Here is a 55817-nt window from a genome sequence, read left to right as displayed (position 1 = left end):
TGGTGCGTTCGGCGCGGGGAAGACGAGCGCCGCACGGGAACTGATCGAGCTGATCCCGAACAGCACACTCTTCGACCCCGAGGTCATCGGCGGCACCCTGCCCCACCTCCTGCCGCCCAAGCGCCTCGACGAGGTGAACGACTATCAGGACCTGCCCATCTGGCGCCGTCTGGTCATCGACACCGCGGCCGCGCTGCACGCCGAGGTCGGAGGCGTCCTCGTGGTGCCGATGACGCTGTTGCGCCAGGAGTACCGCGACGAGATCTTCGGCGGTCTCGCGGCCCGCAGGATCAGCGTCCACCACGTACTGCTCGCCCCCGACGAAACGATCCTGCGCGAGCGGATATCCGGCCGGCCCGTGCCGTCGGACCCCGACGGCGACCTCAGGGTGCGGCAGTGGGCCTACGACCACATCGAGCCGTACCGTGCGGCCCGCGCCGACTGGATCGACGGCGACGCCCACGTCGTCGACACCAGCGTCATCACGCCCTTCGAGACCGCCGAACGCGTCGCCGAGGCCGTCCGCAGCGGCGCCGCGCCCGTCTGCGACATCGTGCAGACACCGGAGCCCACCGCCGAGACCCTCGCCGCCGGAGTGCTGCTCTTCGACGAGCAGGACCGGGTGCTGCTCGTCGACCCCACGTACAAGGCCGGCTGGGAGTTCCCCGGCGGGGTCGTCGAGCCCGGCGAGGCGCCCGCACGCGCGGGCGTGCGCGAGGTCGCCGAGGAGACCGGCATCCAGCTCACCGGCACCCCGCCCCTGCTGGTCGCCGACTGGGAACCGCCGAACCCGCCCGGCTACGGAGGCATGCGTTTCCTCTTCGACGGCGGACGGCTCGACAGCGGCGCGGTCCGGATGCTCCTGCCGGGGCCCGAACTCCGCGACTGGCGTTTCGTCACCGAACAGGAAGCGGCCGACCTGCTGCCCGCCGTCCGCTACGAACGGCTGCGCTGGGCGCTGCGCGCACGCGAACGCGGCGCCACGCTCTACCTGGAGGCCGGCGTCCCGCTCCGCGGGTAGCGGGTAGCGGGTAGCGGATGGCGGACGGCTTTCCGCGAGGCGTGCGGCACCGCGGAGGCAGAAGGGCCCCGCCCGAAGGCGGGGCCCGTAGGGGGTCGCGCTCAGTTCGTCGCGTACTTCTGGAGGAACAGCGCCTCGGCCACCGAGAGCCGCTCCAACTCCTTGGGCGAGACGCTCTCGTTGACCGCGTGGATCTGCGCCTCCGGCTCGCTCAGGCCGATCAGCAGGATCTCCGCGCGCGGGTAGAGCGCCGAGAGGGTGTTGCAGAGCGGGATCGAGCCTCCCTGTCCCGCGTACTGCATCTCCTCACCGGGGAAGGCCTCGCCCATCGCCTCGGCCATCGCCGCGTACGCCGGGCTCGTCGTGTCCGCGCGGAACGGCTGGCCCTGCCCGATCTGCTCCGTCCGCACCTGGGCGCCCCACGGCGTGTGCGCCTCCAGGTGCGCCTGGAGCAGCTTCGTCGCCTCGGCCGCGTCCACGCCCGGCGGCACCCGCAGGCTGATCAGCGCCCGCGCGGCCGCCTGCACCGACGGCGTCGCGCCGACCACCGGCGGGCAGTCGATGCCGAGGACCGTGACGGCGGGGCGCGCCCAGATGCGGTCGGCGACCGTGCCCTCTCCGATGAGCTCCACACCGTCGAGGACCTTCGCGTCCCTGCGGAAGTCGCTCTCCTCGTACTGCAGCCCGTCCCAGACGGCGTCGCTCGTCAGACCGTCGACCGTCGTCGAACCGTCCTCGGCGCGCAGCGAGTCGAGGGCGCGCACCAGCGCGGCGAGCGCGTCCGGGGCGGCGCCGCCGAACTGGCCGGAGTGCAGGTTCCCTTCGAGGGTGTCGACACTGACACGTACGAGCGTCATGCCGCGCAGCGTCGACGTCACCGTCGGCAGGCCGACGCGGAAGTTGCCCGCGTCACCGATGACGATGGTGTCGGCCGTCAGGAGGTCGGGGTGGTCCTCCGCGTACCGCTCCAGACCGCCCGTGCCCTGCTCCTCGGAGCCCTCAGCGATCACCTTCACGTGCACCGGCACGCCGCCGTTCGCCTTCAGGGCGCGCAGCGCGAGCAGATGCATGATGACGCCGCCCTTGCAGTCGGCGCTGCCCCGGCCGTACCAGCGGCCGTCGCGCTCCGTCAGCTCGAACGGCGGGGTCGCCCACGCGGCCTCGTCGAGCGGCGGCTGGACGTCGTAGTGCGCGTAGAGGAGCACCGTCGGCGCGCCCTCGGGGCCCGGCAGGAAGCCGTACACCGACTGCGTGCCGTCCGGGGTGTCGAGCAGCGCCACCTCCTGGAAGCCCTCGGCGCGCAGCGCGTCCGCCACCCAGCCGGCGGCGGCCTCGCTCTCGCTCTTCGGGAACTGGTCGAAGTCCGCCACCGACTTGAAGGCCACCAGTTCGGTGAGCTCCGCCTTCGCCCTCGGCATCAGTGAGGCGACGGTCTCGGCGATCGGATTCGGCGACATGGGCACGCTCCTCGTGGGTGCGACGTTGTACGTGTGAGTACATGTGATCCTCCCACAGGCGGGGCCCGAGAGGGTCCGCCGTAGGATGCCGGGGGAAAGCGCGGCCAACAGCGGGATCAGGAGCGGTAGACCAACGTGAGCAGCGAGAACTCAGCGGACGACACCCGGCACGTGTGGGACGTCGTCGTGGTCGGAGCCGGCCCTGCGGGGGCCTCGGCGGCCTACGCGGCAGCGGTCGCGGGGCGTTCGGTCCTCCTCCTCGAGAAGGCCGACATCCCGCGGTACAAGACGTGTGGCGGCGGCATCATCGGCCCCTCGCGCGACTCCCTGCCGCCCGGCTTCGAGCTGCCGCTCCGCGACCGGGTGCACGCGGTGACGTTCACCCTCGACGGCAAGTTCAGCCGCACCCGCCGCTCCCGGCAGACGCTGTTCGGGCTGATCAACCGCCCCGAATTCGACCAGCAGCTCGTCGAGCACGCACAGAAGGCGGGTGCCGAGCTGCGCACCGGCGTCACCGTCGCGCGCGTGGAACAGCACGGCACCGAGGTGCCCGACCGGCGGACCGTCGCCGTGATGCTCCAGGGCGGCGAGACGGTCCTGGCACGTGCCGTGGTCGGTGCCGACGGCAGCGCGAGCCGCATAGGGGCGCACGTCGGCGTGAAGCTCGACCAGGTCGACCTCGGTCTCGAGGCAGAGATCCCGGTGCCCGAGACCGTCGCCGAGGACTGGGCGGGGCGGGTCCTCATCGACTGGGGTCCCATGCCGGGCAGTTACGGGTGGGTGTTCCCCAAGGGCGACACCCTCACCGTCGGTGTGATCTCCGCGCGCGGTGAAGGCGCGGCCACCAAGCGGTATTTGGAGGACTTCATCGCCCGGCTCGGCCTCGCCGGCTTCGAGCCCAGCATCTCCTCCGGGCATCTGACGCGCTGCCGCGCCGACGACTCGCCGCTCTCCCGCGGCCGCGTCCTGGTCTGCGGTGACGCGGCGGGTCTCCTGGAGCCGTGGACCCGCGAGGGCATCTCCTTCGCGCTGCGCTCCGGACGGCTCGCGGGGGAGTGGGCGGTGCGGATCGCCGAGGCGCACGACGCGGTCGACGCGCGTCGCCAGGCCCTGAACTACGCCTTCGCCATCAAGGCGGGGCTCGGCGTGGAGATGAGCGTCGGCCGCCGCATGCTGAAGGCCTTCGAGCGCCGCCCCGGCATGCTGCACACGGCGATCACGGGCTTCCGCCCCGCATGGAACGCGTTCGCGAAAATCACGCGCGGCTCGACGACGCTGGGCGAGCTGGTGCGTACGCATCCGATGGTGGGGCGCGTCCTCCAGGGCAGGGGCGAGAACGGCGACCGCTAGCGTCCGTCGCTCTCCGCTACCTCCGCTTCTTCTGCCCGGTGATCCGGAAGACGGGGTGATCGGGCGCGGCCGCCAGGATCTCCTCGTCGGAGGAGCCTGCGGTCACGCCCTGGAAGTACTGGTCGACCTCCCAGCCCCACTTCTCCAGGTAGCCGCGCAGAAGGGGCAGCTTCTCGGCGTCGGGCACCTCGACGGCGGTGAACTCCCGCACCTTGCGCCCCAGTCGTAGTTCCCCGCCACCGGCGACACGCATGTTGCGCACCCACTGGGAGTGCCCGCGCGCCGACACGAGGTATTGGCACTGGTCTCCGTCGTACGTGAACGGGTTGACGGGGATCCGCTGCATCTTGCCGCTCTTGCGCCCCCGGACGGAGAGCTCGGCGCTGCCCATCAGGCTGACTCCGTGCCGCGCCAGCCAGCCGATCACGCTGTTCAGGCGGACGTTGAGGCGGCTGCCTTCGAGGTAGTACGGCGTGGGAGTCGTGGACACGGTGCCCTCCTGGATGTGGGTGGCGGGGGTGGGGCCGGGCGGCTCTGTGCTGGAGCCGTTCGGGCCGACCGGAGCCGGATTCGAGAGCACTGCTCTCGCTTGAGAGCAGTGTGCACGACGGCAGTGCTCCAAAGCAAGAGCAGTGCTCTCGTTTGTGTGCGCTGCTCCGGGCGCGTGGCACACTGGCCGTATGAGCACCAGCACGAACGCCGATTCCGGCCTCGACTCCGGCTCCGGCTCCGGCCCCGACTCCGGCTCCGCCTCCGGCTCCCGCTCCGGCACCAGCGCCACCCGCGGAGCCCGGGCCCGCGCCCGCGAAGAAGTGACCGCGGCGATCAAGGACGAGGCGCGCAAGCAGCTCGCGGCCGACGGCGCCGCCAAGCTCTCCCTGCGCGCGGTCGCCCGCGAGCTCGGCATGGTCTCCTCGGCCCTCTACCGCTACTTCCCCAGCCGCGACGACCTCCTGACCGCGCTGATCATCGACGCGTACGACGCGGTCGGCGCCGCCGCCGAGGCCGCGCACGCGGCGGCGGCCGGGAAGGAGCCGGTGCGGCGGTGGACCGCGGTGTGTGAGGCGGTGCGTTCCTGGGCGCTGGAGCATCCGCACGAGTACGCGCTCATCTACGGTTCGCCCGTACCCGGGTACAGCGCGCCGGACTCGACCGTGCGGGCCGCCGCGCGCGTCGGCCTTGTCCTCATCGGCATCGTGCGCGACGCCCACCAGGGGAGGGGCGTCGCCTACGAGCCGCTGCCCGCCAGGCTCCGCACGGAAGGCGAGCGGCTCGCGGCGGACATCGCGCCCGACCTCCCGCCCGCGACGATCACGGCGATGGTCGCCGCGTGGGCCCAGCTCTTCGGGCTCGTGGGGTTCGAGGTGTTCGGCCAGTTCAACCGGATCGTCGAGGACCGCCCCGCGTTCTTCTCGCACGCGGTGACGCAGTTGGCGCACGGGGTGGGGCTGCTGCGGCAGGGCTGAGGCGGGGCGGGAGGGCTGTGCGAGTCTCCCGCGGAGAGCCGATGCCTCGGTGGCGAGACCGCGCTGACATGGGCGTGTGCCCGAAGGTGATGGCCTGGTGGCCCTCGAGGGCAGCGGGAGGGCGGTGAGGGCATCGCCTGTGACGGAACGAAGACGTCGCGGGGGACCGCCTGTAACTCGGTGCGGGTTACAAATAGTTCCGACCGCAAGAACTGTCGCTCCTCCTGGGAGGAACACCATGAAGCACACCCGCATCGCCGCCTTCGCCGCCCTCGGTCTCGCCGCCTCCCTCTCGCTCACCGCCTGCAACGGCGACGACTCCGGAGCGGACGCGTCTTCCCAGGGCGCCGCGACCTCCAACTCGTCCTCCTCGTCCTCGGGCGGCGGCGCGAAGTCGGAGGGCGGCGCAAAGGCGGACGGCGGTTCGGAGGCCGGTGAGGGGAAGTCGGGCTCCGGACAGGACTCCGAGGCCGGCACCGACGCCCCGAACAGCGGGTCCAAGTCCGGCGGCGGCAAGGTCGCGTTCTGCAAGACCGCGGACCTGGCGATCGACGCGAAGGACGCAGCGCCGGACGAGAACACCGGCCGGATCGACATCACCATGATCAACCGGGGCTCGAAGACCTGCTCGGCGACGGGCTTCGCGGGCGTCGACATCAAGGACGCCGACGGCACCTCCAACCCCATCGAGCGCGGTCAGGCCCAGCCCCGCGTCACCACCCTGAAGCCCGGCGCCGCCGCCGTCTTCAACCTGGCCTACGACATCGACAACAGCGGCGAGAGCCTCTCGAAGCCGACCCACATCCTGGTGACGCCCCCCAACGAGACCCACACCGTGACCCTGAAGTGGCCGGCGGGCGCCGGTGCGATCAAGGGCGCCTACACCGACGTCCAGGTCTACCCCACGCACAACACCAAGTAACCGCGTGAGTCGGGAGTGACCCGCGGGGCACCCCGAGGGAATGGGCGCCCTTCTCGCCCTGGCCTCCGCGGCGTGCTACGGCATCGTCGACTTCGCCGGTGGTCTGCTGTCGAGGCGGATCCACTTCACCGTGGTGACGTTCCTCGGACAGTTCGGCGGCCTGCTTCTCGCCACGGTCATCGCCCTCGCTGCGACCGTGCCCGTGGATTCCGTCCGGGCCGTGGACTTCGCCTGGGGAGCGGCCTCAGGTGTCGGAAGCGCCGTGGGGATGCAGTTCCTCAACCGCGGCCTCACGCGTGGCGCCATGAGCGTCGTGATCCCGGTGAGCGCCGTCACCGGCGTGGCCCTTTCGGTGCTGTGCGGCGTGCTGTTCCTGGGCGACCGGCCCACCGCCCTGGCCTGGCTCGGCATCGGCGTGACCGTTCCCGCGCTCTGGCTCGTCTCCGCCGGAGGAGCCCGCGGCGATCAGGCGGACGCGCGGACAGTCGACAGGGCACGCGGTTCGCGTGTGCCCGTGGACGGGCTCATCGCCAGCGCGGGTGTGGCCATGCAGTACATCGGGCTCGCGCAGGCGGATCCCGCGAGCGGTATATGGCCCGTGGCGGCCGGACGTGCCGCGGCGGTTCTCCTGCTGCTGCCGAACGCCTGCCGGCATGCGGCCGCGTTCCGTCAGCCCTTCAGGCTCTCGGGTCTCGCGGTACTGATCGGTGCGGGAGCGGCCCTCGGGCTCACCCTCTACCTGTGGGCGGCGCAGCAGCAGATGCTGGCCGTCGCCGTCGTCCTGGCCTCGCTCTGTCCCGCGGTACCGACCGTGCTCGGCGTCACGGTGCTGGGCGAGAGAGTCTCGCGCGCGCAGACGACCGGCCTGGTGGGAGCGGTCGTCGCCGTCGTCCTGCTCACCCTGGGCTGAGCGGCTGTCCGCCGAGGTGGCGATTCGCGCACTCAGCCCCGCCCGATGTCGGCGCTCGGCCCTCCGTGGGGTAAAGTAGATCTTGAGCTGGTCGCCCAACACGGGTGTTCCGGTGATGCGTTGGTGGTCCAAGGAAAGACGCCCCGCTTCCTGCGGGGAAATGCAGGTGCAAGGCCTGCCCGGCGCTCGATCAAGGGCCCGTACGCGCACAGCGCGTACGGGCCCTCTTTGTTCCGCAAGCGCAGCCGGGGGGCGACCCGAAGAAGGGGACGCCCGTGCTGCGACCGGGCACGAGAGGGCAACCGCGCGAGCACGTCCTGCCGTACCGTCAACCGCGGCGGGCCCGGGTGGCGATGATGACCGCGTCGCACACCATCGCCACCGCGGCGATCACGGCCAGCGGCCACGTGCCGGTCTGCGGGATGTACTCCCAGGTGATGCCCGCCGCAATGGCGCCGGCGAGGGCGAAACCGGTGCCGGGCAGGTAGCGAAGGCGGATGACGGTGCCGCCGTCCTGGAGTGACATCTGCTGATCTCCTGTCGGATTCGAAAGGTTGCTGACGGGCTCTCGGAGAGGGTGGCGGAGAGGACCGCGGGAAGGGCCCGGCCGGTTCACGCCGTCCCCCGGCGCGCGGCGCGGCGGCCGCTCCACGCGAGCCGGGGCGCTCCGTGGAGGATCAGGCGGGCGAGGTACAACCAGCGCGTGAGGAGCGGGCGTTCGGAGAGGTCGGCCCACTCGGCGCACCACTCCTCGGCCCAGCGGTCCCGCTGCGTGGTGGGCAGGAGGGCGGCCGCCAGGGTGATGAGCCGCGTCCCCGGATCGGCCGGCGCGGTCGGCCCCGCCGGAGTCGACGATGCCGGTGAGAACGCCGGTGGAGGTGGCACCCGTTGTCTGCCGTGTGCACGGTTCAACTCGTCACGACGGCGCAGCTCCTGTACCCAACGCAGCATGCTGCGGAGCTCGTGGTCCTCGAGGGTCTGCAGGGGGCGGATCCTGCGTTTGGGCAACCGGCCGGTCATGCCGCCTCCTTGGGGCGCCCGACACGGAGGAGCCAGGCGAGCCTGGGGCCGCTGTGCAGAACGAGACGGGCGATGAAGGCGATGCGTACGTGTAAGGAGCGGGTGGCGAGGTCCCACCACTCGGCCTGCCACTCCTCGAGCCACCGGTCGCGGTCCTGGCACGGGAGGAGGCGGACGGCCAGGTTGACGCACTTGCTGGGCCCGCGGCGCGGGACGGGTGTCGGTGCGTGAACCCCGGATTCGGCGTCGTCCGCCCCGGTGGTGAGGGGCGGAACCACGCCGTGGTCGATCATTTCGGTCGCGATCACCGTGCCCTCGTCCGTGTCGATCAGGAACCCGGCGAGCTCGGGGTTCCGCGACGCGGTGACCTCGGCCGGGGACGGGAACGTCCACGGATGGCCCGGCATCCGGTGTCCACAGACCTCGCACCAGTCGTCCGTCGGCGTGGTGTGTCCGTTGGGGCAGATGAGGGTGGGCCTTGCCGGGGGTCCCGATCCGGGGTCGGGGGGTGGGACGGGCCCCGGGCCCGGGAAGAATTCCTCGTTCTTGAAGTCCGGCATGTTCCTACACCCCTCCGGGACCCTCGGCGGCGGGGCGGAGGCGAGCGGAGGTGGCTCCGCCGTTGTAGGCCTGCGCGAGGGCGAGGCGGGCGGATTCGGCGCCGCTCTGGGTGAAGCGGTAGTAACGGCGGCGGGGGCGCGGCGGGTCGGTCTTCTCGATCTCGCTCGTGTCCTCCCAGAACGACTCGAGCCAGCCCGCGTTCTCGAGGCGGGCGAGTATCGGGTGGATCGTGCCAGTCGGCAGGCCCGCGGCGTCGGAGAGTTCGAGGCCGTAGCGGGCGTGGGCCGGAGTCTCGAGCAGGGTCCGCAGCACCAGCTGAGTCTGGAGTGTCATGCGCGGCGTCTTAGCCATACACAAACTCTAGTATGGGCGTGACCTGGGCAACAAGCGCCCAGGTGAGAGCAGTCGAGCGCCACTGACACCGCGCGCCGCACCCCTCCTACTCCCGGGGGAGTACGCGTGATCACATCGCCCGTCGGACGCCCGCGCCGTCCGGCCCGGTCTAGCGTGACCGGCATGGACGAGCAGCGCGAAGGCACGCCGGGCGGCCCGCCCCCGAGGTGGGGCGGGCCGCCCATGTGGCGGCACGGGCCGCCCTGGTGGAATTCCGGGGCCGACGGGCCGACGGGGGCGGGGCCGGGGGCTGGGGCCGGGGCCTCGACGGGGCGTCGTCCGCCCTGGCTGACCACGGCCGTGCTCACCGTCTTCGTACAGGTCGGGTCCCGGTTCGCCGAGCACGGTCAGCTCGAACGCCAGGACCTCAACGCCTTCGCGCGGGTGCTGCTGTTCCTGGCCACGGCGGTGCTGCTGCTCCGCCACCGGTACCCCGTACCGGTCGTGTACGCCTCCGCGGCGCTCACTCTCGTCTACGTCGCCGGCGGGTTCCCCTACGGCCCGGTCTTCCTCGCCGTCACCGTGGGCTGCTTCGCCGCGATCGTCGCGGGCCACCGGCGTGCGGCCTGGGGGGCGGTCGGCGGGCTGTGGGCGGGGCATCTGCTGATCGCCCACTGGCTCTACCGGTGGCTGCCGCCGGCCGGCGACGGTGCCCGCCCCTGGAGCGAGGAACTGGCCGTCGCCGTCTGGGTCGTCGCGATCGTCGCCGTCTCCGAACTCGCTCGCGTACGTCGTGAACAGTGGGCGAAGGAACGGGCCGAGCGGGCGCAGGCCGCGAAGCGGCGGGCGGACGAGGAGCGGCTGCGCATGGCGCGCGAGCTGCACGACGTCCTCGCGCACAGCATCTCCGTCATCAATGTGCAGGCGGGTGTCGGCCTCGCGCTGCTCGACTCCGACCCGGAACAGGCCCGCACCGCGCTGACCACCATCAAGGCCGCGAGCAAGGAGGCACTGGGCGAGGTGCGCCAGGTGCTCGGCACCCTGCGCGCTCCCGGCGACGCGCCGCGCGCCCCGGCACCCGGCCTCGACCGGCTGCCCGAACTCGTCGAGCAGGCCGGAAGCGCGGGCCTGACCGTCGAAGTCACCACGGAGGGCTCCCTGTTGAAGCCGGCGCCGGGCGCGGACCTCGCCGCGTTCCGCATCGTCCAGGAGGCGCTGACCAACGTCGTACGGCACTCCGGTTCGCGTCACGCACGCGTGCTGGTGCGACACGAGACGGCGTCGCTCACCCTGCGCATCGACGACGACGGACCCGCGACCGGTACCGACGCGGGCGGCAGCGGCAACGGACTCGCCGGAATGCGGGAGCGCGCCGCCGCCCTCGGTGGCACGATCGAGGCGGGCCCGCGCCCGGACGGCGGCTTCCGTGTGACCGCCGTACTGCCCCGGGCGGCGGACGGCGATTCCCGGGCCCGCACCGCACCTCGGGAGGACCAGTGATCCGCGTACTGCTCGCCGACGACCAGTCGTTGGTCAGAGCGGGTTTCAAGGCGCTGCTCGACGCACAGCGTGACATCGGCGTCGTCGGGGAGGCCGCGGACGGCGACGAGGCGGTGCGGATGGTGCGGGAACTGCGCCCCGACGTCGTTCTGATGGACATCCGGATGCCGGTCCTCGACGGGCTCGCCGCCACCCGCAGGATCACCGACGAACCCGGTCTCGGCGACGTGAAGGTGGTCATGCTCACCACCTTCGAACTGGACGAGTACGTCTTCGAGGCGATCCGCTCCGGAGCATCGGGCTTCCTCGTCAAGGACACCGAGCCGGACGAACTGCTGCGCGCGGTCAGGGCGGTGGTCGAGGGGGACGCGCTGCTGTCACCGGGGGTGACGCGCCGCCTCATCGGCGAGTTCGCGGCGCGTTCCAAGGAGCCGGCGGCCGCCGACACCCTCGCGGGCCTGACCGAACGCGAGCGGGAAGTGATGGCGCTGGTCGGCCTCGGCCTCTCCAACGAGGAGATCGCGCGCCGCCTCGTCGTCAGCCCGCTCACCGCCAAGACGCACGTCTCACGTGCGATGACGAAGCTGGGGGTACGCGACCGCGCTCAGATGGTCGTGATCGCGTACGAGTCGGGTCTTGTGCGGCCCGGCTGGTTGGGCTGACAGGGCCCGCCCCCGGCGCACCTAGGGAGACCGCTGCCTAGGTCGCGCGAACAACCCGGCTCACGGGGCGCACAACGCGCCTAGGCAACAGACCTAGGAGCACCGCCCGTGAAGTCCGTCATCATCTACGTCCGCGTAAGCCATGCCGACCAGGCGTCTGTGTCGGCCGAGGCGCAGGTACGAGAGTGCCAAGACCACTGCGACCGCAACGGGTGGCGCGTGGTCGGAACCTTCGTGGACAAGAACGTGTCCGGGTGGGTCGCTCCGGAGAAGCGCAAGGAGATGTCCAAGGCGCTCGCGGTGCTGCCGACCGTGGACTACATCGTCACGACGAAGCATGACCGTCTCGGCCGCCGGAACTCCGATCTCGCGAGGCTCAAGGAAGACCACTTCGAGAAGCACGGCGCGGCCCCCGTGACCGTGGACGGGCAGATGACCCCGGGCACGTGGCGGAGCATGTTCGGGCTGTTCTCGTGGATGGCGGAGCAGGAACGGGACCGCATTCGCGAGCGCTCCATGTCCACACGGGCGGAGATCTTGGCGCAGGGCCGCGTTCGCACAGTCGCCCCGTTCGGGTACCGCATCGTGCGCCGCGACGGCGGGGCGTATCTGGAGATCGACCCCGAGGCGGCCGAGCTGGTCTCTGAACTTGCCTCGCGCGTGATCGCAGGCACGACCGTTGAAGAGATCGTTCGGTGGCTCAATCGCCGGGAGATCGACACGCCTCGGATGCACGCGGCGCGCCGCGCGGGCCGTACGCCGACGCCTGCGAGGTGGGCGGGGTCGGTGCTGCGGAAGATGCTCGTGTCTCCGGCACTGCGAGGCATTCGTACGCGCTGGGACGAGTCCAACAACGTCCCGGTGGAGTGCTTCCGCCCGGACGGCACGTTGGACGTGATCGCGCCCGAGATCCTGCCCGCGTCCACCTGGCACAAGGTGCGGGCCGTGATCGCGGCCCGGAAGAACCCGCTTACGTTCACCGCGAAGACGGACAGCCCGTTGTCGGGGTCGCTGTGGTGTGGACCGTGTGGTTCGCACATGGTGCACAGCATGTCGCGGCGGAAGGGACGCAAGGATGCGCGTACATACCGCTGCAAGGCGAGTGCCTGCGTGTCCATCAACGCTGACTATCTGGACGCCTACGCGTCCGAGTGGTTCATAACCACGCTCGGCGCGCTCAACGTGAACCGCGAAGAAGTGGAACAAGGCGCGGACGTGACGGCCGAACTCGCCGACGTAGAGCGGGCGCTGAGCGGACTTACGGCCGCGATCGAGGCCAACCCCGAGGCCGCCGCCGTACTCGGCGCGCGGGTGGTGGAGTTGAGCACCAAGCGGGCCGCCCTGGAGGCGGAGCGGGATAAGCCCCGGATCGTGCGAAGCGTGCCGACCGGGGAGACCTACGCGGATGTGTGGGAGCGCGTGGACGGTATGCAGCGCCGACAGATGCTCGACGCCGCCGGGGTCCGTATCGAGATCGCTCCGGGCGTCCGAGGCCGCAAGGGCTTCGAGCCTTCGCGAGTGTCCATTGCGGTCACGGACAACGACCACGCACGGGCCGCGAGCGCACTCGCTGACGCCTACGAGGTGGCCGCCTGATGGTCCGCTGCTGGCCGTGGCGCGCGGGCCGTCCCGTGCTTGTCCGGACCCTGGCCCCGAGCGACGGCTGAGAGGCCGCGAGAGAGGCACATAGAGAGGCCCGATCCCTTCCGAGGGGTCGGGCCTCTTTTCGTGTGCCAGGGGAAGCCCACGAACAAACTGCCACCTGGGGCGCATAACCAGGGTGGGAACTGCCACCTAGACAGACTCCCGCCCCCCCCCGAAACTGCCACCAAGCCCCCAAGGAAAGCATCACCATGGTCACGCCGAACTGCCACCACTTCGAGGCGTTCGCGTCCGGAACTGCCACCGGACGGTTCTCCCGCCTCGTCATGTTGAACTACCTGAACGGCCGAGACCGGGCCGAGGTGTGGCGCACTTACAAGGCGCTCGCGGAGGCCGAAGGCCACCCTCCCCGCTGGGGCAGGAACGCGCTCTATGCCGCCCTGGAGGCCCGCGAAGGCGTACGTGTGCGGCGCGTTCGGGGACGTCATGAGTTCGCGGTGTCGCTCCGCCTTCCCGACCCCTGCGAGCAACCTCGCGGCCCCATCGCGAAGAGCGGCCAGCCTCTCTCTAGGGGTGACGAGGTGACGAAAATTTTGCATATCTGAAAGAACATAAGAGCCCCCTAGGGCAAACCAGATTCAGCGTCTCGGTGTCACCTTGTCACCCTTCGCCACCGGCTCACCGCGAGGACCCGGCCACTGCCAGGCAAGAACTGCCGGGCGCATAACGCAAGTAGAGCGGTCGGCACGTCCGGCGCTTACGGATAGCACGGCTCCGGGCGGCAATCTTTTGGTTGTCTCCTCTGGCGAAACAAGACGCCGCCCGGAGCCGCTTTCGACCCTTCTACTCTCAGGACTCCACCAATGAACCTTGACCTCTTCACTCGGCTCGTGGACGCGCTGACCTATGCCGTTACGTCTACGGCACACCGCCGCGACACCAAGAACGCCGAGCACTTCGTGAAGCTCCGTGACGAATTCCTGGACCTCTTCCCCGAGTTCGTGGCCGACTACGTTCCGGCATCCGAGCGCGACCCGAAGACTGGCGCGCGGCGCATCACTCGCGTTGTGGGGAAGCTGTGACCGCAGAAGCCGAGAAGGACGCTCCGGAGAAGCCGGACGCCACCGAGCCCGAGAAGCCTGCTGAGGCCCACGAGAAGCCTGCCGAGGCAACGCCCGAGGCTCCCGAGCCCAAGGCCGATGAGGAGCCCGCGAAGACGGTCACGGAGGACTCCCCGGACATTCTCATGATGAAGACGTGGGCCGCGAAGTCTTCCGGACTCCCCACGGGTGCCGGAAAGTTCCTGAAGGGCAGCACGCCCGATGAGATCGAGGCATCCGCGCAGGAGCTGCAAAATGTCTTCGCCTCCGCGCTCGACGTCGCCCCTTCTAGCGCTAACGGGCTGAAGAAGCGGGCAATGCCGACTATCGGCGCGGGACCGACGCAGCGCGGCGAACGTGAAGTTCGCGAGATGGACCCGGCGAAGCTCGCCGCTTCCATTCGGCGCACGCTCCCCAATATCGGCAAGTAACCACAGCTTCCACGCGCCCGGCCGTAGGCCGTGGCGCAGCACATGAAAGGGCCGACGATGGCTCACAAGGTTGAAATTGATCAGGTGGTTGTCACCGCCCTGGGCCTCCTGGAGGCCGAATCGGTGCTGGGTAACAAGGTGTTCCGCGATGCCGAGAAGGGATTTATCGGCGGAGTCGGCGACTCGGTTCGGGTTGTCCGGTCGAAGGTGATCGACGCTCGGGTTCTCGACAGCAACGGCACCAAGTACGACGACATCAACGAGCAGTCGTTCCCGGTGAAGCTGACTGACGAGGCGTACAACGCCGTCAAGATCCCGCAGAAGTACGAGGATCTGGACATCCGCGACTATGGCCGTCAGGTGCTCCAGCCGCAGGCTTCCGGTGTCGCGAAGCACTGCGAGAAGGCCGTTGCGGGCGTGCTGAATGTCGCTATCAACGGCAGTAAGGCCGAGGGCGGGGACGAGTCGGTTCCGGCCGCTACGGAGACCATCAGCAAGAAGGCTCCGCTTACCGCACTCGCGAAGGTGTCGGCCGAGATGACGAAGCGGGAGATCCCCGAGGCTGGCCGCGTACTGGCGATCGGCCCGGAGCTGAAGGAAGCGTTCCTTGCTCTGCCGGAGCTTCAGAACGCCTCGTTCGCCGGTAACTCCGAGGTCATCACCTCCGGTTCGCTGGGCCGCCTGCTGGGCTTCGAGGTCGTCGTGTCGCCGTTCATCAAGGGCGGCGCGGTCGCGTTCACGGCCGAGGCCGTGGCCCTGGCTGTTCGCGCTCCGTCTGCTCCGGCTGGCACTGACGCCGCCGCGCAGACCTACAACGGGTACGCGCTGATGACGGCTCGACAGTTCGTCATGGACCAGCAGTCCACCGTTTCGCTCGTGAAGACGTACGTCGGCGCGACCGCGATGGACGAGACCTGCATGGTCGCCCTGAAGGCTGCCGCCTGACCCACACAAGAAGACGGCCCCGAGCCGGAGTTCGCGCATGGATGGCCGCGAGTTCTGGCCGGGGCCGTTCTCTGTTTCGACTCCAAGGAACCTCATGACTGTGCCCCTGGCCGACCTGGCCGCAAGGTACCCCGGCGGCATCCCCGAGGCCGACAAGCCACGGGCCGAGGCTGCTCTGACGGACGCGCTCGCATCTGTGCGGGCCGCCGCTGGCGGCTGGCTCCCCGAGGAGCTTCCGCCCGCCGTGCGGGCCGTAGCGCTGCGCTTGGCGATCCGCATGTTCGCGAACCCCCTCGGCATTACCTCCGAGACGGCAGGCGACTACACGTACCGCCGGGACGGCGGGGCCGTTGGCGGCGGGCTGACAGCGGACGAGCGGGCCGAGGTACGCCGCGCGCTGGGCTGTGACGGCGTCGTGTCCGTCCGCACTCCGCACGCCTGGGACTTCACCACCGTGTCCCGCATCACCGCCGTTGGAACCCCCGGTGGTCTGTGGTGACAACCCCCCGCAATCTCCAGACCACCCCCGTTCGCGAGGAGCCCCCCGGTTCGACTGGTGGCCCCCCGCTCTCAACTCCCGCCCCCGGTCCTTGTGCCCGGCCCGGCTGTGGTCGGCTGAGGGTGCGCCGTTCGGCTGAGGATCGCAAGGTTCGGTACTGCTCGGACGAGTGCCACCGCTGGCGACATGTGGCTCGTGCGATGGCTGCTCGCCGTGTGGCTGCTGGCCGCGTGTTCCACGCTGACGCTATGGAGTTGGTGAGACTGCGAGCCGTACTCGACACGCGGCCCGCGAACGGCGCGGCTGACCTGCTCGACCTGATCGCACTCAACGAGCTTCACAGCGCGTACGTGACGCGCTCGTGAGGCGACTCAGACGACGTGTCGTGAGGTTCGTTGCTCGATGCGTCGCGCGGAGCGCTGACGCACGCGTGAGACGTGCTGGCCGCGACGTGGCGTGTCCGTCGCGAACGGCCGAAGCTGACCGATCCCCCGACCCTGGACCTGGGGGATACCCCCGGTCCGAAGTCGCGGACCCCGGTAGCGGTTAGCGCTCCGGCCCGAGCGTGCTTGATTTCCGACCCTCGTTTTTCCCTGCCCCCTGGAAGGAGGCTCGCCACCGTGGCCGAGCGCTTCATTGAACCTCTGCCGAGCCGCCTCACGGGCCGTGAGAGCGCGCCGGGGCTCCGGCTGCTGGACGACGTGAGCCGGGCTCACCGCCTGGACCCTGGCGAGTGGGCGACGCTTCGCCGCGCAGCGGACACCCTGGACGAGCTGACCGCCTTGGAGGACGCGGCGGCCGACGCTCCCGCGACTGTGCCGGGCTCAAAGGGGCAACCGGTCGCGAACCCGCTGTTCGCCGAGATCCGCGCGCACCGGACGACCTACGGAGCGCTGACGCGGGCCCTCAAACTTCCTACAGAGGCCGAGGAGTTGGCCAAGGTGACGACGGCTGAGCGCGGGCATCTGAGCCCTTCCGAGAAGGGGCTGAGGGCCGCGCGAGCGAAGCACACCAACGGCGAGTCCCTGTACTGGTGACCCCGCGAACGAGCGGGCGCAGAACGCAACGCGTGGCGGTGCACGGGGGTGTCGTCGTCATGTGACCCCTTTCGGGAGCAAGGCCCCGGAGTCGGACCACGTTGGACGTGGTTGACTCCGGGGCCTTGTTCTGTTTTCCGGGCCTGGCCCGTGATCCCCTGCCGCCGGACGGCTTCGCGCCGTACGCTGGCCACAAGGGCTTGACACCAGGGAGCTACCCCATGACGGACGCACTTCCCGAGGACGCGACAACCGGCGAGCGGATCAAGTACCACCGCGAACGGGCAGGTATGAGCCGCCCTGTACTCGCGGGGCTCTGTGGCCGTGGCCCGGACTGGCTGAAGAAGATCGAGATCGGGAAGCGGCAACTCCACAACCACGGGCTACTCGTCCGCCTCGCGAGCGCGCTCAAGCTATCGGACCTGTCGATTCTGACGGGCGACCCGTCACCGCGTCCGGTGGCCCCCGGCGGGAAGCTGATGCTTCCGGCCGCGAGCGGCGTACGTGACGCCGTACGCGGCTCGTTGTTCCAGTCCGGGCCGCAGGTGCTCGGTACGTCTGTGGACGTGCTGAAGGGGCGCGTCGCCGAGGCGTGGACCCTGTGGCACGCGTCCCGCTTCCAACGCACCGAGGTAAGCGCGCTGCTGCCCGCGCTCATCCGCGACGCGCAGGTTCTCCCCCGCCAACTCGAAGGCCCGGCAAGGCGCGAGGCGTACGCGGCTCTCGCCGAGGTCTACCACCTGGCGCAGCAAGTCACCGCGTACAGCGTCGAGGCTGAGCTGTACTGGATCATCGCGGACCGGGGCCGTACCGCCGCGCAGGACGCGGACAACCCGTTGAGCCTCGCCGGGGCCGCCTGGACGTTCGGGAACGGGCTCCGCGAGAACGGGTACGCCGAGGAGGCCGTTCAGGTCGTGGCCGAGGCCGCCGACGCGCTCCGGCCAAGGCTCGAAGACGGCTCCGACGACCTCCGGGGCATGTTCGGGGCTCTGCACCTTCATGCGGCCGTGACGTGCGCCCGTGAGGGCCGCGAGGGCGACGCGTGGCGGCACTGGGACGAGGCCGACCACACCGCCGACCGGCTGCCCGCCGGGTACGTCCACTCGTGGACCGTCTTCGGGCGGGCGAACACCGACTTCCACGGCGTGAGCGTCGGCGTGGACCTCCGGACTCCGGGGCTCGCGATGACGCGCGCCGAGTCCATCGACCTGGCCGCCATGCCGAGCGTGGAACGCCGCTCCCGCGTGCTCGTGGAGCTGGCCCGCGCGCAGCGCCAACGGAAGGATCTCGCGGGCGCGGTGCACTGGCTGAAGCGGGCGCAAGAGGCGTCGCCGGAGACGGTCCGCTACACCCCTTCGGCGCGCGGGCTCGCGTACGACCTCGCGAAGGACAGTCGGGGGCCGCTCCGCTCCGACGCGCAGCAACTCGCCGACGAGGTAGGGGTACTGGCCGCTTAGGGGGACAGAGCGTCCCCCTTGGCGGGGACCACTCCGCTTAGCGTCGCAGGATGGACGCGACGCACGGCAAGACCCAACTCCACACGCCGGAGCCCGACGAGGACCCGGACCGGTACCCGCCTACCGGTGCGCTGGTCGTGGACCTGCGTACGTCCAGCGTCGGCAAGGTCGCCCACATCGCGAAGGGTCTCGTCCACGTCGAGCCCGAGGGCGACGGGGAGCCTTGGGACGCACCGCCCGAAGCGCTGCGCGCGGTGACCACTCGCGACGCCGAGCACGTCCGGACGACGGACGGGGGCGGGCCGTGCTGAGAATCGCCGTGTACGAGATCAAGCCGGACGGGACGCGCACCGAGCCTCACGACGTGGTGGAGGTGAAGCCCGACCCGAAGGCCGGACTACCGGCCGTGTCGTCCGCCTGGCCGCGCTGCACGTGCCCGATCCACCGCCACCGCGAGGAGGGGACGCGGTGAGCGTGCGGGGCGTGCTGCGGTTCGTGGCCCACCGAATCACCGAGCACCCGGACGTACCCGCCGCCTACTCCGCGACGTGCAAGGCGTGCGGCTGGAGCACGGGCCCGGAGCCCGACGCGGACCCCGTGGACGTGGCGTGTCTGGAGCACGCGGGCCGGTCCGGTCACCGCTCGTTCCGGCGGCTCCGGGGGTCGGATGCGTTCGTGGTCCGTGAGGACGAGAAGGACGACGCGAAGTGACCGAGAAGGCAGGGAAGTTCGTGAACAGTCTTCGAGCGCTTCGGCTGCTGCCCGGACACCGCGTCCAGCACGAGGGCGAGTGGCTGACCGTGGCCCACACGACGGACACCCACAGCGTCACCGGGACACCCCGTGTCCGGATCTCCTGGGAGGAGCCCGGACACCTCCCGCTGACCGTCCACGCTGCCGAGCTGCTGACGGTGGCGACGGATGCGTTCGTGGACTTCCGGGAGCCGCTTCGCGAGCACCGCCCCGAGGTGGCCGAGCTGCCCGAGGGGCCGCCCGCTCGCGAGCGACGGAGCGCGTAGGGCCGTGGCTGACGTACTGCTGTGGCGCGAGCCGGACGGAATCTTTGTCGTCTCCGCGAAGCGCAACGGTCGGCCGCTGGGGACGTTCTACGCGGAGCCTGACGGGTGGTGGGTCGTGAACCTGTCGAACGGCCGGACGTTCCAGACGTGGGGGCCGGACGCGGACCCGGACGAGATCACGCGGCGGCTCGTCCGCAAGCGCTGAGACGGCGCGGCGGCGCGGCCGGAGCCTCTTCCCCCGAGGGTGCCCCCGCGTCGCCGTGCTAGGCCGCGAGGCGGTACCCGTGCTGACCTGGCCGAAGGCCCGGTATCCTCGTCAGTCCAAGCCTAGGTGCGTCAAGACGCATGTCAGCAGGACCATGGTGAAGCTGAATGCCCGGGACCGCGCACAACTCGTGGTCATGGCGTACGAATCGGGGCTGGTCCGCCCCGGCTGGCTGGGCTGATCCGCCCGATTCGGCCGGCCCGGAGCGGCGAGCCCTCGCCGGGCGGCCGCACGCCGGAGAACGACGCCGGTGACGCCACCGCGGGCATCGTGCCTTTGGTGAGGGGCGCCGCCGAGCGCATCGTGCCTCCGGTGAGGGGCGCCGCCGCGCATACCGCCGACAGGCCCCCTCCAGTGGCGGCCCGCATGAAGCGTGCATACAACGGGATACACGCTCACGTGCGGGGCGAGGGTGTCCCGCTGAAATGGAGAGACGACATGGCCGCTGAGTCATTCTCCGCCGCAGGGGAAACGTCCGGGACCGGCGATCCGCTGGTGTCCACGTCGGTCCATTGGGGCACCGCGCAGCTCGGCGTCCCGACCCGCGTGGAGCCCGCCTCCTGGCAGCAGCCGGCAGGCCACACCACCGACGAGGTCGTCCCCGAACGGGAAAGGGCGGCGGACGTCGCAGACGGCGTTCCCCCCGAGCGGGACCGGGCCGTTGACGCCACCGAGGGCGTGCCCTCGGAGACGGCGGCGCCCGATGCCGAGGACGACGCCGTGGAAGAGCTCATACGCGTCGCCGTGGTGTCGCGGCCGCTGGACGACGTGGTCGACCTCGTCACCCTCCTGGAGCAGTCACCTGACGGCAGGCCGACCGCCGCCTCCGTACTCCGTCTGGCGGCCGTGGCCCGCTCCGTCGACGACGTCACCCGGCTGGTGGAACTCCTCGGCCCGCCGGAGCACCCCGCCGACCACATGGACGAGGCCATCCGGCACGCCGCCGAGGAACGGCCCATCCCCGAGGTGAGCCGACTCGTCCACCTCCTGTCCCGTCCGCCGCACGACCCGCACAGCGGCGCCGAGGTGGTGCACGCCGCGGGTACGACCAGGTCGGTCGAGGACCTGATGCAGCTGATCGGCAGCCTGCGGGAGCAGAAGGAGGCCGGTGGCGCCCCGGGTGCCGCGGGCGCGGCGGCCGTCGACGGCGCCGCGGCCACCGGGGCGGAGGGCGGCCCGGGCGCCGACGCCTCCCGGGGCATCGCCGGCACCGACCCGAGGAACACGACCGCCACCCCGGCCCGCGCCGCGTCCGCTCCGAGCGTTCCCGGGACCCCGGCGACACAGGTGCGGAGCAGGACCTCCCTGGTGTGGCTGCGTCGCGTGGCGGGCGTACTGCTCCTGCTCTGCGCGGCGGCGCACGTCCCGCTGACCTGGTCGGGTGCGCCCGCCGTCGGGCTCGCCGGAGCGCTCGGCGTCTCCGTCGCCTGCGCAGCGGCGGGCGCGGCCCTGTGCCTGAGCGGATCGCCGTTCGCGGCCCTGGCCGGCACCTTGGTGGCCGGTGCGCTGACCGTCGCCCATCTCGTGGACGACCGGATCGACTCGGCGTCGCTCGCCTTCGTCCTGCGGCCCGAGCGGGTGGCGGCGCCGCTGCCGACCCTGTCCGCGGCGATCGCGACCCTGGCCTCGCTGCTGGTCGTGGCGCTCACGATCGCAGCCATCAGGGCCTCGGCCGACCGGCCCCGCACCTGACCCTTTTGATTGCGCCTGCATTTAATGACGGTGCATCAAAGGGTCGGAACTCTGCTACCGTGCCGTCCTATGGCGGCGAAAACGGCCGAGCAGGGGCTCGAAGAGCGCGAGCAGGGGCTCGTGGACCAGTGGCGCGGCATCCTCGCGGTGCATGCGCGCACCCTGTGCGAGCTCGACCGGGAGCTGCACCCGCACGGTCTGGGCGCGAGCGACTTCGAGGTCCTCGACGTGCTGGCCGAGGGATCGTCGGACGACGGCGGCTGTACGTTCCGCGTGCAGGAGATCTCCGGGCAGGTCCACCTGAGTCAGAGCGCGCTCTCCCGCCTCATCGGACGGTTGGAGAAGGACGGTCTCGTGGAGCGCGGCATGTGCAGCGAGGACCGTCGCGGCGTACGCGTATCCCTCACCGACAAGGGGCGCGCACTGCACCAGGAGGTGCGTCCGCTGCAGCGGGCCGTCCTCGCGCGGATGCTCGACAACTCCACGAGCTGACGACTCCGCACGAGCTGACGGCCCCGCACGAGCTGACGAGCTGACGGCCCCCGCCGACCTGCTGGTGGCGTCACCCCATGACGATGGCGGACCTCTCCCGCCACAGCGCCGCCAGTGCGGTGTCGCCGGTCACCTGGGGGAACGGCAGCCGGTTCCAGAGCGCCAGATAGAGCCGCGTCGCGGGACCCGACACCTCGCAGTCGGCGGGCGCCGTCGCGCCGTGCTCGGCGACCGGGGGCCCGTCGGAGAGACGCACGGTCCACGTCCGCTCGTCCGTCGCCCGCACCCGCAGCACGCACGGAACGTCACTGCGCACCCGGCTCTTCTCGCGGGCGTGGAAGCCGAACAGCAGCTCCTCGATCCCGTCCACGGCGAAGTCGACGTCCAGCGGCGACGGGGCGCCACCGCGCGCGGACTCGGCGTCGACCCGGTGGACGGTCGTCTCGTTCGCCTGCCGCCGGGCCCAGAAGGCCAGCGGCGAGGGCGCGGGCAGAAAGGTCCAGCACTCGACGTCGGGCGGGGCCGACTCGAGCGTCGCGACGAGAGCGGCGTGGCCCTCGCGGAACCACTCGACGAGAGCGTCGCCGTCCAGGTCGGGGAGTTCACCGCCGAGCCGGTAGGAGGTGCGCCGCTCGGTGAGGAACGCGGCGGCCCAGCGGTGGACCATCCCGGCGTGCCGCAGCAGGTCCCGTATCTGCCAGTCGGGGCAGGTCGGCACCTTGGCGTCGGTCCCCGCCTCCGCGGCGGCCCTGGCCAGCAACTTGCCCTCTGCGGCGACTACTTGAATGTGCTCGGAAATCTCCATGCGGGCGATTGTGTCGGATGGAGTGCACTGGAAACGGAACCTTTGGGTGATCTGGGATCGATTGCGTACGCTCCGTAGCCACCGGGACCGTGGACTTCGCACCCGCAGCACCTCGCCCGTCGGGCCGCGGTCGTGGCCGCGCACCGCACGTAGCAGCCGAGGCGCTGGACGCGGGTGACTGGCCGTTCGGGGCCGTGCTCGTCGACGCGGACGGCGCGGTCAGGGCCGAGGACCGCAACCGCGAGTCCACGACCGGCGACCCGACGGCCCACCCGGAACTCGCCCTCGCCCGTGAGCCCACTGACGGCAGTGGCGCTTCCGCAAAGGGCGGGCCGGGACCGGTTCATGCCGGACCCGGCTCGGCCCCCCCACGGCTCGGGATCCGTCTCAGACCATGAACTGGTCGTACTTCGCCATGTGTTCCCGCAGCTCCTCCATGCTGGGATCGCGCCCGTTGGCCGTCAGCCGGCCCAGGCCGCGGAAGTAGTCCTCGCGGTCGTAGATCGGGTAGAACATGATCAGCAGGGTGGCGTCCTCGGTGCCCCGGTTGGTGAAGCCGTGCGGCTCCCCCTTGGGGACGTACGCGAACGCGCCCGGCTCGCCGACCACCTTGCGGTCGCCGATCGTGAACTCGATCTCGCCCTTGACCACGTAGAACATCTCGGTGGACTGTTTGTGGATGTGCGGGGCCGCGCCCTTCGCCTCCGGAGCCATGTGGTGCTCGAAGAAGCCGAACTCCCCGTTGGAGTCGGGCGTGGTGAGTTTCAGATACGTCCTCTTCGTGTCCCGGATGTCGACGTATTCGCCTTCACCTGCGGGAACGTACAGCGGAACGGACATTGATCCCTCCTGGGGTCACGAGCCTGTGGGTTGACGGAGTTGCGGGGTGTCGGAGGTCCGGGCCTGCGCCCACCGGCCGATGACCGGCGCGGCGAGGCCGCAGACGGCGAACAGTGCGGCCAGCACCGCCCACCCGGTGGTGCCCGCCGTGATGACCAGGCCGACCACGACCGGTGCCGCGATCTGCTGGACGGCCACGCCCAGCCAGAAGACCGACAGATAGACGCCCTCCTGGCCGGGCACCGCGAGCAGATACGAACCGCCCCAGCCGCCCGCGGACTGGAACAGCTCGCCCGCGGTGAGCGCGACCATGGCGAGGAGCAGCACGCCTACCGCCACGAGGACGGGCGGCTTCGGCGCCGCGATCAGGAGCAGGCAGCAGACGGCGAGGGCGAGGCCCGCGCGCACCAGCGCCCGCGCGGACCCGGCGATGGTCTCGGTGCCGCGGCTGGCGCGCACCTGAAGAGCCATCGCGAGCACCGTGTTGACCGCCACCAGGGGCGAGATCACCGCGGCCGGGACGTCCGTGTGCTCGACGATCCACAGCGGGATGCCGATGCTCAGCAGCGTCATGTGCATCGTGAGCACCGCGTTGATCCCGGTGAACGACAGGAACGGCCTGTCCCGCAGCGCGTCGACGGAGAAGCGGCGCCGCAGGCTCTTCGCCGGGGTGCTGAGTACCGGCAACTGGTGGGCGAGGAGCGCGAGTACGGCGAACGAGGCGGCGTTGAGCAGGAGGATCACCGCGTAGCCGGCCCGGGCGTCGACCAGCAGTCCGACCCCGCCCAGCAGGGCGCCGACGGTGAAGCCGACGTTGCGCAGCGACCGCAGCACCGCGACGACCCTGACCCGGTCGTCGCTCGCCGTCACCTGTCCCACCAGGGCCTGTTCCATCGGCGCCGCGGCCTTGTCGACGAGGCCGAGCAGGCACACCACCGTCAGGAACTGCCACAGGTTCTGGACGAACGGGTAGAGGACGAAGCAGCCGCAGCGCCACAGGCTGACGCCGACCAGCACCTTCTTCGGGCTGATCCGGTCGGCGAGGACGCCGATGGGCACGGCCGTGGCCAGCGCGATCGCGGCGGACAGGGCCAGACCGAGGCTCAACGCGCCCACGGAGAGCCCGACGGACCGCGTGATGAACGGTACGGAGACGGCCAGGAAGGCGCCCGTGCCGACGGCGTCGATCATCGCCATCACGGACAGCCGCAGGCCGACCCGTCCGCCGGGGACGGACCGGTGCCACCCCCGGACGCGCTGCCGGAGAACAGACATCTGCTTCCTCACTCCGTGGTGATGTGGATGGCCGCGTCCGCGTCGAGGACGCGTCGGTGCGCGCTGTCCGCGTCGGGGCCGGTCGCGATCACGTGTCCGGCGCGGTCCCACGAGGACGCCCACGGCCGGACCTCCTGCCCCGCCTCGACGTCGATCTCCACCGTCCGTACGCCGGGCAGTGCCCGTGCCGCGTCCGTCCCGTCGACCGCCGTGACGGTGCCGGGCCCGGCGGCCAGGAACCGGATGGCCGAGACGAGCCGGGCGGTACGGGGGAGGGTGACCGGACGGCCCGCCAGCAGGTCGATGAGCGCCAGCCTGATCCGTGTGCCGTACGCCAGGTCGTTCAGGTCGATCAAGTAGTCGCCGGGGCAGCGTCCCGCGCACTCCACCAGTGCCGGACCGGACGAGGTCAGGATCCACTCGGCGTGCAGGATCCCCGTGCGATAGCCGGTCGCCGCGACCAGTGCCCGCATGGCCTCCTCGAACGCGGCCTGCGTGTCCTGGCCGAGCGGAGCGGGCAGCAGATGGCCGAGCTCCACCGGATACGGCCCCGGGATCACCGTCTTGGCGGTGACGTTGTGGAAGATGATCTCGCCCTGCCGCACCAGTGCCTCGACGCTGTACTCAGGCCCTCGCAGGCGCTCTTCGGCGAGGAAGCGCCACCTCAGGTGCCGGTCGGGCACCTGCTCGTACTCGGCGGCGGAGGAGGTGCGCTCCCACGCACGCGCCGCGGAGGCCGCGTCGACCGAGTCGAGGAGCTGGACGCCGACGCTGGCCTGCCGGTTGGCCGGCTTGACCACCACCGGTCCTTCGCCCGCGAAGGCGAGGAGGTCCTCGGGGCCGTGCACCTCCCGCCAGCGCGGACCGCGGACACCGCCCGCGTCGCACACCTCGCGCAGCCGGACCTTGTCCCGCAGCGCCTGCGCGGCGGGCTCGGTCGCGCCCGGCAGCCCGAGCTTCTCGGCCAGCGCGGCCGCCGCGGGCACCGCGTACTCGAGGCCCGGTACGACCGCCGCCACCGGGCGTTCGGCCTCGAGGCCGGCCGCCAGATCCAGAGCCCCGGCCGACTGCTGGTAGTGCGCGGGAACGATCCGGTCGAGGCAGCCGAAGCGGGCCGCCGCGTCCCGCAGTCCCCGCTTGCGGATGATGTCGGGCTCTTCGAGGACCACGACGGACCCGTCGGGAACACTCCCGTCGATGGCGCGCAGATAGGCCGCGTTGTAGCCGACGAACACGACTTGGGCGTCGGTACCGGGGGCGGCCTGCGCCTCCACAGCCCGGCCGTCCGCACGTACCGGCGTCCCGTCGACGACGACCTCGAGGAGGGCGAGCGCCTCCGCCAGCCGGCTCCGGGCCTGCTCGGGTGTGGCGCCGGAGACGATGACGTGCCCTTGCCGGGCCTTGGAGTCGCGGACCTCCTCGACGGTGTCGCCGGGACGCAGCCGAAGCGTCAACTCATCCACGTACGGCAGGCGTTGGATTCTCTCCACACCGCGGATCGCGTCGACGTGTCCCGGCGGGAAGGTGAAGAACCGTACGGCCGCCGTCGCCGTGGGCTCCGGCACCGCGGCCGGTGCGCCCGCCAGGCCCGCGAAGATCGCCCGCTCGATGTCGAGGCCACCGGCCAGCTCGACGAGCCGCGGGATGCGGTCGCCGCCGAGCCGGGCCTGCGACTCGACGATGCGCGGCCCCCGCTCGGTCCAGATCACTTCGGTGTGCGCGGGCCCGAACCGGTACCCGCACACCGCCAGGAAGCGGACCGCGAGCTCCTCGATGGCCCGCCCGCGCTCCGGCGGCAGCGGCGCCGGATGGACGTGCCCCACCTCCACGAACAGCGGCGGCGGACCGAGGACCTTCTCGGTGACGCCGACGACCCGGTGCACGCCGTCCTGGCTCAGCGTCTCCACGCTGTACTCGGGACCGCGCAGGTACTCCTCGACCAGGAAAGGACCGTCACAGCCGTACGTGTCCACGAGCGCCGTCCAGGCCGCCAGGTCCCGCGGCTCCCGCCACAGGAACACGCCCCGGCTGCCCGCGAGTGCGACCGGTTTGACGACCGCGGGAAGACCGATCCGTTCGACCGCCGCCGGAACCTCGTGCCGCGTCGGCGCCGACGCGTAGGCCACCGGCGACAGTTCGTGCCGCGCGAGCAGCTCACGCATCGCGTGCTTGTCGGAGAGCAAGCGGATCGCATCGGCCGGGTTGACCTCGGCGCGCAGCTCCTCCGCCACCTCGTGGGCCGTCACCATCGTCTCCTCCCTGCCGAGGTGGAGGATCACCGAAGCCCGGTGCTCCGTGGCCACGTCGCGCAGGGTGCGCCGCAGCAGCTCCCGGTCCCCGAAGTCCACCGTCACGAACAGGTCGGCGGCGACGCGCACGTCGTCGAGGTAGCCGGGAGTCTCCAGCTGCGGATCCCAGATCGCGCCGACCCAGAACCCTTCGGCCCGCGCCTTGCGCACGAACTGGCGGTAGGGCATCACCATCAGCAGGCGTGGCCGGTCACCGGTGTGCCAACTCGCCAGAGGTAAAGGAGCATTCATCGGGCACCGCCCGGGGTGGTCCCATGGGCGAGCACGCTGAGGTACCGCTCGCCGGAGTCGGGCAGCAGCGTCACGATGCGCCGCCCACGGTACTGCGGCTTGGCGGCGAGCACGCCGGACGCGTGGACGACCGCGCCGCCCGAGACACCGGCCATCAGGCCGGTGTGCCGTGCGAGCCGCCCGATGGTGTCCAGGGCGTCCGCGTCGGACACCGTGATCACCTCGTCGATGAGGCTTCGCTGCGTGGTCGGCGCGATGAAACCGCCGTTGAAGCCCGGGATGCCGTGCGCGCCGGGCTCACCGCCGGAGAGCAGCGGCGAGCCCGCGGGCTCCACCGCCACGATCCGCACAGCGGGGTGACTCTCGCGGAGATAGCGCCCCGCGCCACTGAGCGTACCGCCGGTTCCCACCCCGCAGACGAACACGTCGATGCGTCCGCCGACGTCGCTCCAGATCTCGGGGCCGGTGGTCTCGAAGTGCGCCCGAGTGTTGTCCGGGTTGTCGTGCTGGCGGCAGAACCACGAGCCGGGCGTCCGCCGGTGGAGCTCGTCGGCCTTGTCGACCGCCGCCCGATAGCCGCCCGAGTGCGGGGTCCGCACCACTTCGGCGCCGAGCGACCGCAGCATGGCCACCCGTTCCCGGGTCGCGTTGTCCGGCAGCACGATGACGCAGCGGTAGCCGCGGTCCGCCGCCAGAGCGGCCAGCGAGATACCGGTGTTGCCGGAGGTCGCCTCGATCACGGTGCCGGAGCCCGGCACGAGCAGCCCCCGCTTCTCGGCGCCCCGCAGCATCGCGAGAGCCGCCCGGTCCTTGCTGCTGGACCAGGGGTTGAACAGCTCCAGCTTCGCCAGCACCTCGGCGTCCGCGGGGACGCCGTCCACGATCCGGTCCACCGGCAGCCTCAGCAGCGGCGTGCCGCCGATCAGGTCGACGAGGGAGTCCGCGACCGGGCGCCGGGAGACCGGCTCGGTGCGGATCCCGATCTCTTGGACGGCCGCCTCCGCGGTGCGCGCCGCCAGCTCGGCGGTCTCGGCCACCGCGAGCACATGACCGGCCCGGTCACCGTTGCGTCGCAACTCCCTTACGACGGAGCCCGGTTGCGGCTTGACGACGACTTCCTCGACACCCGGAAGCGCGGCGGCGCGCTCCCGCCCGGCGACCGACACGACCCGGCCGGGCCGCGCCGTCAGATAGCGGATCGCGGCGCCCCCGACCGGACGCCGCGGCAGCACCGGCTCGGGCAGCGGCTGACCGAGGTACTGCCGGGCCACCAGCTCCAGCGACCTGATGCCCAGGGCCCGGTCGACCAGATACGTGATCTTCCCGCCGGCGGGCCGCGGGTTGATCTCGACGAGCTTGGGCCCGGACGCCGTCAGCTTCACCTCCACGTGGGCCATGCCCAGGTCGAACCCGACCGCGCGCAGCGCCTCCACGGCCAGGTCGCCGCAGGCCCGTACGAGCGGTTCGGGCAGACGGGAGGGGAAGGTGTGGGCCAGTTCGACGAAGTAGCCGAGTCCGACGACCGACTTGTCCGTCACCCCGAACACCTCGTACCGGTCGCCGTCGGCGAGCACCTCCACGCTGACCTCGGGGCCGCTCATGTACTCCTCGACCATCAGCTCGTCGTGACGGGCCTGACCGCGGGTGTTCTCCGCGCGGGACAGGATCAGGGCGACGTGCTCGGCGGCCTGATCCGCGGTGTCCACCAGGCGTACGTCCGCGCTGCTCGTCTCGTCGGCCGGCTTCACCACACAGGGCAGGCCGACCTCCGCCGCGGCCGCCGCCGCCTCGTCGGGTGACCGCACGGTGCGGAACGCCGGTATGGGTACGCCGAGTTCGGCGCAGCGGCGGCGCATGAGCGCCTTGTTGCGTGCGGTGGCGACACCGTCGACGCTGACGGTGGGGAGCCCGAGGTGGACCGCGACCTCGGCGGCCACGACCACGTCGTACTCGGCCAGGGTGAGGAAGGCGTCGAAGGGCTGCTCGGCCCCGGCGGCGTGCACGTGCGGCAGGAGCTCGTCGAAGACGTTCGTCTCGCACCGGACGACGTCGTCGACGTAGCGGTCGAAGTAGGCGGGGCCGCCCGGGACCGCGAGGTAGCGTTCCAGGTCGCGGGTGAAGAAGGTGACGCGGCAGTCGAGTTCCTTGATGATCTGCAGGCCCTCGAAGCCGGAACCGGAGAGATTGCTCTCCAGGACTCCGACATGAATCATTCTGTGCCTCCGATGGCGTACCGGCTCGTGGCCGGGTTCGAATCCGTCGATGGGTGGGGTGGGCGCGGCCTGGGCGGGCCGTCACCAGCACCCGGCGGTGGCCAGCGTGCGGAGCAGCTGCTCCGACTCGGCGCGCTCCGCGGCCGACAGCGGTACGGCCACCGCGGCCACGGGGGCCGTCACGCGGGCCCGGGGCGGCACATCGCCCAGGACCAGCGCCCCCGCGCCGATCAGTGCGTCGTCGCCGACGGTGACCGGGCCGAGGACGATCGCGTTGGTGCCGAGCACCACCCGGTCGCCGACGACGGGGTGGCGCCGGGCACCCGGCGCACGCCGCCCGTCCCGCCACCAGCCGACCGCGCCCAGCGTGACCTGGTGGAAGATCGTGACGTCGTCGCCGATCTCGACGGTCTCCCCGATGACGACGGCGGCACCGTGGTCGATGAACACGCGGCGGCCCAGCCGCGCGCCCGGATGGATCTCGACGCCGCCGGTCGCCGCTCGCGCGAAGTAGGCGATGAGCCTGGCGAGTTGACGTCGTCGGCGGGTGTGCAGGACGTGTGCCGCCCGGTGGGCCCACAGGGCCGGCAGGGCGGGGTGCAGCAGCGCCTGCGCGCATGTGTGGATCGATGGGTCCCGCTCCACGATCATGGAGAGGTCCTCCCGCGCCCTGGTGATCGCCTTGCGCATGGGATCACCCGCCTCAGTAGTCCGGGCCCTTGACGAGGTGGCCGGGAGCTTCGACGATCTCCGGGATGTAGACGCGCTCGTTCCACACGTCCTGGGCCACGGGCTCCAGGGCGATCGACACCACCCCCTCGTCGACGGAGAAGGCGGTCCTGACCGCGCTCGTTATCGCGTCCACGAGCGCCGATATCTGGGCCTCCTCGAGGATGTTCGGGAAGTGCTTGATGGTGACGTGGGGCACCGGGATGACCTTTCGGGTGAGTCGTGCGCCGCGGATGGCGGCGACGAGTTCGTCCACCCCGTGCGCGCGCAGCAGTGCGTAGTGGTCGGCCTGCAGCCGGTGGATCCGGGGAGGCGTGGCCGACAGAGCGGGGCCTTCGCCGAGGCCGTGCTCGTGGCCGTGATCGATGAAGGAGTCCTGGTCGCCGGCGGCCCGGAACACCGTGACCGGTGCCGTGACCCTGTGCCCCGCCCTGTCCTCGGGGCCGTACTCGAACAGGAACGTCAGCCGCACCACGCCGACGATCCTGCGCACCAGCTCGCGGTCCAGATGCTCGAACCGGTCGCAGAGGCACGCGATGAAGGACTCCTCGTCGTGGGTCGATGCCAGACATTCGGCGATCGCGGACCGCTGGATGTTCCCGGCGAACACCGAGTAGAGGATGGCGACGAAGACGGGGTCGTCGAAGTCGACCGTCGCCCCGTCGGACGCACCGTCCCGTACCTCCACGGGCGGCTTGCCGGGCGCCAGGAGGATCACCTCGTCGACGCGCTCCCCGGCCCGCTCCAGCTGCCGGGCCACCGCGAAGGCGACCCGGGCCCCGAACGAGTAACCCCACAGCGTGTACGGGCCCGTCGGCTGTGCCTGCCGGACGAGCTCGATGTCCCTGGCGACCATCTCGTCGAACGTCGGGTACGCGCGCTCGCCCGGATTGATGCCGTACGCCTGGACGCCGAGGAACGGCCGGGCGAGGCCGAGCCGTCCTGCCAGCAGCCGCAGGCTCATGGGATAGCCGCCGAGCCCGGGCCAGCAGAAGACCGGCCGCCCGTCGTCCGTGCCGCCGAGCCGCACCAGACGCGACAGGGCGGTGGTGGGCGTACGGTCGACGAGCCGGGCGAGACCGGCGACGGTCGGCGCGTCGAACAGCACCTGCAGCGGCAGGGAGCTGCCCAGCTCCCGGTTGATCCGGCCGACCAGGTTGACCGCGGTCAGCGAATGGCCGCCGACGGCGAAGAAGTTGTCCCGGATCGAGACCCGCTCCTGCCGCAGCACCTCGCGCCACAGCACGGCGACCGCTTCTTCGGTGGGTGTGCGCGGCGGTACCACCGGTGCGTCGGCGTCGTCGACGGCTGCCTGGTCCAGCTCGCGCAGGGCCTGGTGATCGACCTTGCCGTTCGGGGTGAGCGGGAAGGCGTCGAGGACGGTGACCCGGTTGGGCACCATGTACGGCGGCAGGGTCTCGGCCAGGTTCTCCTTGAGGATCTCGGCGGGACCCCGCATGTGGACGGAGTCCTCCTTCATGCCCTCACTGAGCCGCTGCTCCTCGCTGACGCGGCCGCCCACGGCGAAATAGGAGGCCGTGTCGGCGCAGGTTCCGGCGCCGAGGAGAGCCGCGATGCGCCGGGCCGATGCCAGCGGGCGGCCGGTCTCCGAGCTGTAGCCGGAGGACATGAGCCCCAGGCCGACGCCGTTCATCTGGAGGCGTTGCAGCTCGCGCCCGAGGTCGGCGTAGCGCTGCCAGGGCGCCGCCGCCCGCCCGATGATGCTGACGCCGAAGTCCGCCCGCGCGTACACCTCCTGGTTGATGGCGATGACGTCCTGCTTGCGGATCAGTCCGTCGGAGACCCGCACCAGATCCCCGTCGCGGTACCGGTACTGGCCCTCGGGGAGGCCGGCGATCCGGCCCGGGTGCGCCTGCACGTACAGGTCGACCGGGCGGGGCGCGGCCGCTGCCGCGGCCGTCTCGATCTCGTATGTGGCCAGGTGGAAGTCCTCGTCAGGGCAGCGCAGCGCGCCCTTGACGCCGGGCTCGTCCGCGCGGGCGGTGATGCGCAGCCCGTACTCGGGGAGCACGTGGTCGAAGAGGCCGACCATGTGGCCTGTCTCGAACCCCAGCACCTCCCGGATGTTGTTCCGGTAGACCGGCGCAATGGCCGACCGGTGTCCGATGAAGTGGACGCGCATCCTGGGCGCCGTCCTGGTGGGGGCGGGCGCGGGTGCGATCAGCGTGAGGTGGTGGTCGACCGGGTGGTAGTAGTAGTGACCCGCTTCCAGGCCGGCGATGCCGGACAGCTCCAGGTACAGCTGGGTGGCGTAGAGGGAGCCGGGGGAGGCGTATCCGTACTTGGGCAGAAGACGTTCGCCGCTGGGGAACTGGCCGAAGTGGCGGAGCAGCGAGCCCAGTTCGTCCCGGGTGAGGGTGGCCGGCTCGCGGGGTGCTGCGGTCCGTTCGGCGGGTCGGTCGAGCAGGGCCAGGAGGTCGTCGCGGGTGACCGGACCGCCTTCGTAGAAGCGGTACGTCTTGCGGGTGAACACGGTGCGGCGCTGCCTGGCCGTGGCGGCCCGACCCGGTAACTCGACGACGGGTGACCCCTCGTCCCTGCGTACCCCCAAGTTGCTCAGCTGAGCCTTGAGTTGCAGCCTGCTCCGTTTGGACCGGTGGTGGGCGCCGTGGTTGCCCTGGTCCATCAACGCGGCCCGGTCGGGGTCGAGTTCGACGAAGGCGACGAGGTTGGGGCCGGTCCGTGGATCGTCACGGACCAGTACCGCGGCGGACTTCACCCAGTCGTGCCGCTCGACGGACACCTTGATCTCGTCGAGCTCCACCCGGAAGCCGCGCAGTTTGACCTGGCTGTCGGTGCGGCCGAGGAACTGCACGGTGCCGTCGGCGTTCCACCGGGCCAGGTCTCCGGTGCGGTAGAGGCGGGTGGCGCGGTCCTCACCGCTGCCGAGGACGAAGCGGTCCGCGGTCAGCCCGGGGTTGTGCAGGTACCCGCGGGCCAACTGCGGCCCCGCTATGTACAGTTCACCGGACTCGCCCGCGGTGACCGGCCGCCGCGCGGTGTCGAGGATGTGGAGGCGCATGCCGCGCACGGGCCGTCCGATGGGCAGGTGCTCCGGACCGTGCCGGAGGGCGCGCCGGTCCACGTGGTGGGACGAGGCGTTGATGGTGCACTCGCTCGGGCCGTACAGGTTGACCAGTTCGCAGCCGGGGAGCGCGTCGAGGAGTTCGGTCGCCAGACTCCTGGTGAGCGCCTCGCCACCGCTGAAGACCTGGGTGAGCGAGGTGCAGTCGGCCAGCCGGCCGGTGTCGGCGAGCGCCCGCAGCAGAGTCGGCACGCCCTGGAGGGTGGTCACCCCGTGGGCCAGGATCAGGTCGACGAGTCCGCCGGGGTCGGCGTAGACCCCCCGTTCGCTCATCACCACGCTCGCGCCGCAGGCCGGGGCGAGGATCTCCCACTGCGCCGCGTCGAAACTCAGCGGCGTCTTCTGCAACACCGTCTTCGTCCGGTCGAGCCCCTGTTCGTCGGCCAGCCAGCGCATCTGGTGGACGATGCTGCGGTGCTCGATCCCGATGCCCTTGGGGTGGCCCGTGCTTCCGGAGGTGTAGATGACGTACGCGAGGTCGCGACCCCGTACACGATCCCGTACGGACGTGGGAGTGGGCGCGTCGGCGGCACCGTCGTCCCTGGTGAGGGTGAGGATCCGGGTCTCCGGTGGAGTCAGGGCCGCCAGTCGCCCGGACAGGGACGCGTCCGTCAGGACGACCTTGGTCCGTGAGTCGGTGACCATGTAGCGCACGCGCTCGTCCGGGTACTCGGGCGACAGCGGCAGATAGGCGGCGCCCGCGCACAGGACGCCCCAGACGCTCACCATGAGGTCGACGGAAGGCGGCAGAAAGATGCCGGCCGGTTCGTCCGCCGCGACACCGAGGCGCCGCAGGTGTTCCGCCAGATTCCCGCTCCGCTCGCCGAGCTGCTCGAAGTTCAGTCTGTCCGCGCCGCAGGAGACGGCGGTCCGGTCGGGCTGGGCGAGAACGGCCGCGCGCAGCATGTCTGGCAGGGACAATTCCTGGAGCCCCAAGGGGTTCGTCATCATTCTCTGACCTGGAATCCGTAGATTTTGGGATGCGTCATTGCAGAGATTCGCGGACGGTCGACGACCGTCACGGCGCGAGAACAGCCGAAACAGGCTGGAAAATGGAATTGGCGCGACGAAACACCATCATCGATACGTGCCCACGTGGATTCCGTCTCGACCGAGACGCGCTGAAACGCGCGTGAAATGCGTGTCGAGCATGTCAGGCGTACGGGGTGTGACATGCGGACAAGCGGTCGCTTGCGGTGAAGGACCAGAAGAGCTCAGCAGTGTGAACCGGTGTGCCGAGTCGCCTCAAGGAATTTCACGTACATGCCTTTACACTCTCCCCGTTTTGACTGACCGGCTTGCGATCGAGAGGTACGGATCAGAGGATCCGACCTCGAATTCCTGATACCTGCAAGCCGTCTCTAGTTGAGCGCTCACCTTAATTCGTGGGAACGCCGCTTGTAAAACACTAATTTCGATGCATTACTCAGGGGATGGCCTGACTGCATGAGTTATCGATGCTCGATCGGCATCCGGTTGCGTCGTGCGGCGGCATGCGGGCACGCGCGTGCTGGCGAAACGGGCGTCCGCTTTACAGACGCCGCGTTCCGGCAAGGGGCGGCCATTTGGCCGGAAGTGGGGGTTGACGTATCGCCCGGCGCGGGGTGCTCGGGTCACTCCCCGCTCAGTGGGTGGCAGGACGCGACGGCAGGCGCAGGTGTGCGGCCCCTCCTCAGCCGCGCGTCGTGCAGCCGATCACGGCGGCGAGAGCGGCGAGCACGGCCACGCTGGTGAGCGCGGTGGGCAGGGTGAACCAGTCGGCCATGAACCCGATGGCGGGCGGGCCGAGGAGCATGCCGCCGTAGCCGAGGGTGGAGGCGGTGGCGACACCGTTGGGCCCGGCCAGTGCGCCCGCGCGCTCGATGGCGACGGGGAAGATGTTGGCGAGCCCGAGACCGGTGACGGCGAAGCCGAGGAGTGCGAGCCACACCGTCGGGGCGAGCGCGCCGAGCAGCATGCCGACGGCGGCCGTGGCACCGCCGGCGACGAGTATCGGGGTCTGGCCGAGCCGTTCGAGCAGGGTGGTTCCGCTGAGCCGCCCGAGGGTCATGGCGAGGGCGAAGCACGAATAGCCGGCGGCTGCGACGCCCGGGTGGGCGGCCAGGTCCTGCTCGAGGTGGAGGGCGCCCCAGTCGGCGAGTGCGCCCTCGCCGAAGGCGGTGCAGAGCGCGATGAGACCGAAGACGAGGACGAGGCGGCGGGTGCGGGTGTCGAGGCGGCGGGGGGCGTCGTCCGGGGTGGGGCCGCTGTTCGGGTCCCGGCCGTCGGCGGGGACCGGCGGCTCGATGCGCAGGAGGGCGCGTCCGGCGACACCCGTGACGAGCAGGCCGATCACGGTGAGACCGAGCAGGTGGCGCGTGGGGGAGAGGGAGCCCGCGATCAGCCCGCCGAGCCCGGCGCCGGTCATGCCGCCGAGGCTGAACGCCGCGTGGAAACTGGGCATGATCGGGCGGCGCAGGGCGGCCACGAGGTCGACGGCGGCACTGTTGAACGCGACGTTGATGCCTCCGTAGGCCGCTCCGAAGACCAGCAGCACCGCGCCCAGGGCCGGTGCCGAATGGGTCAGGGGAGGCAGGGCGACGCTGAGGGAGAGCAGCACGCCGCAGGCGACGGTCACGGGGTGGGTGCCGAATCGGCGGCAGAGCCGCCCGGTCAGTGTCATCGTGATCACGGCGCCGACGGAGACCCCGAGCAGCGCGAGCCCGAGATCGCCGGCCGACGCGCCGGTCTGGTCCTTGATCGCGGGAATGCGGACGACCCATCCGGCGAAGATGAATCCGTCCAGGGCGAAGAAGATCGTGAGGATGACACGGAGTCGTCGGAGGCCGGGGGGTGTGGGGGAGGGGCGCGACGCTGCGGTCCCGAGTTTGTTTAGTAGCGGCACAAAGTCAGAGTAGGGGTGCGTGCGGGGCGCGGACAAGACGAGTGCGTGGCGGGGTGCGCGAGGGCGACGTGACCGGGTGAGTGACACGTCCCCGGCGTACACCGCGATGCGGGGGAGGGACGGGCGGATGACGATCGAACGGCGGGGCCGTGTACGGATCATGGGAGACTCGCCCTCATGAACGGCAAGGCTGACCCCCGTGCCGAGGGGGAAGTGACCACGCGTACCCGCCTGGAGCGAGGGCGCGGCGCGCTGGGCCCCGCGCTCGAACTGGTCCACACCGGGCGCGCCCCCACCCGTGCCGTGCTCACCGCGGAGCTGGGCGTCACCCGCGCCACGGCGGGCGCGGTCGCCGCCGAGCTGGAGGCGCTCGGGCTGATCCGGATCGACGCGAAGCCGAGCGCGGCCGCGGGCTCCCAGGGCAGGCCCTCGCACCGGCTCGCCGTCGCGGAGGAGGGGCCCGTCGCGCTCGCCGCGCAGGTGCACGCCGACGGGTTCAGGGCCGCGCTGGTCGGGCTCGGCGGGGGCATCGTGGCGACGGCGCCGGGCTGCGAGACCGTCGACGCCGACCCCGCGCAAGTCCTCGGGGCGGTCGTCGACGCGGGCGCGCGGCTGCTGCGCGAGACTGGGCGACGCTGTGTGGGCGCGGGTCTCGCCGTGCCGTCCGCGGTCGCCAAGCCGGAGGGCACCGCTCTCAACCCGCTGCACCTGGCGTGGCCGGCGGGCGCGCCGGTCAGCGAGATCTTCGCGGAGTGCGTACGGGACGCGGGCATCGAGGGGCCGGCCTTCGCGGGCAACGACGTGAACCTCGCCGCGATCGCCGAGCACCGTCACGGCGCGGGCCGCGGCGCCCGGGACCTGCTGTGCGTGGCGACCGGACACCGGGGCGTCGGCGGCGCCCTCGTCCTCGACGGCCGCCTGCACACCGGGAGTTCGGGCCTCGCCCTGGAGGTGGGGCACCTCACCGTGAACTCCGAGGGGCGCCCCTGCTACTGCGGCAGCCGGGGCTGCCTGGACGTCGAGACGGATCCGCTGGCCTTCCTGACGGCGGCGGGCCGTGAGCCGGGCCCCGAGGGACTGCTCGTGCAGGCCCGCGAACTGCTCCGCGGCGCCTACGACGACCCGTCCGTGCGCTCCGCCGCCGAAGCGCTCATCGACCGGCTCGGCCTCGGACTCGCGGGCCTGGTCAACATCCTCAACCCCGACCGCATCATCCTCGGCGGCCTGCACCGCGCCCTCCTGGAGGCGGACCCGGAACGACTGCGCGCGGTCGTCGCGGACCGGAGCCTGTGGGGCCGGAGCGGCGGCGTGCCGATCCTGGCGTGCACGCTGGACCACAACAGCCTGGTGGGGGCGGCGGAGTTGGCCTGGCAGCCGGTGCTGGACGATCCGCTGGGGGCGTTGGGGTAAGGGCCCCTGAGGCATCCCTGAGGCGCTCCTGAGGAACGCACTACCCCGGGGGCGCCGCACCGCATCACCCTCAACCGAAGTGCCGAACGCGCTCGGCCACGCCGCGGGACAGCTCCAGCTGGCCGTCCTCCAGGTTCCACTTCCCCTTCTGGTACGCGTGGTTGCTCACCCAGAACACCATGATCCGTCGGCATCGGTACTCCGCGACCGTCGCCCGTGACCAGTCGTTGCCGCCGTCGCGCCAGGCGACCCGGCCGTCGCCGGAATCGACGACGACCCAGCCGTAGCCGTACGAGCCGTCCAGCTCGGGCACCCGCACCTGAGGAGCGAACAGCTTCCGTTTCGCCGCCCTGGAAACGCCGAGGGGAGGGCCCGTACCCACGGGCCCTCCCCTCGCACGCGTCAGGCCGGCGGATACACCAGCGTGAGCTCGCGGTTCAGGCCCGTCTCGTCGGCGTCCGGGTACATGGAGACCTCACCGTCGGACCAGCGCACCAGGAAGTCGTCCGGGTGCCGGTTCTCCGTGTAGTCGCCGGCGGCCAGGACCGTGGCGTGCTCCCAGAGGCGGTTGGGCTTCTTGAGCTGTGTCTCGCCGTGGAAGCCGTTCTGGTCGACGTCCTTGTAGAGCGTCAGCTCACCGTCGGTCCAGCGCACCATCAGGTCGTGCTGGTCGTTGCCGGTGAAGTCGCCCGAGGTGAGCGTCGAGGCGTGCTTCCAGGTGCCGTTGGGAGCGGCGAGCTTCTTCTCGCCGTGGAAGCCGTCGCGGTTGACGTTGGTGTAGAGGGTGACTTCGCCGTCGCTCCAGCGGACGAGGAGGTCGTCGGTCCACTTGTTGTCGCTCGTGTACCGGCCACCGGTGACGGACGTGGCGTTCTTCCACAGCTCGTTGGGCTTCTGGAGCTGGACCTCGCCGTGGAAGCCCTTCTCGTCGACGTCCGGGTAGAGCGTCAGTTCGCCGTCGGACCAGCGGACGATGAGGTCGTCACGGTCGGCGCCGGTGAAGTCGCCGGACGCCATGGTGGCGGCGTGCTTCCAGGTGCCGTTGGGGCCGGTGAGACGTATCTCCTTGTCGAAGTTGTCGGCGTCGTCGCCCGCGCCGCGGTACAAGGTGACTTCGCCGTCGGTCCAGCGCACGATCAGGTCGGAGTAGTCCCACGTCCCGGGGTTGCCGTCGGTGAAGTAGCCGCCGGCCATGGCCTCGGCGTGCTTCCAGGTCTCGGCCTTGCCCAGGACACCGCGGCCGGCCGGCGGCCGGTTGTTGACCGCGTCGTCGTACAGCGCCTTGGCGTCACCGTCGAGGTACGAGCTGTACGAGATGTCGTCCTTGTCGCCGCCGGTCTTCCAGCCGCCGATGACGCCGATGAGACCCCAGCTGTTGCCCTGCTTGATGAGGAAGGGACCGCCCGATGCGCCGCCGGAGTACTTGTCGCACGCGATGCGCAGGAAGCTGCCGGGGATCTTCGGGTCGGTGCTGTTGTAGCGGACGGTCTTGTCCGTGCAGTCCAGCGGGCGCTTCTGGTTGGCCGGGTAGCCGATCAGGCGGACCGGGGAGTGGTCGTACCCCGCGTTGATCTTCAGTTCGGCGCCGCCGACGACGTCCTCGACGTTCTTGCCGCCGCGCGGTTCGAGCTGCAGGAAGTTGAAGTCGAGGTCCGCCGCCGCGTCGGGGCCCTTGGCCAGGTACCGCTTGTCGACGTAGATGCGTCCGGGCTTGACGGTGAAGGCGCCGTGCGGCTTCTTGCCGTCGTCGTACTGCGGCACGAACGTCAGGTTCTTGCGCGCGTCCTGGTCGTCGAAGCAGTGCCCGGCGCTCATCACGAGGTTCTTGCCGGGGCTCTTGACGACCGTGCCGCCGCAGAAGCGGCCGGTGTTGGTGCCGTCGTTCCAGAAGAAGGTGCCGACGATCGGCAGACCCTCGAAGGGCCGGCTGGCGGAGCGCGGCATCCGGGTGGGAGCGGAGAACTGCTTGTCCTCCTGCTCCTGCACGGGCCGGGCCTCCCGCATGCGCTCCGGGGTCCAGTAGTCGTCGGCGTCGGCAGGCGTGAACCCGCGCGCGTCCTCGTCACCGTGGGCCGGGACGGGCGTCGGCGGGACGGTGGGTCGAGGCGTGGTCTTTGCCACCGCGGGCGGCGCGGTGGCTTCCCCCTTGGGCGTCGGATCGCCGGGGTCCGCGTACGCCGGTAGGCCCGGCAGCAGGATCAGTGCCGCGGCCCCCGCCGCGACGCCCAGCGCTCTGCGCACATGCATGGTCGTTTCCCCCACAGAAGACGAGAGGCGGGTCACCCTTTGTGGCGTGACCGCGCCAATATGAGTCATGATCGTAGAACTATGGCGGACTGGAGGACATATGGACAACTTCACTTCTCTATCCGTACGTAGCGGATATGTCGTAATTGAGGTACCTCTGCTGCTTCTTGGGGCGGCGGGCGCGGCCCACGGCGATGCGCTGCCGTTCCCGGGACGGGGCTACGTGTCCGTCGGAGGCCCCGTGGAAGCGGGCGGGGTCGTGGACATCACCGTGAAGGAGCGTCCCGGCAATCCGCGTCCGACAGCGGTGGACGTCTCCGGTCCCGCGCTGACCGACGACACGGTCCTGGGCGACTCGGGGCGTGCGTGGGTGGGCGCGGCCCGCATCAAGGAGAACACCAAGCCCGGCACGTACGAGGTGAAGGTCACCCTCCGCCACAAGGACGCGGACTGCGTCGGCGAAGGGGAGCAGGAGTACGTGTGCGACTACCCGCCGATCGTGCTCAAGGCGAAGGTGAAGGTGGCGGCGGCCGAGACCGCGGCGTCCGGGGAGGCCGCGGAGAACGGGCCGGGCTTCGGAGCCGGCATCGCGGTCGGCGTCGGCGCGACCGCCGTCGCGTCGGCGGTCGGCGTGGGAGCGGTACGGCCATGGCGCAAGCGCCGGGCAGGGGACGGCGGGCCCTCGTGATGACGCGACGGTTGACGGGGGAACGGGGCCTCGTGATGACGCGACGCACGACGAGGGAACGTCCCAGCCGCCACGCACTCCTCGCGGCGCTGCTGCTCCTCGCAGGCACCGCCTGCACCGGCGGCGACGGCGCCCCCGCGGCCCGGCCGGGAGCGAGCGGCGTCAGGGATGCGCTCTTCCCCACCCTCGGCAACGGGGGTTACGACGTCTCCCACTACGCACTCGACCTCGACTACGTCCCCGAGACCAACCGCCTCAAGGGCACGGCGGTCATCACCGCCCGCGCCACCCAGGGCCTCAGCCGCTTCAACCTCGACCTGGCCGGGCTGAAGGTGCGCACCGCCACGGTGGACGGGGCCGAAGCCCGCTTCAGCCGCTCGGGGAACGAACTGACGGTGACGCCCGCCAAGGCGCTCGGCAACGGGGACACCTTCAAGACCACCGTCACCTACGACGGCACCCCGAAGATGTTCGAGGGCGCGGACGGCGGCCTCGAGGGCTGGATCGAGACGGACGACGGCTCGACCGCCCTCGGCCAGCCGACCGGCTCCATGACGTGGTTCCCGGGCAATCACCACCCCTCGGACAAGGCGACGTACGACATAGCCGTCACCGTGCCCAAGGACGAGGACGGCGACCCCTACGACGTCGTGAGCAACGGGGAGTTGACGAAGGAGCAGGACAAGGGTGACCGCGTCACGCGGCAATGGCGGACCGAGGAGCCCATGGCGAGCTACCTCGCCAACGTCACCGTCGGCTACTTCGAGGTGCACAAGGGCCGGACCTCCGACGGCGTGCCCCTCCACATCGCGGTAGACCCGGACGAGGCCGAAGACGCCGATGACGTCGAGGAGTTGGTCCCCGACGTCATCGACTGGGCCACCGAGAACTTCGGGCCCTACCCCTTCTCCTCCGCGGGCGCCGTCGTCGACCACCTACCCGGACTCGACTACGCCCTGGAGACCCAGACCAAGCCGTACTTCGAAGAAGCGCCCGAGGACACGCTGGTGGTGCACGAGATGGCACACCAGTGGTTCGGCAACTCGGTCACCCCGCGCGCGTGGAAGGACCTGTGGCTCAGTGAGGGCCTGGCCACGTACGCGGAGTGGCTCTGGCAGGAGGACCAGGACGGCAAGTCCGCGCAGAAGACCTTCGAGGAGTTCTGCGACGGCACGCACCCGGAGAGCGAGGGAATCTGGGACTTCCCGCCGGCCGCGCCGCCCAGCGGGGGACGCATGTCGGACTCTCCCGTCTACGGACGGAGCGCCATGGTCGTGCACAAGGTGCGCGAGGCCGTCGGCGACGACACCTTCTACGACATCCTCCACACCTGGACGAAGCGCTACCGCCACCGGAACGCCGACACCCGGCAGTTCATCGACCTGTGCGAGGAGAAGTCGGGCAAGAACCTGTCCGAGGTGTTCGACACCTGGCTCTTCGAGGCGAAGAAGCCGTCAGGCGTCTGACGGGGCGGCCAGTTCCAGGCGGGCCGTGGCGGCCCTTCGCCGCAGGTCGGGCACGAGGGAGACCAGTCCGAGCACGGCCAGTCCCGCGCCGATCCACAGTGGAGCCCGCAGACCGAACGTGTCGATGGCGGGTCCGCCGACGGACGTGGCGATGATGATGCCGAGCGTGATGAACGACGAGTGGACGGTGTTCACCAGGGACCGAGCGTTCCCGACGCGCTGGACGCGGGTCACCAGAGCCGGGTTCATGGTGACGCCCACGAGACCGATGCCGAGCATGAACACCACGGCGGGAGCAGGCAGTTCGGCGAGGAGCGCGAAGCCGATGAGGAAGGCCAGGTTGAGCACCAGGCCGACGACGAGCACGGGCAGGGTACGCCGGTCGGCGAACCGGCCGACGACGGTGTTGCCGATGACGGTGGCGGCGCCGTACGCGATGAGCAGCAGCGGCACGGTCCCGGTGGAGAAGCCCGTGAGCTCGGTGAGGATCGGGTTCAGGTAGCTGAAGGCGGAGAAGGTCGCGCCGATCACGAACGTGCTGGTCGTGAGGGTCAGCCACAGCCGGGGGCTGCGGAAGGCGCCCAGTTCCTCGCGGAGGGTGCTGTTCTCCTCGCTCTCGCCGTCGGCACTCGGCACGCCGATGAGCGTGGCCGCCGCGGCGAGCACGGTCAGCACGGTGATGGCCCAGAACGCCGCGCGCCAGCCCAGGTGTTCGCCGACGACCGTGGCGAACGGCAACCCCAGCAGCGTGCCCAGCATCAGCCCGTTGAGGGCCACCGCCACGGCGCGGCCGCGCACTTCGGGGCGGGTGATGCGGGAGGCCAGCGAGATGGAGACGCCGAAGAACGCCTGCGACGCGATGCCGGTGAGGACGCGGGCGACGAGCATGGTGCGGTAGTCGGGGGCGAGGGCGGCGAGCACATTGCCCGCGAGGAATATGCCGAACAGCAGTATCAGGGCCGCCTTCTGACGCATCCTCAGTACGGCGACGGTGAGGAACGGTCCGCCGAGCGCCATCGCGGCGGCGAAGGCGGTGATGAGATAGCCGATCTCGGGAATCGTGGCGTCCAGTCCGTCCGCCATCTGCGGCATCAGACCTGCGACCACGAATTCACTGGTCACCATGGCGAAGATACCAAGGGCTAGTACGTATACGGCGCGAGGCATGGCGGAGTGCTCCTGTCGGGCAGGTTTTGGATAGATCAGTACAGAAAAAGGGCATGGGGAGGTGCGGGAAGGCGCGACGGTGCCACGAACGTGACAGTGGGGGGGCGACGTCGCTAGAAGCTCGTGAGCGCGTCCATCGCGGTGTCGGCGATGGCCCGCAGTGTGGCCAGGTCGGCGCCGCCCTGGGCGGAGACCCGCATGCCGCCGATGACGGCGTTGACGTAACGGGCCAGCGTGTCCGCGTCGCGTCCGGACCTGATGTCGCCGTCCTGCTGGCCGGCGCGGATCGTGGCGCCGAGCGCGGTGAGCCGTGTGGTGAGGTCCCGCTCCAGCATCGCGGCGGCCTCCGGATCGCGCCCGGCGAGCTCGACCGTGGTGTTGACGGTGAGACAGCCGATGCTGTGCCCGTTCCGGCGCTGCTCGAACTCGCCCTCGATGACCCGGTCGAACAGGGCGCGCAAGCGCTCCGTGGCCGTTCGCTCCACGTCCTCGAGGATCTGGAGCTGGCCGGTGTTCATGCTGTCCATGTACCGGGCCAGGGCGCGCCGGAACAGGTCGTGCTTGCTGGTGAACGTGTTGTAGATGCTGCTGCGACCCAGGCCGGTGGCTTCGCACAGGTCCTGGGTCGAGGTGGCTTCGTAGCCGTTCGCCCAGAAGGCATGCATCGCCGCGTCCAGGGCCCGCTCCTCGTCGAAGCTTCTCGGTCGGGCCATGGGGAAAACCGTACAGGTTTTGGAACGGTCAGTGCAATACTGGATCTCCCTGGATCTCCCTGGATCTCCCTGGTGCTCCTGGTGCCCTGGTGCCCCTACGCCCAGTGCACCCCGAAAGCCCGCCCCGGGTTCACCGTCAGGATCTGCTCCACCAGTTCCTCGCCCACGGCGGTCGCGAGCCGCGGACGCACCCGTCGCAGCAGATGGGGCATGCCGGGGCCGCCGTGCACCGACCGCGCCCCGGCCGTCGTCGTGTCGCCGCCCAGGAGCAGGCGGTCGCCGAACCCCGCGTCCGCCAGGGACCGCACCGCGTCCGGCATGCGCCAGTCCGTGGCGTGGTGGGCGCGGGAGGGTCCGTCCAGGGCCAGGTACGCGCCCGACTCGGCGGCCTGGAGGTGGGCGGTGAGGTCGGGGGAGCGGTTGAGGTGGCCGAGGACGACACGGTGGGGCGGTACGCCGCAGTCGCCGCAGAGCAGGTCGAGTACGTCGAGCGCGCCGGTGCCCAGCTCCAGGTGGACGGTGATGGGCGCGCCCGTCGCGTGGTGTGCCTCGGCCGCCGCGGCCATGGTCCAGCGGGCGTGCGCGTCGAGTCCGTGGAACCCGCCCGCGACCTTGATGAGACCCGCCCGCACCCCGGACTCGCCCATGCCGTCGGTGAGTTCACGGGTGAAGAGCGCCGCGAGGTCGTCCGCACGCAGGCGGTCCAGCAACTCCGGGCTGTAGTGGACCGCTTGATGCAGCCCCGTCGCGACGACGACCCGCACACCTGACGCCCTCGCCAGCTCCGGCAACAGTTCGGCGCGGCGCCCCATCCCGTACGGCGTCCACTGAATGACGCTCCGCCCGCCCGCCTCGCGGAACGCGGCCAGCTCGGCCGCCGCGGCGGAGGGCGAATCCAGCTCTTGGCCCGGGAGTTGAGGGCTGCGGAGGAACAGGTGGTCGTGGGCGTCGCAGACGCCGAGATCCGCGGGGGAGACATCCCCGAGGACCGTCCGAACCGCCGGAGCGCCTGCGCGATCGTCCATCGGTACCCGCGTGGAGCCGCTCACCACTGCCGCCCCCGACGCAACTCGCCCCGCTCCGGCGCGGAGACGTGCAGCACCTGGAAGACATCGCCGAGCCCCTGCGGCGCCTCCCTCTCCCAGAGTGAGAAGTGCACGGCCTCCCAGGTCCGCGGATCGACCGCGGTCAGCGCGCTCACCGCACCGTCGGCCCGTGCCAAACGCCCTGCCTCCGCCGCGAGTTCGGCCGCGAGACCCGGAAGGGGCGTGGCCGCCGGAATGTGCTGCCGACGGCGAACGGCGGTCCTGGGTACGACTCCTGAGGCGGGCCCCTCCTCGTACGCGAGCGCCGTCCAGTGCTCCACCACGGGCCGCCCGAAGTCCTCGCTCAGCCCCCGGAATCCGGGCCCCCAGAGGAAGGAGTTCATGCCCTCGGCCGTGTTCCAGAGGTAGAACGGCGCGTACTGGTTCACGGGCGAGTCGTCCGTGCCGCGCTCGCGCATCAAGTACGCCTTGAAACCGAGCCCGGGAAACGCGTCCAGCAGGTGCCCCTTCGACTCGACCCGGTGGCGGATGACGCCCATGTCGTAGTCGGCGGGCAGGGTGATCTCGTACTGCATCGCGTGCATCGCGCGCTCCTTCCGCGGCAGCATCAGGCGGCGCGACCGTGGGCGTCGACGAGGTCGCCCCACTCGGTCGTCGTGCCGTCGGACGCCGCCTCGACCACGGCCAGGTGGGTCATGAACGTGCGCGGTCCCGCGCCGTGCCAGTGCGACTCGCCGGGCTCGATCCACACCGTGTCGCCGGCCCTGATCGGCTCGACCGGACCGCCCTCGCGCTGGACGAGCCCCTCGCCCTCGGTCACGTGCAGGACCTGGCCGTGCGGGTGGCGGTGCCAGGCCGTGCGGGCGCCGGGGGCGAAGTGGACGCTGAACATGCGCAGGCGGGACGGGGCGTCGGGCGCGGCTATCTCGTCGAGCCAGACGGTGCCGGTGAAGTGCTCGGCGGGGCCCTGGTGGGTGTCGGGCCGGTTCCGGGTGATGTGCAACGTACGCATCCTTACTGAGTGATGGCGAACTGATGAGTGGCTGAGGGGCCGATGACGGTTCAAGAGCGAGCGGCGGGGGTGCGGGCCGCCGCGAGCAGCGCGAGCAGGCCCCGCACCGCCGTGTCGAACGCGGCCGGTGCCCCCGACGACCGCGCCAGGACATAGCCGCCCTGCACCGTCGCGACGACCGTCGACGCGATGTCCTGCGGGGCGAGCGCCTCCGTGAACTCGCCCTGGGCGACGCCTTCTTCGACGATCCCGGCGATCCGGTCGCGCAGCCAGTCGAGGGTCTCGGTGACGGGTGCGCGCAGCTCGTCGCTCGCGATGACGTCCGGGTCCATCGTGAGCCGCCCGACCGGGCAGCCCTTCAGTACGTCGCGTTCGCGCAGCAGGTACGACTCGATGCGCGCGTACGCCGATCCGTCGCCGCCCAGGGTCGCCTCTGCCGTGGCGCGCATCTCCTCGGCGGTACGCCGGATCGCGGCGAGCGCGAGGTCGGGCTTCCCGGCGAAGTGGTGGTACATGCTGCCCTGCCCCGCGCCCGCGTGCTGCTGGATGGCCTTGGGGCTCGTGCCGACGTACCCCCGCTCCCACAGCAGCTCGCGGGTGGACTCGATCAGACGCTCCGGAGTGCTCATGCGATCACTGTACATACTAGTAGGTACAGAGTTCCAGTGAAGCTGGTGATCCGGTCGGGCGTATCCGCTGCGGCCCCACGTACTCCCGCGGTGGTACGCGCGGTGCCGCTGGCCGTACGACGACGGGAGCGCACCCCCGGGGCGAGTTTGGAGGCACCGCAGAAAACCGCTTCGGAGGAGATGAGTTCAGATGCAGACCCTGGCGCACTGGGACGGCGGGCCCGGCCCGTGGATCCTGTTCTTCCCGCTGATCTGGGCGGCCGTCGTCGTCGGCGGCATCACCCTGCTCCGCCGCACCGTGTGGCGCGGCCGCCGCGGCCCGTTCCGGGGCGCGGGCGGGCTCGCCGGGCCCACGGGGTACGCCGGGCATGCCGGCGTCGACGAGAACTCGCCGATCGCCGTGCTCGGCCGCCGCTTCGCCTCCGGTGAGATCGACGAGGACGAGTACTGGCGCCGGCTGACCGTCCTCAACGAGGAGTTCGGCCGGACCTCCAAGGGCGGCCCGGCGTGAGCGCCGCCACCGGACGGGCCACGGGGCTCGTGGAGACGGGCGCCGCCCGCGTCGCCGACGCCGTGAAGGTGTACGGCAGCGGCGACACCGCCGTACGGGCCCTGGACGGGGTGAGCGTCGCGTTCGCCGCCGGACGCTTCACCGCGATCATGGGCCCGTCCGGGTCCGGCAAGTCCACCCTGATGCACTGCGCGGCGGGCCTGGACACGCTCACCTCGGGCGCCGCGTTCATCGGTGACACCGAGCTCGGGAAGCTGGACGACCGGCGCCTCACCCTGCTGCGGCGCGACCGCGTCGGCTTCGTCTTCCAGGCGTTCAACCTGGTGCCGACGTTGACCGTCGCCGAGAACGTCACCCTGCCCATGGACCTCGCCGGAGTCCGCGGCGACCGTGCGTGGGCGGACGCCCTGATCGACGTCGTCGGGCTCCGCGACCGGCTGCATCACCGGCCCGCCGAGCTCTCCGGCGGCCAGCAGCAACGCGTCGCCGTGGCGCGGGCGTTCGCCGGGCGCCCCGATGTCGTCTTCGCCGACGAACCGACCGGCAACCTCGACTCGCGCTCCGGCGAAGAGGTGCTGAACCTGCTCGGCCACGCGGTACGTGAGATGGGCCGAGCCGTCGTCATGGTCACGCACGACCCGGTGGCCGCCGCCCACGCCGACGAGGTCGTCTTCCTCGCCGACGGCCGCCTCGTGGACCGCATGGAGTCGCCGACGCCCGACCGGGTCCTGGACCGGATGAAGGCGTTCGACACACGACCCCCCACAGCGAGCCCCGGCCCACCGTCCACCGCGAACCCTGGCCCACCGTCCGCCGCGAACCGCGGCCCGCTGCCCGCCGAGTCGTCCGGTGCGCCGTCCACCGCGAACCCTGGCGCGCCGTCCACCGCGAACCCCGGCCCGCCGCCCGCCGATCCCTCCGGCCCGTCCTCCACCCCACACCCGGCCACGCATCCCACCACGCACCCCACCACGCACTCCGCCGCGCCGCCCCACGCACCCGGCGCGCGGCCCAGTGGGAAGGGGTCGCCGTCATGGACTCCCTGACCGCCGCCGTGCGGCTCAGTGCCTCCTCGCTGCGCGGTCACAGGCGGCGCTTCGCCGGTACGTTCCTCGCCGTCATGCTCGGCGTCGCCTTCCTGGCGGGCACCCTCGTCATGGGCGACACCCTGCGCACGAGCTTCGACACGATGTTCGGCAACGCCACGAGCGGCACCGACGCCGTCGTCCGCAGCGCCGGCACCATCACCACCCCGGACGACAACCGGGGCACCCGCAAGCCGGTCGACACCGACCTCGTCGAGACGATCGAGAAGACCGGCCAAGTGGCCGCCGCCGCACCCGACATCCAGGGCGCGGGCCAGCTCCTCGGCAAGGACGGCGACCCCATCGGCGGCCAGGGCCCGCCGACCCTCGCGGGCAACTGGATCGACGACAGCGAGCTGAACGCGTATCGACTCGCCGAAGGACGCACCCCGTCCGGACCCGGCGAGGTCGTCGTCAACCGCGGCGCCGCCGAGACCGGCAACCTGAAGATCGGTGACACGACGACCCTGCGCACCCCCGACCCGGTGGAGGTGAAGATCGTGGGCATCGTGACCTTCGGCGGCGAGGACGGCATGGCGCAGACCACCTTCACCGGCATGACGCGCGCCGACGCCGAGAAGTACCTCACCCCGAAGCCCGGCGAAGCCTCCGCCATCCGGGTGCGGGCCGGGCCCGGCGTGAGCCAGCAGGAGCTCGTCGACGCGCTGACTCCCGTACTGCCCAACGGCGTTGAGGCCATCACCGGCGAGGCGTCGGCCGCGGAGAGCACCGACAACATCTCCGGCCAGTTCCTCTCCGTCTTCACCACGCTCCTGCTGGTGTTCTCCGGAGTGGCCCTGCTGGTCGCCACGTTCAGCATCCACAACACCTTCGCCATCGTGGTCGCCCAGCGCACCCGCGAGAACGCGCTCCTGCGCGCACTCGGCGCCTCGCGCCGCCAGGTGACGGTGTCGACCCTCGTCGAGGCGAGCGCCGTCGCGGTCGTCGCGTCGGCCGCGGGCCTCGCGGGCGGCATCGGTGTCGCGGCCGGACTGCGGGCGCTCTTCCCGGCCATCGGATTCCCCTTCCCCGAGGGCGACTTGGTGATCAGCGCGCTCTCCATGCTGCTGCCGCTCGCCGTCGGTGTGGTGGTCTGCCTGGGCTCCGCCCTGCTGCCCGCCGTACGGGCCGGGCGCACCGCGCCGCTCGCCGCGCTGCGCGAGACGGCCGTCGACCACTCCGGCGCCTCGCGCCGCCGGGCCGTCGTCGGCACCGGCCTCGCCCTGGCCGCCGTGGGCCTCGCCCTCACCGGCGTCCTGGTCAGCCCCTCCATCTGGCTCGCCGCCGGGGGAGCGGTCCTTGCCCTCGTCTCCTTCGTGGTGCTCGGCCCCGTCGCCTCCTCGCGGGCGGTACGTGTCCTCGGCGGGCCCCTCGACCGGCTGCGCGGCGTCACCGGCGGCCTCGCCCGGCGCAACGCCCTGCGCAGCCCGAAACGGACGGCGGCGACCGCCAGCGCGTTGATGATCGGCGTCGCCGTCGTCTCGCTCTTCACGGTCTTCGGCGCCTCGCTGAAGGCCACGATGGACCAGACCGTGAACCGCTCCTTCGCCGGGGACGTCGCGGTGAGCACTCCCGGCTTCGGCGCGGGCGGCAGCGGGCTGAGCCCGAAGCTGGCCCCGGCGCTCGCGCGGCGGCCGGAGGTCGAGACCGCCGTCGGCCTCGGCAAGGGTGCCGCGGAGGTCAACGGCGAGGGGCGCGCCCTCACCGTCACCGACCCGAAGCCCTTCGCCAAGTCCTTCGACCTCGGCGATGTCGACGGTTCGCTCGGCGCGCTCGGCGACCGGGGCATCGCGATCACCAGGTCCGAGGCGGAGAAACAGGACCTCGAGGTCGGATCGCGGGCCGAACTGGCCTTCGCCGACGGCAAGGAGGAGACCTTCACCGTCCGCGCCGTCTTCGGCAGGTCGGAGCTCGCCGGCGATTACGTCATCACCCGCGAGGCCTGGGCACCCCACCGCATGCAGGACTCCGACACGCTGGTGTCCGTCACGTTCGAGGACGGCGTGAGCACCGCCGAAGGGAAGGCCGCGGTCACCGCGACGGCGCGGGACCACGGGAACCCGGACGTGCAGACCCGGTCCGAGTACGCGGAGGCCTCCGCGAGCGGCATCGACATGATGCTCACCCTCGTCTACGCGCTGCTCGCCCTCGCCGTGCTGATCGCCCTGCTCGGCATCGCCAACACGCTGACCGTCGCGATCCACGAACGCACCCGTGAGCTGGGTCTGCTGCGCGCGGTCGGCCAGACCCGGGCGCAGTTGCGCGCCATGATCCGCTGGGAGTCGGTGCTCGTGGCCGCCTTCGGCGCGGCGGGCGGGCTCGCGCTGGGCGGCTTCCTCGGCTGGGTGCTCGTCAAGGCGTCCGACAGCACGACGGAGAGCGCCTTCGCGTTCGCCGTACCGCCGGTGCAGCTGGCCGTGGTCTCCCTGGTGGGCCTGGCGGCGGGCGCGTTGGCGGGCCTGCGTCCGGCTCGGCGGGCTGCGCGTCTCGATGTGCTGCGGGCCATCGCCACCGAGTGACGCCCCGCGCGGAAGGAGGCTTCGAAGCCCGTCTGGAAGCCCGCTCGGACGCCCGCTCGGAAGCGGCGCCCACCCGGTCCTCGTACCTGACGCGTCCCAGCAAGCGGACGATCACCGCCCGGTCAGCCGACAACGGCCGACCGGGCGGGAGTCTTCTCTGCCGCCCCGTACACGGGATACGGGGCGAGGGCCACCGCCGGGGAGACCGCGGGGAGCGTGAACCACACGACCTTTCCCGCGTCGCCCTGCGGCCGCACACCCCAGCTCTCGCTGACCGCCGCGACCATCGCGAGCCCCCTGCCACAGGTGGCGTAGGGATCCGTGTCACGGAGTTCGGGAAGCCGGGGATCGTGGTCGTGGACGGAGACCGTGAGCCGGTCGAGCAGCAGCTCGATCTCCACGGTGCACATCTTGTCCGGCTCGGCATGCCGGTGGACGTTGGTGAGAAGCTCCGTCACACCGAGGGCGGCCTGGTCTATCAAGGGATCGAGATGCCAGTAGCGCAACTGCGCAGATACGATTCTGCGGACCTGGCGGATCCGCGACGGCAGGGCTTGGAGCTCTACCGTGCAATGCCTGCTTGGCTGGCTGATCACGGCTGCGACTCCCCGAATTGAGGTCCGGAAGAAGACGACGATCGGATCCAGCAGGGGCCGCGTGGTCTGCCGCCTGCTGTGTGGCCGGCGGGGCTGGTTCGCAGCGTCATCGCCGGTAAACCCAGAGTGATGTGAGACCAGAGTGACCCAGGGGGTGCGGGCATGCAACTCGCGCGTCGTGCCGAGGGGTCCGGTCAGCTGGGTCGGACCCGGTCTTCCGTGGCGTTGCGCACCGCCTCGATGAACCTGCGCACCGTGGGCGGACCCGCCTCACCGGGGCGTGGTTCGTGCTCGCCGAGCGTGAGCCGGTAGCGGGTGCCGTTCACTTCGGCGAGAGCGCGGTCGTCCGGGGCGAACCAGGGCTTGCCCGTGCGCACCGCCTGCAGCGGCGCGCTGTCGATCTCCGTGCCGTAACTGGTCAGCAACTCCAGCCTGCCGTCGGCGATGCGGACCTGACCGGCACGGGTGAGGGAGCGCAAGCGCCGCCCGATCCGCACACCCGTGGCCGTGAATTCCGGCTCCGCCATGGCACTCCGCCCCCTTGTGCGTTTCGGGTGAATCGCTCCGACTCGGGACAGGTGCCCCGTGCCGTGAAGTCTGCACGTCCGAAGCGTCGAGCACCAGTACGCATGGGGACGTCCGTGCGCGGTTTCCGGGACGCCCGCGACGGCCCGCCGCCAAGCTCTGCCCAAGGCTGTCACAGCTGCTCCTTTGAGGTGCTCAAAGGTGTGTTTATGCAGGTGAGACGGGTGTTGGAGGTGTTTAAGATCGAGGTGTACGGCCGCGTCCGAATCGCGTCCGGCACGACGCGAAGGAGCCTCGCCGTGAGCACCCCACAGCAGTTTCGAGCCGACGGACCCATGCCGACGCTCGACGTCGACCACAGCGACGCGACGTACCGCGCGTGGCTCAAAGAAGCCGTCCGCAAGGTCCAGGCGGACGCCAATCGTTCGGCCGACACCCACCTGCTGCGCTTCCCGCTGCCCGAACACTGGGGCATCGACCTGTATCTCAAGGACGAGTCGACCCACCCGACCGGCAGCCTCAAGCACCGCCTCGCCCGCTCGCTCTTCCTCTACGGCCTGTGCAACGGCTGGATCCGGCCCGACCGGCCGGTCATCGAGGCGTCCAGCGGCTCCACGGCCGTCTCCGAGGCGTACTTCGCGAAGCTGATCGGGGTGCCCTTCATCGCGGTGATGCCGCGCACGACCAGCGCCGAGAAGATCCGTCTCATCGAGTTCCACGGCGGCCGGTGCCACTTCGTGGACGACCCGCGCACGATGTACGCGGAGTCCGCCGCCCTCGCCGTCCAGACGGGCGGCCACTACATGGACCAGTTCACCTACGCGGAGCGGGCCACGGACTGGCGGGGCAACAACAACATCGCCGAATCGATCTACCAGCAGCTGCGGCTCGAGCGGTACCCGGAGCCCACGTGGATCGTCGCCACGGCGGGCACCGGCGGCACCTCCGCGACCATCGCGCGCTACGTCCACTACATGCAGCACGACACCCGCATCTGCGTCGCCGACCCGGAGAACTCCTGCTTCTTCGACGGCTGGACGAAGAACGACCCGGACGCGACGAGCGACTGCGGCTCCCGCGTCGAGGGCATCGGCAGGCCCCGCATGGAGCCGAGCTTCGTGCCCGGCGCCATCGACCGCATGATGAAGGTGCCGGACGCTGCGTCCGTCGCCGCGGTCCGCGCCCTGGAGCAGGCCATCGGCCGCAAGGCGGGCGGCTCGACCGGCACGGGGTTGTGGAGCGCGCTGAAGATCGTCGCCGAGATGGTGGCCGCGGGACGTACGGGCAGCGTCGTGACCCTGATCTGCGACCCCGGCGACCGCTATCTGGACAAGTACTACTCGGACGCGTGGCTGGCCGAACAGGGCCTGGACATCGCGCCCTACGCGCAGGCCATCGACACGCTGCTGGGTACGGGGGCGTGGCCCGCGTAGTCGTCCGCCCCCTGGTCACGCCCTCCGGCGGAGCTACGCGGTGGGCGACGAGGTGAGCCGCTCGTCCAGCGCCGTGACGGCGTCCCGGAACGCCCGGCCGAGTCCCGCGCGGCCGAGCTTCAGGGCGCCGCGCAGGGGCGCCGCGCCGTCCATGGCGAAGGTCCACTGCACACGGGTGCCGGAACCGGCGCCGCCGCCCGCCGGGGAGAGCCGCCACTCCTCGACGAGGGCGCGCAGACCGGGTGCGTTCGTCCGGTCGACGCGGTAGACGTAACGCTCAGGGCCGTCCGCCGCCAGTATCGACTCCTGGAAGCGCGTGCCGCCCTTGAGCCGGACCTCCCGGCCCGTGCCGCCCCCGGTCGGCCGGCACAGGGTGACCGCGGTGAACCACTGGGGCCAGCCGGTCACATCGTCGGCCAGCGCCCCGTACACCGCTTCCGGAGGCGCGCTCACCTCGCGCGCGAAGACCAGACGCACCGGAGCGGATGCGACGAAGTCGAGCCCCACAGGGTTCAGTCGGTGTGCCATCGGACTCTGCCCCCAGCGGAACGTGACGGTTGACCGGGCCACGTCACCATAGCTGGCGGGCCGTCAGATGTCTGCGTCGGCCTCGGAGCCTTCGCTGTGCGCCGCACGCTCGCCCGTCACCACGACCCGGTTCACGTGCTCGGAGATGTCCACGTGCGCCTCCGGCGGCAGCCCCGCGTCCGTCACCAGCGTGTCGACCTGCGAGAGCGAGGCGAACGAACTCAGCCCCACCGTCCCCCACTTGGTGTGGTCCGCGACGACCACCACGCGCCGCGCCGACTGCACCAGACGCCGGTTGGTCTCCGCCTCGGCCAGGTTCGGCGTCGACAGGCCGGCCTCCAGCGATATGCCGTGCACACCGAGGAAGAGCACGTCGAAGTGGAGCGCGCCGATCGCCTGGTCCGCGACCGGACCGACCAGCGAGTCCGACGGGGTCCGCACACCACCGGTCAGCACGACCGTCGCCGCGCCCTGCCGTCGGCCCGAGGTGCGCTGCGCGGAGTGGAAGACGTCCGCCACGCGCACCGAGTTCGTCACCACCGTCAGGTCCGGCACGTCCAGGAGGTGGTGCGCCAGCGCATACGTCGTCGTACCCCCGGAGAGGGCGATCGCCGTGCCGGGCGCCACCAGGGACGCCGCGGTCCGCGCGATGTCCTCCTTGGCGGTCAGCTCCAGGCCCGACTTGGCCTCGAACCCCGGCTCGTGCGTGCTCGCCTCCACCACGGGGACCGCGCCGCCGTGCACCTTCGCAAGGACGCCCTGGCGGGCCAGCGCGTCGAGGTCGCGGCGGACCGTCATGTCGGACACACCGAGCTTGCGGGTGAGTTCGTTGACCCGGACCCCGCCGCGGCGGCGCACCTCGTCCAGGATCAGGGCACGGCGCTGCTCGGCCAGGAGGTTCTGATGGTCGCTCACGCCCGCTCCGGCCCTTCTGCCTCGTCATCCCCGGCGCGCCCGCCCGGCGCGCCGCCTCATCCTCGCACGCGCCACCGACAGCCGTGCCACCGACCGGGTAAGGCCGGGCGGCGGTGGGGAAGAACACGGAAGGGGGAGATTACGTGACGAGGGGTGCGACGAGACCCGCGCCCCTGGATCCTTGTCCTCTCACCACGCGCATCTCGGGGGAAGCGGAACAGTGGAGCGAGCACCGCAGGACGAGACGGCCCTGGAACTCCTGGTCCACGGAGTCGGGGGAACCACACCGGAGGAGATGCTGGGCGACCCGCGCACCGTGCGGATCTCCGGCGACGACACGGCGGCCGTCTTCCGCCGCACCGAGGACGCCGACGCGGAACGCCGCCCCGACGACTACCGCGGCAAACCGGTGCCCGAGGCGTACGTATGGTGCAACCTGACCTCCGGCAACGGCTCCCGCGCCCTGTGGCTCCTGCTGCTGCCCTTCATGGTGGTCAACCTCGCCCACTGGATGCGGCCCACCTCCCGCCACCGCAAACGCCTCGTGCGCGGCTACGGCCTCCTGGTGCGGCTCGTCGGACTCACCCTCACCGTGCTGCTCGTCGCCGCCGCCTGCGAGCTCGCCCTCGACCTCACCGCCTGGCAGTGCGCGGGCACACCCGAGTGCTCCGGCGACCGTGACTGGCTCGGCTTCCTCGCCACCGACGCCTCCGGAAACGGCGGCTGGTGGTCCCAGCCCGGCCGCCGTCTCGCCCTCGCCGCCCTCCTGCCCGCCGCCCTCACCGGCCTCCTCTGGTACCTGTCCCACCGCACCTGGAGCGCGTACGAATCCCAGCAGCCGCTGCCCCAGCAGCCCGACCCGGAGGAGGAGACCAGCCGCACCGCACTGGGCAGGCCCGGGTTCTGGTACGGCCGGCGCCTGGTGGCCCGGCTGCGCGCCGCCCACACGGCGGCCGGCCTGCTCACCGTCGCCGCGGCGGTCGGCACCTCCGCCGCGCGCCACGACCGGCGCCCCGGCGGACCCGGCCCGCTCGACGCCATCGGCTGGGCACTGGACGCGACGCTCGTCCTGGGCGGCGCGGTCGTGGTGTGGGTGGTGTGCCGCAGGGGACGTACGGAGAACAGGCTCGACCGGCAACTGGACAAGGCCCTCGTCCGCCGGCTGCCGCTCGGCGCGCTCGTCCTGCTCGCCCT

General features: G+C 71.3%; 55 protein-coding genes and 3 pseudogenes (2 of these 58 only partly in view). 31 read left to right on the top strand and 27 right to left on the bottom strand.

The window, feature by feature from the left end:
• A protein-coding gene (locus AC07DO_RS10240; RefSeq protein ID WP_479058331.1) for an NUDIX hydrolase crosses the window boundary here: on the top strand, positions 1-1021 show its 3' portion. It extends 17 nt beyond the left edge of the window; only the last 1021 of its 1038 coding nucleotides appear in the window; its start codon lies beyond the left edge, outside the window; it ends in the stop codon at positions 1019-1021.
• A gap of 101 nt (positions 1022-1122) precedes the next feature.
• Here the strand turns inward: AC07DO_RS10240 and AC07DO_RS10235 are convergent, their stop codons facing one another.
• A complete protein-coding gene (locus tag AC07DO_RS10235; RefSeq protein WP_479058329.1) occupies positions 1123-2478 on the bottom strand; it encodes a M20/M25/M40 family metallo-hydrolase in 1356 nt (451 codons plus the stop codon).
• A 135-nt stretch (positions 2479-2613) separates the two neighbouring features.
• Between AC07DO_RS10235 and AC07DO_RS10230 the strand changes: the two genes are divergently transcribed.
• On the top strand, positions 2614-3828 hold the full coding sequence (locus AC07DO_RS10230; protein WP_479058328.1) for a geranylgeranyl reductase family protein: 1215 nt from the start codon (positions 2614-2616) through the stop codon (positions 3826-3828).
• A gap of 16 nt (positions 3829-3844) precedes the next feature.
• Here the strand turns inward: AC07DO_RS10230 and AC07DO_RS10225 are convergent, their stop codons facing one another.
• Positions 3845-4318 carry a nitroreductase family deazaflavin-dependent oxidoreductase gene (locus AC07DO_RS10225; RefSeq protein ID WP_479058326.1) on the bottom strand — a complete coding sequence of 158 codons (474 nt, stop codon included), beginning with the start codon at positions 4316-4318 and terminating at the stop codon, positions 3845-3847.
• Between the two features lie 190 nt (positions 4319-4508).
• On the opposite strand from AC07DO_RS10225, the gene AC07DO_RS10220 reads away from it, so the two are divergent.
• The 3 genes from AC07DO_RS10220 to AC07DO_RS10210 all read left to right on the top strand — a co-directional run bounded on the left by AC07DO_RS10220 (position 4509) and on the right by AC07DO_RS10210 (position 7126).
• Positions 4509-5294, top strand: coding sequence for a TetR/AcrR family transcriptional regulator (locus AC07DO_RS10220; RefSeq protein ID WP_479058324.1), 786 nt, complete (start codon positions 4509-4511; stop codon positions 5292-5294).
• Positions 5295-5532: 238 nt separating this feature from the next.
• A complete protein-coding gene (locus tag AC07DO_RS10215) occupies positions 5533-6216 on the top strand; it encodes a DUF4232 domain-containing protein (RefSeq protein ID WP_479058322.1) in 684 nt (227 codons plus the stop codon).
• Positions 6217-6256: 40 nt separating this feature from the next.
• The gene (locus tag AC07DO_RS10210) at positions 6257-7126 is read left to right on the top strand and encodes an EamA family transporter (protein WP_479058320.1); all 870 of its coding nucleotides are present in this window, start codon (positions 6257-6259) and stop codon (positions 7124-7126) included.
• 328 nt (positions 7127-7454) lie between these two features.
• On the opposite strand, the gene AC07DO_RS10205 is transcribed toward AC07DO_RS10210, so the two are convergent.
• From AC07DO_RS10205 to AC07DO_RS10190, 4 genes are all read right to left on the bottom strand, one after another.
• Positions 7455-7652, bottom strand: a complete 198-nt coding sequence (locus AC07DO_RS10205) for a hypothetical protein (protein ID WP_479058318.1) — start codon at positions 7650-7652, stop codon at positions 7455-7457.
• Between the two features lie 86 nt (positions 7653-7738).
• Positions 7739-8146, bottom strand: a complete 408-nt coding sequence (locus AC07DO_RS10200) for a hypothetical protein (protein ID WP_479058317.1) — start codon at positions 8144-8146, stop codon at positions 7739-7741.
• Positions 8143-8706: a hypothetical protein gene (locus AC07DO_RS10195; protein ID WP_479058316.1), complete on the bottom strand. Its 564-nt coding sequence runs from the start codon at positions 8704-8706 to the stop codon at positions 8143-8145. The genes AC07DO_RS10200 and AC07DO_RS10195 overlap by 4 nt, the downstream gene beginning before the upstream one ends.
• Before the next feature lie 4 nt (positions 8707-8710).
• Positions 8711-9040, bottom strand: a complete 330-nt coding sequence (locus AC07DO_RS10190) for a helix-turn-helix transcriptional regulator (RefSeq protein WP_479058315.1) — start codon at positions 9038-9040, stop codon at positions 8711-8713.
• Between the two features lie 183 nt (positions 9041-9223).
• On the opposite strand from AC07DO_RS10190, the gene AC07DO_RS10185 reads away from it, so the two are divergent.
• The 18 genes and pseudogenes from AC07DO_RS10185 to AC07DO_RS10100 all read left to right on the top strand — a co-directional run bounded on the left by AC07DO_RS10185 (position 9224) and on the right by AC07DO_RS10100 (position 21741).
• Complete coding sequence (locus AC07DO_RS10185; RefSeq protein WP_479058314.1) at positions 9224-10540, top strand: sensor histidine kinase; 1317 nt, start codon at positions 9224-9226, stop codon at positions 10538-10540.
• Positions 10537-11202 carry a response regulator gene (locus AC07DO_RS10180; RefSeq protein ID WP_479058313.1) on the top strand — a complete coding sequence of 222 codons (666 nt, stop codon included), beginning with the start codon at positions 10537-10539 and terminating at the stop codon, positions 11200-11202. Before AC07DO_RS10185 ends, AC07DO_RS10180 begins: the two co-directional genes overlap by 4 nt.
• Before the next feature lie 108 nt (positions 11203-11310).
• Entirely contained in the window at positions 11311-12798 is a 1488-nt protein-coding gene (locus tag AC07DO_RS10175) for a recombinase family protein (protein ID WP_479058312.1), read from the top strand.
• 257 nt (positions 12799-13055) lie between these two features.
• Positions 13056-13409 carry a hypothetical protein gene (locus AC07DO_RS10170; protein WP_479058310.1) on the top strand — a complete coding sequence of 118 codons (354 nt, stop codon included), beginning with the start codon at positions 13056-13058 and terminating at the stop codon, positions 13407-13409.
• Between the two features lie 258 nt (positions 13410-13667).
• Complete coding sequence (locus AC07DO_RS10165; protein ID WP_479058308.1) at positions 13668-13886, top strand: hypothetical protein; 219 nt, start codon at positions 13668-13670, stop codon at positions 13884-13886.
• The gene (locus AC07DO_RS10160; RefSeq protein WP_479058306.1) at positions 13883-14335 is read left to right on the top strand and encodes a hypothetical protein; all 453 of its coding nucleotides are present in this window, start codon (positions 13883-13885) and stop codon (positions 14333-14335) included. Before AC07DO_RS10165 ends, AC07DO_RS10160 begins: the two co-directional genes overlap by 4 nt.
• A 57-nt stretch (positions 14336-14392) precedes the next feature.
• Positions 14393-15280, top strand: a complete 888-nt coding sequence (locus AC07DO_RS10155; RefSeq protein WP_479058305.1) for a phage major capsid protein — start codon at positions 14393-14395, stop codon at positions 15278-15280.
• A gap of 94 nt (positions 15281-15374) precedes the next feature.
• Positions 15375-15779 (top strand): hypothetical protein, encoded by a 405-nt coding sequence (locus AC07DO_RS10150; RefSeq protein ID WP_479058304.1) that lies wholly within the window; start codon positions 15375-15377, stop codon positions 15777-15779.
• A 620-nt stretch (positions 15780-16399) separates the two neighbouring features.
• Entirely contained in the window at positions 16400-16816 is a 417-nt protein-coding gene (locus AC07DO_RS10145) for a hypothetical protein (protein WP_479058302.1), read from the top strand.
• 221 nt (positions 16817-17037) lie between these two features.
• Positions 17038-18273: a helix-turn-helix domain-containing protein gene (locus tag AC07DO_RS10140; protein WP_479058300.1), complete on the top strand. Its 1236-nt coding sequence runs from the start codon at positions 17038-17040 to the stop codon at positions 18271-18273.
• A gap of 50 nt (positions 18274-18323) precedes the next feature.
• On the top strand, positions 18324-18584 hold the full coding sequence (locus tag AC07DO_RS10135) for a hypothetical protein (RefSeq protein ID WP_479058299.1): 261 nt from the start codon (positions 18324-18326) through the stop codon (positions 18582-18584).
• Positions 18578-18745: a hypothetical protein gene (locus AC07DO_RS10130; protein ID WP_479058297.1), complete on the top strand. Its 168-nt coding sequence runs from the start codon at positions 18578-18580 to the stop codon at positions 18743-18745. The genes AC07DO_RS10135 and AC07DO_RS10130 overlap by 7 nt, the downstream gene beginning before the upstream one ends.
• Positions 18742-18984 (top strand): DUF7848 domain-containing protein, encoded by a 243-nt coding sequence (locus tag AC07DO_RS10125; RefSeq protein WP_479058295.1) that lies wholly within the window; start codon positions 18742-18744, stop codon positions 18982-18984. Before AC07DO_RS10130 ends, AC07DO_RS10125 begins: the two co-directional genes overlap by 4 nt.
• Positions 18981-19292: a hypothetical protein gene (locus tag AC07DO_RS10120; protein ID WP_479058294.1), complete on the top strand. Its 312-nt coding sequence runs from the start codon at positions 18981-18983 to the stop codon at positions 19290-19292. Before AC07DO_RS10125 ends, AC07DO_RS10120 begins: the two co-directional genes overlap by 4 nt.
• A 4-nt stretch (positions 19293-19296) precedes the next feature.
• Positions 19297-19497: a hypothetical protein gene (locus tag AC07DO_RS10115; RefSeq protein ID WP_479058292.1), complete on the top strand. Its 201-nt coding sequence runs from the start codon at positions 19297-19299 to the stop codon at positions 19495-19497.
• 121 nt (positions 19498-19618) lie between these two features.
• Positions 19619-19738: pseudogene (locus AC07DO_RS10110) on the top strand (LuxR C-terminal-related transcriptional regulator); the annotation flags it as partial.
• Between the two features lie 257 nt (positions 19739-19995).
• Positions 19996-21249: a hypothetical protein gene (locus tag AC07DO_RS10105; protein WP_479058291.1), complete on the top strand. Its 1254-nt coding sequence runs from the start codon at positions 19996-19998 to the stop codon at positions 21247-21249.
• Between the two features lie 69 nt (positions 21250-21318).
• Positions 21319-21741: a MarR family winged helix-turn-helix transcriptional regulator gene (locus AC07DO_RS10100; protein ID WP_479058290.1), complete on the top strand. Its 423-nt coding sequence runs from the start codon at positions 21319-21321 to the stop codon at positions 21739-21741.
• Positions 21742-21811: 70 nt separating this feature from the next.
• Here the strand turns inward: AC07DO_RS10100 and AC07DO_RS10095 are convergent, their stop codons facing one another.
• From AC07DO_RS10095 to AC07DO_RS10055, 9 genes and pseudogenes are all read right to left on the bottom strand, one after another.
• The gene (locus tag AC07DO_RS10095; protein ID WP_479058288.1) at positions 21812-22546 is read right to left on the bottom strand and encodes a maleylpyruvate isomerase family mycothiol-dependent enzyme; all 735 of its coding nucleotides are present in this window, start codon (positions 22544-22546) and stop codon (positions 21812-21814) included.
• Positions 22547-22933: 387 nt separating this feature from the next.
• Positions 22934-23386, bottom strand: a complete 453-nt coding sequence (locus AC07DO_RS10090; RefSeq protein WP_471417885.1) for a cupin domain-containing protein — start codon at positions 23384-23386, stop codon at positions 22934-22936.
• Positions 23387-23401: 15 nt separating this feature from the next.
• A complete protein-coding gene (locus tag AC07DO_RS10085) occupies positions 23402-24661 on the bottom strand; it encodes an MFS transporter (RefSeq protein ID WP_479058286.1) in 1260 nt (419 codons plus the stop codon).
• An 8-nt stretch (positions 24662-24669) separates the two neighbouring features.
• Positions 24670-27138, bottom strand: coding sequence for an ATP-grasp domain-containing protein (locus AC07DO_RS10080; RefSeq protein WP_479058284.1), 2469 nt, complete (start codon positions 27136-27138; stop codon positions 24670-24672).
• Between the two features lie 59 nt (positions 27139-27197).
• Positions 27198-28433, bottom strand: a complete 1236-nt coding sequence (locus AC07DO_RS10075; RefSeq protein ID WP_479058591.1) for a pyridoxal-phosphate dependent enzyme — start codon at positions 28431-28433, stop codon at positions 27198-27200.
• Positions 28434-28529: 96 nt separating this feature from the next.
• Positions 28530-29414, bottom strand: a pseudogene (locus AC07DO_RS10070) (ATP-grasp domain-containing protein); the annotation flags it as partial.
• A gap of 81 nt (positions 29415-29495) precedes the next feature.
• A complete protein-coding gene (gene epsC / locus AC07DO_RS10065) occupies positions 29496-30104 on the bottom strand; it encodes a serine O-acetyltransferase EpsC (protein WP_479058283.1) in 609 nt (202 codons plus the stop codon).
• Positions 30105-30117: 13 nt separating this feature from the next.
• Complete coding sequence (locus AC07DO_RS10060; protein WP_479058281.1) at positions 30118-34200, bottom strand: amino acid adenylation domain-containing protein; 4083 nt, start codon at positions 34198-34200, stop codon at positions 30118-30120.
• A 721-nt stretch (positions 34201-34921) separates the two neighbouring features.
• Positions 34922-36133, bottom strand: coding sequence for an MFS transporter (locus AC07DO_RS10055; RefSeq protein ID WP_479058280.1), 1212 nt, complete (start codon positions 36131-36133; stop codon positions 34922-34924).
• Between the two features lie 177 nt (positions 36134-36310).
• Here AC07DO_RS10055 and AC07DO_RS10050 point away from each other — a divergent pair, with 177 nt between their 5' ends.
• The gene (locus tag AC07DO_RS10050; RefSeq protein WP_479058278.1) at positions 36311-37543 is read left to right on the top strand and encodes an ROK family protein; all 1233 of its coding nucleotides are present in this window, start codon (positions 36311-36313) and stop codon (positions 37541-37543) included.
• A 70-nt stretch (positions 37544-37613) separates the two neighbouring features.
• On the opposite strand, the gene AC07DO_RS10045 is transcribed toward AC07DO_RS10050, so the two are convergent.
• Both AC07DO_RS10045 and AC07DO_RS10040 read right to left on the bottom strand, forming a co-directional pair.
• Positions 37614-37862: a hypothetical protein gene (locus AC07DO_RS10045; protein WP_479058277.1), complete on the bottom strand. Its 249-nt coding sequence runs from the start codon at positions 37860-37862 to the stop codon at positions 37614-37616.
• An 83-nt stretch (positions 37863-37945) separates the two neighbouring features.
• Positions 37946-39790: a trypsin-like serine peptidase gene (locus AC07DO_RS10040; protein ID WP_479058275.1), complete on the bottom strand. Its 1845-nt coding sequence runs from the start codon at positions 39788-39790 to the stop codon at positions 37946-37948.
• Positions 39791-40013: 223 nt separating this feature from the next.
• On the opposite strand from AC07DO_RS10040, the gene AC07DO_RS10035 reads away from it, so the two are divergent.
• Together AC07DO_RS10035 and AC07DO_RS10030 are read left to right on the top strand one after the other, a co-directional pair.
• Positions 40014-40478: a hypothetical protein gene (locus AC07DO_RS10035; RefSeq protein ID WP_479058273.1), complete on the top strand. Its 465-nt coding sequence runs from the start codon at positions 40014-40016 to the stop codon at positions 40476-40478.
• 35 nt (positions 40479-40513) lie between these two features.
• Positions 40514-41944 (top strand): M1 family metallopeptidase, encoded by a 1431-nt coding sequence (locus AC07DO_RS10030; RefSeq protein WP_479058271.1) that lies wholly within the window; start codon positions 40514-40516, stop codon positions 41942-41944.
• Here the strand turns inward: AC07DO_RS10030 and AC07DO_RS10025 are convergent.
• The 6 genes from AC07DO_RS10025 to AC07DO_RS10000 all read right to left on the bottom strand — a co-directional run bounded on the left by AC07DO_RS10025 (position 41933) and on the right by AC07DO_RS10000 (position 46526).
• The gene (locus AC07DO_RS10025) at positions 41933-43111 is read right to left on the bottom strand and encodes an MFS transporter (protein ID WP_479058270.1); all 1179 of its coding nucleotides are present in this window, start codon (positions 43109-43111) and stop codon (positions 41933-41935) included. The genes AC07DO_RS10030 and AC07DO_RS10025 overlap by 12 nt on opposite strands.
• Positions 43112-43224: 113 nt before the next feature.
• Complete coding sequence (locus AC07DO_RS10020; protein ID WP_479058269.1) at positions 43225-43824, bottom strand: TetR/AcrR family transcriptional regulator; 600 nt, start codon at positions 43822-43824, stop codon at positions 43225-43227.
• Positions 43825-43919: 95 nt separating this feature from the next.
• Positions 43920-44849, bottom strand: a complete 930-nt coding sequence (locus AC07DO_RS10015) for a phosphotriesterase family protein (protein WP_479058268.1) — start codon at positions 44847-44849, stop codon at positions 43920-43922.
• Positions 44850-44869: 20 nt separating this feature from the next.
• The gene (locus AC07DO_RS10010) at positions 44870-45454 is read right to left on the bottom strand and encodes a DUF4865 family protein (protein ID WP_479058266.1); all 585 of its coding nucleotides are present in this window, start codon (positions 45452-45454) and stop codon (positions 44870-44872) included.
• A gap of 23 nt (positions 45455-45477) precedes the next feature.
• A complete protein-coding gene (locus AC07DO_RS10005) occupies positions 45478-45873 on the bottom strand; it encodes a (R)-mandelonitrile lyase (protein WP_479058264.1) in 396 nt (131 codons plus the stop codon).
• A 59-nt stretch (positions 45874-45932) separates the two neighbouring features.
• Entirely contained in the window at positions 45933-46526 is a 594-nt protein-coding gene (locus AC07DO_RS10000) for a TetR/AcrR family transcriptional regulator (RefSeq protein WP_479058262.1), read from the bottom strand.
• Between the two features lie 175 nt (positions 46527-46701).
• Between AC07DO_RS10000 and AC07DO_RS09995 the strand changes: the two genes are divergently transcribed.
• The 3 genes and pseudogenes from AC07DO_RS09995 to AC07DO_RS09985 all read left to right on the top strand — a co-directional run bounded on the left by AC07DO_RS09995 (position 46702) and on the right by AC07DO_RS09985 (position 50626).
• Positions 46702-47022: an SHOCT domain-containing protein gene (locus tag AC07DO_RS09995; protein ID WP_479058261.1), complete on the top strand. Its 321-nt coding sequence runs from the start codon at positions 46702-46704 to the stop codon at positions 47020-47022.
• Positions 47019-47774, top strand: a pseudogene (locus tag AC07DO_RS09990) (ABC transporter ATP-binding protein); the annotation flags it as partial. The gene AC07DO_RS09995 and the pseudogene AC07DO_RS09990, both read left to right, overlap by 4 nt.
• 290 nt (positions 47775-48064) lie before the next feature.
• Entirely contained in the window at positions 48065-50626 is a 2562-nt protein-coding gene (locus AC07DO_RS09985) for an ABC transporter permease (RefSeq protein ID WP_479058589.1), read from the top strand.
• Positions 50627-50748: 122 nt separating this feature from the next.
• On the opposite strand, the gene AC07DO_RS09980 is transcribed toward AC07DO_RS09985, so the two are convergent.
• Together AC07DO_RS09980 and AC07DO_RS09975 are read right to left on the bottom strand one after the other, a co-directional pair.
• The gene (locus tag AC07DO_RS09980; RefSeq protein ID WP_479058260.1) at positions 50749-51222 is read right to left on the bottom strand and encodes an ATP-binding protein; all 474 of its coding nucleotides are present in this window, start codon (positions 51220-51222) and stop codon (positions 50749-50751) included.
• Between the two features lie 194 nt (positions 51223-51416).
• Positions 51417-51749, bottom strand: coding sequence for a hypothetical protein (locus AC07DO_RS09975; RefSeq protein WP_479058259.1), 333 nt, complete (start codon positions 51747-51749; stop codon positions 51417-51419).
• 333 nt (positions 51750-52082) lie between these two features.
• Between AC07DO_RS09975 and cds1 the strand changes: the two genes are divergently transcribed.
• Positions 52083-53180 carry an L-cysteine desulfhydrase Cds1 gene (cds1, locus tag AC07DO_RS09970; RefSeq protein ID WP_479058588.1) on the top strand — a complete coding sequence of 366 codons (1098 nt, stop codon included), beginning with the start codon at positions 52083-52085 and terminating at the stop codon, positions 53178-53180.
• Between the two features lie 33 nt (positions 53181-53213).
• Here the strand turns inward: cds1 and AC07DO_RS09965 are convergent, their stop codons facing one another.
• Both AC07DO_RS09965 and AC07DO_RS09960 read right to left on the bottom strand, forming a co-directional pair.
• On the bottom strand, positions 53214-53708 hold the full coding sequence (locus AC07DO_RS09965) for an SRPBCC family protein (RefSeq protein ID WP_479058257.1): 495 nt from the start codon (positions 53706-53708) through the stop codon (positions 53214-53216).
• A 63-nt stretch (positions 53709-53771) separates the two neighbouring features.
• A complete protein-coding gene (locus AC07DO_RS09960) occupies positions 53772-54623 on the bottom strand; it encodes a DeoR/GlpR family DNA-binding transcription regulator (RefSeq protein ID WP_479058256.1) in 852 nt (283 codons plus the stop codon).
• A 220-nt stretch (positions 54624-54843) separates the two neighbouring features.
• Here AC07DO_RS09960 and AC07DO_RS09955 point away from each other — a divergent pair, with 220 nt between their 5' ends.
• Positions 54844-55817 carry the 5' portion of a hypothetical protein gene (locus tag AC07DO_RS09955; protein ID WP_479058254.1) on the top strand. The gene runs 1399 nt beyond the window's last position, so only the first 974 of its 2373 coding nucleotides appear in the window; its start codon is at positions 54844-54846; the stop codon falls past the right edge of the window.

It is taken from the genome of Streptomyces sp. NPDC045678, from assembly GCF_056432085.1.
This window is presented reverse-complemented; position numbering and strand designations above follow the sequence as displayed.

Bases quoted from the DNA above. Each gene is read 5' to 3' on its own strand.
- AC07DO_RS10000 (WP_479058262.1), bottom strand. From the start codon at position 46,526: ATGTACAGTGATCGCATGAGCACTCCGGAGCGTCTGATCGAGTCCACC.
- AC07DO_RS10085 (WP_479058286.1), bottom strand. From the start codon at position 24,661: ATGTCTGTTCTCCGGCAGCGCGTCCGGGGGTGGCACCGGTCCGTCCCC.
- AC07DO_RS10020 (WP_479058269.1), bottom strand. From the start codon at position 43,824: ATGGCCCGACCGAGAAGCTTCGACGAGGAGCGGGCCCTGGACGCGGCG.
- AC07DO_RS10155 (WP_479058305.1), top strand. From the start codon at position 14,393: ATGGCTCACAAGGTTGAAATTGATCAGGTGGTTGTCACCGCCCTGGGC.
- AC07DO_RS10030 (WP_479058271.1), top strand. From the start codon at position 40,514: ATGACGCGACGCACGACGAGGGAACGTCCCAGCCGCCACGCACTCCTC.
- AC07DO_RS10135 (WP_479058299.1), top strand. From the start codon at position 18,324: ATGGACGCGACGCACGGCAAGACCCAACTCCACACGCCGGAGCCCGAC.
- AC07DO_RS10235 (WP_479058329.1), bottom strand. From the start codon at position 2,478: ATGTCGCCGAATCCGATCGCCGAGACCGTCGCCTCACTGATGCCGAGG.
- AC07DO_RS10210 (WP_479058320.1), top strand. From the start codon at position 6,257: ATGGGCGCCCTTCTCGCCCTGGCCTCCGCGGCGTGCTACGGCATCGTC.
- AC07DO_RS10100 (WP_479058290.1), top strand. From the start codon at position 21,319: ATGGCGGCGAAAACGGCCGAGCAGGGGCTCGAAGAGCGCGAGCAGGGG.
- AC07DO_RS10185 (WP_479058314.1), top strand. From the start codon at position 9,224: ATGGACGAGCAGCGCGAAGGCACGCCGGGCGGCCCGCCCCCGAGGTGG.
- AC07DO_RS09975 (WP_479058259.1), bottom strand. From the start codon at position 51,749: ATGGCGGAGCCGGAATTCACGGCCACGGGTGTGCGGATCGGGCGGCGC.
- AC07DO_RS10170 (WP_479058310.1), top strand. From the start codon at position 13,056: ATGGTCACGCCGAACTGCCACCACTTCGAGGCGTTCGCGTCCGGAACT.
- AC07DO_RS10050 (WP_479058278.1), top strand. From the start codon at position 36,311: ATGAACGGCAAGGCTGACCCCCGTGCCGAGGGGGAAGTGACCACGCGT.
- AC07DO_RS10150 (WP_479058304.1), top strand. From the start codon at position 15,375: ATGACTGTGCCCCTGGCCGACCTGGCCGCAAGGTACCCCGGCGGCATC.
- AC07DO_RS10025 (WP_479058270.1), bottom strand. From the start codon at position 43,111: ATGCCTCGCGCCGTATACGTACTAGCCCTTGGTATCTTCGCCATGGTG.
- AC07DO_RS10015 (WP_479058268.1), bottom strand. From the start codon at position 44,849: ATGGACGATCGCGCAGGCGCTCCGGCGGTTCGGACGGTCCTCGGGGAT.
- epsC (WP_479058283.1), bottom strand. From the start codon at position 30,104: ATGCGCAAGGCGATCACCAGGGCGCGGGAGGACCTCTCCATGATCGTG.
- AC07DO_RS10040 (WP_479058275.1), bottom strand. From the start codon at position 39,790: ATGCATGTGCGCAGAGCGCTGGGCGTCGCGGCGGGGGCCGCGGCACTG.
- AC07DO_RS09965 (WP_479058257.1), bottom strand. From the start codon at position 53,708: ATGGCACACCGACTGAACCCTGTGGGGCTCGACTTCGTCGCATCCGCT.
- AC07DO_RS10190 (WP_479058315.1), bottom strand. From the start codon at position 9,040: ATGACACTCCAGACTCAGCTGGTGCTGCGGACCCTGCTCGAGACTCCG.
- AC07DO_RS10205 (WP_479058318.1), bottom strand. From the start codon at position 7,652: ATGTCACTCCAGGACGGCGGCACCGTCATCCGCCTTCGCTACCTGCCC.
- AC07DO_RS10220 (WP_479058324.1), top strand. From the start codon at position 4,509: ATGAGCACCAGCACGAACGCCGATTCCGGCCTCGACTCCGGCTCCGGC.
- AC07DO_RS09995 (WP_479058261.1), top strand. From the start codon at position 46,702: ATGCAGACCCTGGCGCACTGGGACGGCGGGCCCGGCCCGTGGATCCTG.
- AC07DO_RS10200 (WP_479058317.1), bottom strand. From the start codon at position 8,146: ATGACCGGCCGGTTGCCCAAACGCAGGATCCGCCCCCTGCAGACCCTC.
- AC07DO_RS10090 (WP_471417885.1), bottom strand. From the start codon at position 23,386: ATGTCCGTTCCGCTGTACGTTCCCGCAGGTGAAGGCGAATACGTCGAC.
- AC07DO_RS10165 (WP_479058308.1), top strand. From the start codon at position 13,668: ATGAACCTTGACCTCTTCACTCGGCTCGTGGACGCGCTGACCTATGCC.
- cds1 (WP_479058588.1), top strand. From the start codon at position 52,083: ATGCCGACGCTCGACGTCGACCACAGCGACGCGACGTACCGCGCGTGG.
- AC07DO_RS10010 (WP_479058266.1), bottom strand. From the start codon at position 45,454: ATGCACGCGATGCAGTACGAGATCACCCTGCCCGCCGACTACGACATG.
- AC07DO_RS10195 (WP_479058316.1), bottom strand. From the start codon at position 8,706: ATGCCGGACTTCAAGAACGAGGAATTCTTCCCGGGCCCGGGGCCCGTC.
- AC07DO_RS10215 (WP_479058322.1), top strand. From the start codon at position 5,533: ATGAAGCACACCCGCATCGCCGCCTTCGCCGCCCTCGGTCTCGCCGCC.
- AC07DO_RS10080 (WP_479058284.1), bottom strand. From the start codon at position 27,138: ATGCCCTACCGCCAGTTCGTGCGCAAGGCGCGGGCCGAAGGGTTCTGG.
- AC07DO_RS10060 (WP_479058281.1), bottom strand. From the start codon at position 34,200: ATGATGACGAACCCCTTGGGGCTCCAGGAATTGTCCCTGCCAGACATG.
- AC07DO_RS10140 (WP_479058300.1), top strand. From the start codon at position 17,038: ATGACGGACGCACTTCCCGAGGACGCGACAACCGGCGAGCGGATCAAG.
- AC07DO_RS10105 (WP_479058291.1), top strand. From the start codon at position 19,996: ATGGCCGCTGAGTCATTCTCCGCCGCAGGGGAAACGTCCGGGACCGGC.
- AC07DO_RS10095 (WP_479058288.1), bottom strand. From the start codon at position 22,546: ATGGAGATTTCCGAGCACATTCAAGTAGTCGCCGCAGAGGGCAAGTTG.